The 55016-nt window shown below is 59.4% G+C and carries 60 protein-coding genes and 1 tRNA gene (1 of these 61 only partly in view); 52 read left to right on the top strand and 9 right to left on the bottom strand.

What is annotated here, in order from left to right:
* The 5 genes from E4662_RS03545 to E4662_RS03525 all read left to right on the top strand — a co-directional run.
* A protein-coding gene (locus E4662_RS03545; protein WP_136439866.1) for a hypothetical protein crosses the window boundary here: on the top strand, nucleotides 1–394 show its 3' end. It extends 437 nt beyond the left edge of the window; only the last 394 of its 831 coding nucleotides appear in the window; its start codon lies beyond the left edge, outside the window; it ends in the stop codon at nucleotides 392–394.
* A 186-nt stretch (nucleotides 395–580) separates the two neighbouring features.
* Nucleotides 581–1468 carry a 5-bromo-4-chloroindolyl phosphate hydrolysis family protein gene (locus E4662_RS03540; RefSeq protein ID WP_136439865.1) on the top strand — a complete coding sequence of 296 codons (888 nt, stop codon included), beginning with the start codon at nucleotides 581–583 and terminating at the stop codon, nucleotides 1466–1468.
* Between the two features lie 39 nt (nucleotides 1469–1507).
* Nucleotides 1508–2707, top strand: coding sequence for a toxic anion resistance protein (locus E4662_RS03535; RefSeq protein WP_136439864.1), 1200 nt, complete (start codon nucleotides 1508–1510; stop codon nucleotides 2705–2707).
* Between the two features lie 5 nt (nucleotides 2708–2712).
* Complete coding sequence (locus tag E4662_RS03530; protein ID WP_136439863.1) at nucleotides 2713–3687, top strand: DUF2927 domain-containing protein; 975 nt, start codon at nucleotides 2713–2715, stop codon at nucleotides 3685–3687.
* Between the two features lie 114 nt (nucleotides 3688–3801).
* Nucleotides 3802–4905, top strand: a complete 1104-nt coding sequence (locus E4662_RS03525) for an SPFH domain-containing protein (protein WP_136439862.1) — start codon at nucleotides 3802–3804, stop codon at nucleotides 4903–4905.
* A 42-nt stretch (nucleotides 4906–4947) separates the two neighbouring features.
* On the opposite strand, the gene E4662_RS03520 is transcribed toward E4662_RS03525, so the two are convergent.
* Complete coding sequence (locus tag E4662_RS03520; RefSeq protein WP_240705106.1) at nucleotides 4948–6315, bottom strand: cytochrome P450; 1368 nt, start codon at nucleotides 6313–6315, stop codon at nucleotides 4948–4950.
* A gap of 101 nt (nucleotides 6316–6416) precedes the next feature.
* On the opposite strand from E4662_RS03520, the gene E4662_RS03515 reads away from it, so the two are divergent.
* The 3 genes from E4662_RS03515 to tuf (E4662_RS03505) all read left to right on the top strand — a co-directional run bounded on the left by E4662_RS03515 (nucleotide 6417) and on the right by tuf (E4662_RS03505) (nucleotide 8845).
* Nucleotides 6417–6986 carry a hypothetical protein gene (locus tag E4662_RS03515; RefSeq protein ID WP_136439861.1) on the top strand — a complete coding sequence of 190 codons (570 nt, stop codon included), beginning with the start codon at nucleotides 6417–6419 and terminating at the stop codon, nucleotides 6984–6986.
* Nucleotides 6987–7045: 59 nt separating this feature from the next.
* Nucleotides 7046–7579, top strand: coding sequence for a hypothetical protein (locus tag E4662_RS03510; protein ID WP_136439860.1), 534 nt, complete (start codon nucleotides 7046–7048; stop codon nucleotides 7577–7579).
* Nucleotides 7580–7669: 90 nt separating this feature from the next.
* Nucleotides 7670–8845 (top strand): elongation factor Tu, encoded by a 1176-nt coding sequence (gene tuf, locus E4662_RS03505; protein WP_136439844.1) that lies wholly within the window; start codon nucleotides 7670–7672, stop codon nucleotides 8843–8845.
* Between the two features lie 565 nt (nucleotides 8846–9410).
* Here tuf (E4662_RS03505) and E4662_RS03500 read toward each other — a convergent pair.
* The 3 genes from E4662_RS03500 to E4662_RS03490 are packed head-to-tail and all read right to left on the bottom strand — an operon-like array spanning nucleotide 9411 to nucleotide 10191.
* Nucleotides 9411–9641: a hypothetical protein gene (locus tag E4662_RS03500; RefSeq protein ID WP_136439858.1), complete on the bottom strand. Its 231-nt coding sequence runs from the start codon at nucleotides 9639–9641 to the stop codon at nucleotides 9411–9413.
* A gap of 44 nt (nucleotides 9642–9685) precedes the next feature.
* The gene (locus E4662_RS03495; protein WP_136439859.1) at nucleotides 9686–9916 is read right to left on the bottom strand and encodes a hypothetical protein; all 231 of its coding nucleotides are present in this window, start codon (nucleotides 9914–9916) and stop codon (nucleotides 9686–9688) included.
* 44 nt (nucleotides 9917–9960) lie between these two features.
* Nucleotides 9961–10191 (bottom strand): hypothetical protein, encoded by a 231-nt coding sequence (locus E4662_RS03490; protein ID WP_136439858.1) that lies wholly within the window; start codon nucleotides 10189–10191, stop codon nucleotides 9961–9963.
* Between the two features lie 649 nt (nucleotides 10192–10840).
* Between E4662_RS03490 and E4662_RS03485 the strand changes: the two genes are divergently transcribed.
* From E4662_RS03485 to rplL, 10 genes are all read left to right on the top strand, one after another.
* Nucleotides 10841–11683, top strand: a complete 843-nt coding sequence (locus tag E4662_RS03485) for an HTD2 family dehydratase (protein WP_240705105.1) — start codon at nucleotides 10841–10843, stop codon at nucleotides 11681–11683.
* 14 nt (nucleotides 11684–11697) lie between these two features.
* The gene (locus E4662_RS03480) at nucleotides 11698–12915 is read left to right on the top strand and encodes a CoA transferase (protein ID WP_136440241.1); all 1218 of its coding nucleotides are present in this window, start codon (nucleotides 11698–11700) and stop codon (nucleotides 12913–12915) included.
* Between the two features lie 108 nt (nucleotides 12916–13023).
* Nucleotides 13024–13099, top strand: a tRNA-Trp gene (locus E4662_RS03475).
* Nucleotides 13100–13219: 120 nt separating this feature from the next.
* Nucleotides 13220–13420, top strand: coding sequence for a preprotein translocase subunit SecE (gene secE / locus E4662_RS03470; protein ID WP_136439857.1), 201 nt, complete (start codon nucleotides 13220–13222; stop codon nucleotides 13418–13420).
* Between the two features lie 172 nt (nucleotides 13421–13592).
* Nucleotides 13593–14123: a transcription termination/antitermination protein NusG gene (gene nusG / locus E4662_RS03465; RefSeq protein WP_136440239.1), complete on the top strand. Its 531-nt coding sequence runs from the start codon at nucleotides 13593–13595 to the stop codon at nucleotides 14121–14123.
* A gap of 267 nt (nucleotides 14124–14390) precedes the next feature.
* Nucleotides 14391–14840, top strand: coding sequence for a 50S ribosomal protein L11 (gene rplK, locus E4662_RS03460; protein WP_136439856.1), 450 nt, complete (start codon nucleotides 14391–14393; stop codon nucleotides 14838–14840).
* A gap of 2 nt (nucleotides 14841–14842) precedes the next feature.
* Nucleotides 14843–15541: a 50S ribosomal protein L1 gene (rplA, locus tag E4662_RS03455; RefSeq protein ID WP_136439855.1), complete on the top strand. Its 699-nt coding sequence runs from the start codon at nucleotides 14843–14845 to the stop codon at nucleotides 15539–15541.
* A 111-nt stretch (nucleotides 15542–15652) separates the two neighbouring features.
* Nucleotides 15653–16501 (top strand): lipoprotein N-acyltransferase Lnb domain-containing protein, encoded by an 849-nt coding sequence (locus tag E4662_RS03450; protein ID WP_136439854.1) that lies wholly within the window; start codon nucleotides 15653–15655, stop codon nucleotides 16499–16501.
* Between the two features lie 267 nt (nucleotides 16502–16768).
* Nucleotides 16769–17281: a 50S ribosomal protein L10 gene (gene rplJ, locus E4662_RS03445; protein ID WP_136439853.1), complete on the top strand. Its 513-nt coding sequence runs from the start codon at nucleotides 16769–16771 to the stop codon at nucleotides 17279–17281.
* A 75-nt stretch (nucleotides 17282–17356) separates the two neighbouring features.
* A complete protein-coding gene (rplL, locus tag E4662_RS03440) occupies nucleotides 17357–17737 on the top strand; it encodes a 50S ribosomal protein L7/L12 (RefSeq protein ID WP_136439852.1) in 381 nt (126 codons plus the stop codon).
* Between the two features lie 142 nt (nucleotides 17738–17879).
* On the opposite strand, the gene E4662_RS03435 is transcribed toward rplL, so the two are convergent.
* Nucleotides 17880–19778, bottom strand: coding sequence for a PhoX family protein (locus tag E4662_RS03435; protein ID WP_136439851.1), 1899 nt, complete (start codon nucleotides 19776–19778; stop codon nucleotides 17880–17882).
* Between the two features lie 601 nt (nucleotides 19779–20379).
* Here E4662_RS03435 and rpoB point away from each other — a divergent pair.
* The 3 genes from rpoB (at nucleotide 20380) to E4662_RS03420 (ending at nucleotide 29891) form a co-directional block, all read left to right on the top strand.
* Nucleotides 20380–24522 (top strand): DNA-directed RNA polymerase subunit beta, encoded by a 4143-nt coding sequence (rpoB, locus tag E4662_RS03430; protein WP_136439850.1) that lies wholly within the window; start codon nucleotides 20380–20382, stop codon nucleotides 24520–24522.
* 94 nt (nucleotides 24523–24616) lie between these two features.
* Complete coding sequence (gene rpoC, locus E4662_RS03425; RefSeq protein ID WP_136439849.1) at nucleotides 24617–28867, top strand: DNA-directed RNA polymerase subunit beta'; 4251 nt, start codon at nucleotides 24617–24619, stop codon at nucleotides 28865–28867.
* Between the two features lie 127 nt (nucleotides 28868–28994).
* Nucleotides 28995–29891: a DMT family transporter gene (locus E4662_RS03420; RefSeq protein WP_136439848.1), complete on the top strand. Its 897-nt coding sequence runs from the start codon at nucleotides 28995–28997 to the stop codon at nucleotides 29889–29891.
* Here the strand turns inward: E4662_RS03420 and E4662_RS03415 are convergent.
* The gene (locus E4662_RS03415; RefSeq protein ID WP_136439847.1) at nucleotides 29867–30667 is read right to left on the bottom strand and encodes a glycosyltransferase; all 801 of its coding nucleotides are present in this window, start codon (nucleotides 30665–30667) and stop codon (nucleotides 29867–29869) included. The genes E4662_RS03420 and E4662_RS03415 overlap by 25 nt on opposite strands.
* Nucleotides 30668–31036: 369 nt before the next feature.
* On the opposite strand from E4662_RS03415, the gene rpsL reads away from it, so the two are divergent.
* The 9 genes from rpsL to E4662_RS03370 all read left to right on the top strand — a co-directional run bounded on the left by rpsL (nucleotide 31037) and on the right by E4662_RS03370 (nucleotide 38344).
* Nucleotides 31037–31408, top strand: a complete 372-nt coding sequence (gene rpsL, locus E4662_RS03410; RefSeq protein WP_009828243.1) for a 30S ribosomal protein S12 — start codon at nucleotides 31037–31039, stop codon at nucleotides 31406–31408.
* Between the two features lie 95 nt (nucleotides 31409–31503).
* Nucleotides 31504–31974 (top strand): 30S ribosomal protein S7, encoded by a 471-nt coding sequence (gene rpsG / locus E4662_RS03405; protein WP_136439846.1) that lies wholly within the window; start codon nucleotides 31504–31506, stop codon nucleotides 31972–31974.
* A gap of 21 nt (nucleotides 31975–31995) precedes the next feature.
* Nucleotides 31996–34113: an elongation factor G gene (gene fusA / locus E4662_RS03400; RefSeq protein ID WP_136439845.1), complete on the top strand. Its 2118-nt coding sequence runs from the start codon at nucleotides 31996–31998 to the stop codon at nucleotides 34111–34113.
* Between the two features lie 90 nt (nucleotides 34114–34203).
* Nucleotides 34204–35379: an elongation factor Tu gene (tuf, locus tag E4662_RS03395; RefSeq protein WP_136439844.1), complete on the top strand. Its 1176-nt coding sequence runs from the start codon at nucleotides 34204–34206 to the stop codon at nucleotides 35377–35379.
* Between the two features lie 181 nt (nucleotides 35380–35560).
* On the top strand, nucleotides 35561–36172 hold the full coding sequence (locus tag E4662_RS03390) for an MltR family transcriptional regulator (protein ID WP_136439843.1): 612 nt from the start codon (nucleotides 35561–35563) through the stop codon (nucleotides 36170–36172).
* A 220-nt stretch (nucleotides 36173–36392) separates the two neighbouring features.
* Entirely contained in the window at nucleotides 36393–36698 is a 306-nt protein-coding gene (gene rpsJ / locus E4662_RS03385) for a 30S ribosomal protein S10 (protein ID WP_121631216.1), read from the top strand.
* 13 nt (nucleotides 36699–36711) lie between these two features.
* Complete coding sequence (gene rplC, locus E4662_RS03380) at nucleotides 36712–37437, top strand: 50S ribosomal protein L3 (protein ID WP_136439842.1); 726 nt, start codon at nucleotides 36712–36714, stop codon at nucleotides 37435–37437.
* Nucleotides 37434–38051, top strand: a complete 618-nt coding sequence (gene rplD, locus E4662_RS03375; RefSeq protein ID WP_136439841.1) for a 50S ribosomal protein L4 — start codon at nucleotides 37434–37436, stop codon at nucleotides 38049–38051. Before rplC ends, rplD begins: the two co-directional genes overlap by 4 nt.
* Nucleotides 38048–38344 (top strand): 50S ribosomal protein L23, encoded by a 297-nt coding sequence (locus E4662_RS03370; protein WP_136439840.1) that lies wholly within the window; start codon nucleotides 38048–38050, stop codon nucleotides 38342–38344. Before rplD ends, E4662_RS03370 begins: the two co-directional genes overlap by 4 nt.
* 72 nt (nucleotides 38345–38416) lie before the next feature.
* Here E4662_RS03370 and E4662_RS03365 read toward each other — a convergent pair whose 3' ends face one another.
* On the bottom strand, nucleotides 38417–39337 hold the full coding sequence (locus E4662_RS03365) for an MBL fold metallo-hydrolase (protein ID WP_136439839.1): 921 nt from the start codon (nucleotides 39335–39337) through the stop codon (nucleotides 38417–38419).
* Between the two features lie 940 nt (nucleotides 39338–40277).
* Between E4662_RS03365 and rplB the strand changes: the two genes are divergently transcribed.
* The 8 genes from rplB (at nucleotide 40278) to E4662_RS03320 (ending at nucleotide 45164) form a co-directional block, all read left to right on the top strand.
* Nucleotides 40278–41120: a 50S ribosomal protein L2 gene (gene rplB / locus E4662_RS03355; protein ID WP_136439837.1), complete on the top strand. Its 843-nt coding sequence runs from the start codon at nucleotides 40278–40280 to the stop codon at nucleotides 41118–41120.
* A gap of 3 nt (nucleotides 41121–41123) precedes the next feature.
* Nucleotides 41124–41402, top strand: coding sequence for a 30S ribosomal protein S19 (gene rpsS / locus E4662_RS03350; protein WP_068348022.1), 279 nt, complete (start codon nucleotides 41124–41126; stop codon nucleotides 41400–41402).
* A gap of 3 nt (nucleotides 41403–41405) precedes the next feature.
* Complete coding sequence (rplV, locus tag E4662_RS03345) at nucleotides 41406–41786, top strand: 50S ribosomal protein L22 (protein ID WP_136439836.1); 381 nt, start codon at nucleotides 41406–41408, stop codon at nucleotides 41784–41786.
* Entirely contained in the window at nucleotides 41786–42493 is a 708-nt protein-coding gene (rpsC, locus tag E4662_RS03340) for a 30S ribosomal protein S3 (RefSeq protein WP_136439835.1), read from the top strand. Before rplV ends, rpsC begins: the two co-directional genes overlap by 1 nt.
* Before the next feature lie 14 nt (nucleotides 42494–42507).
* On the top strand, nucleotides 42508–42921 hold the full coding sequence (rplP, locus tag E4662_RS03335) for a 50S ribosomal protein L16 (protein ID WP_136439834.1): 414 nt from the start codon (nucleotides 42508–42510) through the stop codon (nucleotides 42919–42921).
* A gap of 185 nt (nucleotides 42922–43106) precedes the next feature.
* A complete protein-coding gene (locus tag E4662_RS03330) occupies nucleotides 43107–43700 on the top strand; it encodes a hypothetical protein (protein WP_136439833.1) in 594 nt (197 codons plus the stop codon).
* A 95-nt stretch (nucleotides 43701–43795) separates the two neighbouring features.
* Nucleotides 43796–44419, top strand: a complete 624-nt coding sequence (locus E4662_RS03325; protein ID WP_136439832.1) for a TIGR02466 family protein — start codon at nucleotides 43796–43798, stop codon at nucleotides 44417–44419.
* A 43-nt stretch (nucleotides 44420–44462) separates the two neighbouring features.
* Complete coding sequence (locus tag E4662_RS03320) at nucleotides 44463–45164, top strand: hypothetical protein (RefSeq protein ID WP_240705104.1); 702 nt, start codon at nucleotides 44463–44465, stop codon at nucleotides 45162–45164.
* Here the strand turns inward: E4662_RS03320 and E4662_RS03315 are convergent.
* The gene (locus tag E4662_RS03315) at nucleotides 45148–45603 is read right to left on the bottom strand and encodes a hypothetical protein (protein WP_136439830.1); all 456 of its coding nucleotides are present in this window, start codon (nucleotides 45601–45603) and stop codon (nucleotides 45148–45150) included. The two genes, E4662_RS03320 and E4662_RS03315, sit on opposite strands and share 17 nt — an antisense overlap.
* A gap of 657 nt (nucleotides 45604–46260) precedes the next feature.
* Here E4662_RS03315 and rpmC point away from each other — a divergent pair.
* The 12 genes from rpmC to E4662_RS03255 all read left to right on the top strand — a co-directional run bounded on the left by rpmC (nucleotide 46261) and on the right by E4662_RS03255 (nucleotide 52005).
* Nucleotides 46261–46467, top strand: coding sequence for a 50S ribosomal protein L29 (gene rpmC / locus E4662_RS03310; RefSeq protein ID WP_136439829.1), 207 nt, complete (start codon nucleotides 46261–46263; stop codon nucleotides 46465–46467).
* Nucleotides 46468–46471: 4 nt separating this feature from the next.
* Nucleotides 46472–46702, top strand: coding sequence for a 30S ribosomal protein S17 (gene rpsQ, locus E4662_RS03305; protein WP_136439828.1), 231 nt, complete (start codon nucleotides 46472–46474; stop codon nucleotides 46700–46702).
* 138 nt (nucleotides 46703–46840) lie between these two features.
* Nucleotides 46841–47209, top strand: a complete 369-nt coding sequence (gene rplN / locus E4662_RS03300; RefSeq protein WP_136439827.1) for a 50S ribosomal protein L14 — start codon at nucleotides 46841–46843, stop codon at nucleotides 47207–47209.
* 1 nt (nucleotide 47210) lies between these two features.
* Nucleotides 47211–47516, top strand: coding sequence for a 50S ribosomal protein L24 (rplX, locus tag E4662_RS03295; protein ID WP_136439826.1), 306 nt, complete (start codon nucleotides 47211–47213; stop codon nucleotides 47514–47516).
* A complete protein-coding gene (gene rplE, locus E4662_RS03290; RefSeq protein WP_136439825.1) occupies nucleotides 47516–48094 on the top strand; it encodes a 50S ribosomal protein L5 in 579 nt (192 codons plus the stop codon). The genes rplX and rplE overlap by 1 nt, the downstream gene beginning before the upstream one ends.
* 12 nt (nucleotides 48095–48106) lie before the next feature.
* Nucleotides 48107–48412, top strand: coding sequence for a 30S ribosomal protein S14 (rpsN, locus tag E4662_RS03285; protein WP_136439824.1), 306 nt, complete (start codon nucleotides 48107–48109; stop codon nucleotides 48410–48412).
* Between the two features lie 13 nt (nucleotides 48413–48425).
* A complete protein-coding gene (gene rpsH, locus E4662_RS03280) occupies nucleotides 48426–48818 on the top strand; it encodes a 30S ribosomal protein S8 (RefSeq protein WP_136439823.1) in 393 nt (130 codons plus the stop codon).
* Nucleotides 48819–48830: 12 nt separating this feature from the next.
* Complete coding sequence (rplF, locus tag E4662_RS03275; protein WP_136439822.1) at nucleotides 48831–49364, top strand: 50S ribosomal protein L6; 534 nt, start codon at nucleotides 48831–48833, stop codon at nucleotides 49362–49364.
* A gap of 12 nt (nucleotides 49365–49376) precedes the next feature.
* A complete protein-coding gene (gene rplR, locus E4662_RS03270; RefSeq protein ID WP_136439821.1) occupies nucleotides 49377–49736 on the top strand; it encodes a 50S ribosomal protein L18 in 360 nt (119 codons plus the stop codon).
* A 184-nt stretch (nucleotides 49737–49920) separates the two neighbouring features.
* Entirely contained in the window at nucleotides 49921–50496 is a 576-nt protein-coding gene (gene rpsE / locus E4662_RS03265) for a 30S ribosomal protein S5 (RefSeq protein ID WP_136439820.1), read from the top strand.
* A 5-nt stretch (nucleotides 50497–50501) separates the two neighbouring features.
* Nucleotides 50502–50690, top strand: coding sequence for a 50S ribosomal protein L30 (gene rpmD / locus E4662_RS03260; protein WP_136439819.1), 189 nt, complete (start codon nucleotides 50502–50504; stop codon nucleotides 50688–50690).
* 97 nt (nucleotides 50691–50787) lie between these two features.
* On the top strand, nucleotides 50788–52005 hold the full coding sequence (locus E4662_RS03255) for a cytochrome P450 (protein WP_168797878.1): 1218 nt from the start codon (nucleotides 50788–50790) through the stop codon (nucleotides 52003–52005).
* A 6-nt stretch (nucleotides 52006–52011) separates the two neighbouring features.
* Here the strand turns inward: E4662_RS03255 and E4662_RS03250 are convergent, their stop codons facing one another.
* On the bottom strand, nucleotides 52012–53298 hold the full coding sequence (locus tag E4662_RS03250) for a DEAD/DEAH box helicase (protein WP_136439817.1): 1287 nt from the start codon (nucleotides 53296–53298) through the stop codon (nucleotides 52012–52014).
* 353 nt (nucleotides 53299–53651) lie between these two features.
* Between E4662_RS03250 and E4662_RS03245 the strand changes: the two genes are divergently transcribed.
* Nucleotides 53652–54335 carry a hypothetical protein gene (locus E4662_RS03245; protein ID WP_136439816.1) on the top strand — a complete coding sequence of 228 codons (684 nt, stop codon included), beginning with the start codon at nucleotides 53652–53654 and terminating at the stop codon, nucleotides 54333–54335.
* Between the two features lie 131 nt (nucleotides 54336–54466).
* A complete protein-coding gene (rplO, locus tag E4662_RS03240) occupies nucleotides 54467–54931 on the top strand; it encodes a 50S ribosomal protein L15 (RefSeq protein WP_136439815.1) in 465 nt (154 codons plus the stop codon).
* Nucleotides 54932–55016: the final 85 nt, after the last annotated feature.

Genomic DNA, 55016 nt, shown 5'->3' with positions numbered 1-55016 from the left:
CTACGTCGAGCTTGTGAATGACACGTTGATCGAATTGTCCGAGCGGGTAGCCGTTCTGGGCGATGCGGAAATGACGCTCAAGACAGACGCAACCCGCAATATGGCCTCTCGCGTGGTCAAGGCATTGTCGGGAAGCCGTGAAGATCTGCGCCGGCTGCGCAAACCAGTCGACAAGTTCGTGGAAATACTCAGCACGGAAATCGGCCGTTTGGAAGTGGATCTGGGTGGCGAGACCGCCGCCTTCGCGCGCCGCCGGTATCTGGCCAAGCTCAAGGTTCTGGCAGACAGCTTTGAAGAGCGTGCACGCCGGAGTGGTGTCAAAGCGGGCCGGGATGCTTTCGATATGGAAGCAGACATGCTGATCGGGCGTATGCCGCAAGAAAATGCGGCCTGACGAAATCTTTGCTCACTTCCCCCCTGCTTCCCCCTAGCAAGTGCAGGGTTTTGCCCTTAAGTTTTCGGCAATAGACGCACCATTCGGGGGTTTCATGTCCACAACGGCCCTGCAAAAAATTACATATGTCCTCCTGATCGTTCTCCTGTTCGGGGTTGTGACCGGCTGGCTCGGAGGGCTTTGAGCGTGGCTCAGAAATTTGGCGGAAAATACAGCCCTGACGGGAGCACCGTAATGCCTGAGGACCGGCCGGGTCCTTCAGCCTACAAAGGCGCGACGGTCGATCCCGTCGGCGCACGCTCCAACGTCATGTTCGTGCCGCCCATCGTGTTGGCGGCCATGTCGCTGAACGATGGCGCCATTGGCTTGGCCACGGGTTTGGTCGGAGCCGGGGCGTTGCTCTTGGGGGCGTGGCTGCTTCGTGATGGTCTCAGGGCGCAGGCCGCCTATGACGAGCGCCGCGTGTCGCGCCGTCCGGGCATCCCGCGCAAGATCTTCGCCGCCGCCTTCTGCGGGATCGGCGCTGCGATTGCGGTCTACAAAAATGATCCCGGGCTGATTGCACCGATGATCTTTGGGGCTGCTGCGGCTGTGCTGCACATTGGTGCATTCGGACTTGATCCCTTGAAAGACAAAGGCATGGAAGGGATCGACACCTTCCAACAAGACCGTGTGGCCAAAGTGGTGGATGAAGCTGAAGCGCATCTGAATGCCATGAGCGACGCCATCAAGCGAGCCGGGGACCGACAGGTCGAGGCGCGGGTTGAACGGCTGCAAATCAAGGTGCGCGAGATGATCCGGACGGTCGAGGAAGACCCGCGCGATCTGGCCGGTGCCCGTAAGTTCCTCGGTGTTTACCTGATGGGCGCGCGCGATGCGTCGGTGAAATTTGCGGATGTCTATTCGCGTACGCAGGATCGGGGTGCAAAATCCGATTACATGATGCTGCTGACAGATCTTGAAGAGAGCTTTGGCAAAAAGACCGAGAAGCTTTTGCTTGATAACAACGCGGATCTGACCGTGGAAATTGACGTGCTGCGGGATCGGTTGCAGCGCGAGGGTGTCCGTCTCTGAGCGAGACGGTTTAATCATAAAAAAACAGGGGGACCCCCAATGTCCGAGAACGTTCGTCAAAAGGCCGAAGCCGCGCTGGCTCAGGTTGAGGAAGTCAACGCGGTTGTTTTGCCGGAGCCGATTGAAGCCAATGCCGTGGTGCCGCTCGCCGAAGCCACCGCCGAGGTGGGTGAGGAAATCCGCACGCGCATGGACGAGATCGACATGGGCGATACCAACTCCATCGTGTCCTTCGGCTCTGCTGCTCAGGCCGAATTGCAGGAAATCTCGCAGGCGATGCTGACCGATGTGCGCAACAAGGACGTCGGCCCGGCCGGCGACAGCCTGCGCGGTATCGTGACGACCATTCGCGGCTTCTCGGTTTCGGAACTGGACGTGCGCCGCGAGCGCAGCTGGTGGGAAAAACTGATCGGTCGCGCCGCGCCGTTCGCGAAGTTCACCGCGCGCTTCGAAGAAGTGCAGAGTCAGATCGACCGCGTGACGGACAATCTTCTGGAGCACGAGCACAAGCTGCTGAAGGACATCAAATCGCTCGATCTTCTCTATGAAAAGACCCTCCAGTTCTATGACGAACTGGCGCTGTACATTGCGGCGGGTGAAGAGAAGCTGAACGAGCTCGACACCAAGGACATTCCAGCGGCCGAGGCCGAGGTTCAGGCAGCTGCCGAGGGCGACCAGATGATCAAGGCGCAGGAACTGCGCGACCTGCGCGCCGCGCGCGATGATCTGGAGCGCCGGGTGCATGACCTGAAGCTCACCCGTCAGGTGACCATGCAGTCGCTGCCGTCGATCCGACTGGTTCAGGAAAACGACAAGAGCCTCGTGACCAAGATCAACTCGACGCTGGTGAACACCGTGCCGCTGTGGGAGACGCAGCTGGCTCAGGCGGTCACCATTCAGCGCAGCGCCGAAGCGGCTGCAGCCGTGCGCGACGCCAATGATCTGACCAACGAGCTACTGACCTCCAACGCCAAGAACCTGCGCGACAGCAACAAGATGATCCGCGAAGAAATGGAACGCGGTGTCTTCGATATCGAAGCGGTCAAACAGGCGAATGCGGATCTCATCGGCACCATCGAAGAGAGCCTGCAGATCGCGGACGAAGGCAAGCGCCGCCGCGCCGAGGCCGAAAAGGAGCTCAAGCAGATGGAAGCAGATCTGCGGGATACGCTTGCCAGCGCCAAGGCGCGCAAGGACGGCGTGGGTGACAACGCAGCGACTTCCGTTCCGGCAAGCTAAAGACCGTGTTGCGGGGCAAGAGATGGGTCGCGCTTGTCGCGGCCGCGGCGCTCGCAAGCCTTACGGCTTGTGACTCCCCTTCGCTTGCCCCGTCAAAAACCAGCGTCAAGCCGCAGACGCGCCCGGATGTTGAGCCATCGGTGGACACGGCCCCGGATATCACGGCTTCCCCCGCGAGTGTCGCGCTGCAACGGTATTATACGCGCGTGCAAAGCGATTTGCTGGTTCGGGGGCTGTTGCGCACCGATGGCGGCGGGCCGGACACGCAGTTCACAGACACCATGCTCGCGCGCACCTTCGAACAGATTGCCTTGGCCGAAGAGTATGAGCGCGGCGCTGGGCTGACCCCGTCTCGGGGCGAGCTGGGTGCGGTCAAAAAATGGGTCAAGCCTGTGCGCATGGCGGTGGAGTTCGGAGACCGGGTTCCGCAGGATCAGATCGCCGAGAACCGCGCCTGGGTCGCAGGCTATGTCCAGAAACTGGCGCGCATCACCGGGCATCCGATTTCCATGTCGTCGCCGGGTGCAGCGAACTTTCATGTCCTGTTCATGTCCGAAGACGACAAGGCGGAGATCAAGCCGCGCATTCGTGCGCTTGTGCCGGATGTGAATCCGGCGTCACTGGCGCTGTTTGATACGCTGCCGCGGTCAATCCACTGTCTTGTGATCGCTTTCTCGGAGCAGCCGAATGGCTATGCCTATGGTGAGGCGATCGCCATTATTCGGACCGAACACCCGGATCTTTTGCGCCGCTCCTGCATCCACGAGGAAATTGCGCAGGGCCTTGGGCTGGGCAATGACGATCCGCGCGCGCGCCCGTCGATCTTCAACGATGATGACGAGTTTGCACTTCTGACGCGGCATGATGAGATGCTGCTCAAAATCCTGTATGATCCCGAGTTGAAGCCGGGCATGGGAGCAGACCAGGCCCGCCCGATCGTGCGGCGCAAGGCGGCGGCCCTTTTGGGGGGAGAAAGCTGAGGCTCTTCCCCGTGAACAGAAATTGAACCCGGATGTTGGCGTTCACATATAGGTGAACATGGGCCAAGGTGCGGGGAGCGAGCGCCGCAAGGCGCGCAATGAGAGGATAAAAGCATGGGTATTCTGGATTTTCTGTCAGGCCAGTTTATCGACGTCATCGAGTGGACCGACGATACGCGGGACACGATGGTTTTCCGCTTTGAGCGGGAAGGCCACGAGATCAAGTACGGCGCCAAGCTGACCGTCCGGGAAAGCCAGGCGGCGGTGTTCGTGCATGAAGGGCAAATGGCGGATGTGTTCACGCCGGGCCTCTACATGCTCGAAACAAACAACATGCCGATCATGACGAATCTGCAGCACTGGGACCACGGCTTCAATTCGCCGTTCAAGTCCGAAGTCTACTTCGTCAGCACCAACCGCTTTACGGATCTCAAGTGGGGCACCAAGAACCCGATCATGTTGCGTGATCCGGAGTTTGGCCCCACGCGCATCCGGGCCTTTGGTACCTACACCATCAAGGTTGCCGATCCGGCGCTTTTCATGCGTGAGATTGTCGGCACCGATGGCGAGTTCACCATGGACGAGATCAGCGGCCAGATCCGCAACATCATCGTGCAGGAGTTCTCCAACGCGATTGCCAAGGCGGGCATCCCGGTTCTGGACATGGCGGCGAACACGTCAGAGGTTGGCAAGCTGATCGCGCAGGCGATTGATCCGGTGATCGCGGGCTACGGTCTGACCTTGCCGGAGCTCTATATCGAGAACATCAGTCTGCCGCCTGCTGTTGAGAAGGCGCTCGATGATCGGACGAGCCGCGGCATTCAGGGCAACCTGGATGATTATATGAAGTACAAAGCGGCTGACGCGATGGCCGCCGGTGGTGGTATGACCGAAGGCATGGGCATGGGCATGGGTGCGGCCATGGGCATGCAGATGGGCCAGCAGATGGGCGCGGCCGTTGCGCCGTCCGCAGGCGGGCAGGGCGCGGCCGTTCCGCCGCCTCCGCCGGTCGAGCATGTCTGGCACATTGCCGAGAATGGCCAGACCAAAGGTCCGTTCAGCAAGGCTGATCTGGGCCGCATGGTCTCCAGTGGCGAGTTGAAGCGCGAAACGCATGTCTGGACGCAAGGTCAGGACGGTTGGAAGCGCGCCAACGATGTGGCCGAGCTGGCGCAGCTCTTTACCGTGATGCCGCCGCCCCCGCCGCCGCCCGCATAAGCGGACTTATGAGATGCGCCGGGCCCCTCAGCCCGGCGTTTTTCATTTCGCCAGAGGCTCTGCTTCGAGCCAAACACCGCCTTCGGGCCTGAGCGTCAGGATCATGACGGGCTCTGGCTGCCGCCCTTTCACGGATTTGAAGCGGAAGTTGGCGAGCAGGGTGGCCAGCACGATCACAGCCTCCTGAATGGCAAAACTGGCCCCGATGCAAATGCGCGGCCCGTCCCCAAACGGCAGATAGGCGTAGCGATCCGGCTTGCCCGCCGCCCAGCGGGAGGGGCGGAATGCATCTGGTTCGTCCCATAGCAGCGCATTTCGATGCAGCGCGTAGATCGGAAGGATCACGGTGTCCCCCTTGCGGATTTCGCGCCCGCACAGGGTGTCATCCGCCATCGCGGTTCGGGAAATCATCCCGGCAGGCGGATAGAGCCGCAGCGCCTCGTCCACGATGTGGCGGATCATGGGCAAGCGATCCAGATCTTCATCGGTGGCCACACCGCCGGACACAACAGACAGGACTTCTTCGCGGGCCTGTTCCTGAACCTTGGGATCAAACGCGAGCAGGTACAAAGACCATGCCAAAGTGAGCGCGGTCGTCTCATGGCCCGCAACGATGAAGGTCAGCAGGTTGTCGCGCAGCTCGGCCACGTTCATCTTGCGCTTGGTTTCCGGGTCTTCTCCGGCCAGCAAAAGGTCCAGTAGGTCAGGCACCCCGGTCACGTCCCGGCGCGCCCGATCCTCAATGGCGCTGTCCGCGACGGATTTCATTTGCTTGACGGCCCCGGCCGAGAACATCCGCCCCGGTCGCGGCAACCAGTCGGGAAAGCCCAGCAGATCGAAGAGCGAGATTTTCCCGGCCTCGGAGATATAGTCATCAATCGCCCCATGCACGGCGTTGCGGTCAAAGCCCTGATCCCCGGAGAAGGTGACATCAGAAATGACATCAAAAGTCAGGCTGACCATTTCATCCAGGAAATTCACCGCCCGGGGACGCGCCGCATGAATGCGCTCGACCGAACGCAGGGCCGCATCGCTCATGATCGGCGCGAGGTTCATCATGTTGCGATGGCTGAACGCGGGGGCGGCCGCCCGCCTCTGCCAGCGCCAATGTGCGCCTTCGGCAATAAAGAGTGACTCGCCAATCGCAGGGCGCAGAAGGTTCTTGGTGACCACGGATTTCGGATAGTCGTCGAGCTTCTCCAGCAGAACCTGCCGGTTGCCGCCGGGATCCATCAGCATGTGCCAGCGTTTGCCGGTTTTGCCCGACAGGATCGGCTGGCGCGTCGCCACCTGGGGAATGATGGACAGCACATTGCGCCGAGAAGCTTGCAGGCTTTCCCAAAGCCCCATGGGCCGCGTGACCAGCGGCACACGAACAGGTAGGGGGCGAGCAGGATCATGCATCGTCATATGTCAAACCTAGCGGGTAATCGGACCGAGGCAACGGCGGTTGATTGCATGTCACGGGAATTCGGCGTTAACTGGCCGAAGCCAAACTCTGGGGGGATGGAATGATCCGATTGATTGCCGCCACGTTGTTGCTCGCAGGCCTTGCCGCCTGCTCCGAGACACCGGCCGACCTGTCCAAACCGGTTGTTGATCTGGGGGACTTCAAGCTGGGCCATGCGGAAGTGGTCGCGCCCAACCTGCAGCAGTTGTTGGTTTCCCGGGACGCGACTGAAGAAGAGTGGATCAAGGTGGTCGATGATGCTCTGGAAGAGCGTTTTGGCCGGTACAAAGGCGATCAGTTCTACCACATCGGCGTGAGCGTCGAGGCCTATTCTTTGCCGCCGCCGATTGTGCCGGGCAAATCCGCCCTGGCGTTGAACGTGACGCTCTGGAACGACGCAACCCAGTCCAAGATGAACGCCAAACCCAAGACGATCCATGTCATCAAGGTGTTCGAATCGCGCTTGTCGAAGGACAGGGCCGCCCAGATGCGGGGGCTTGCCCAAGAGGCGGCACTCCTGATTGAACGCTGGATGCGCGAAGAGCAGGAGGCCAAGGGGTGGTTTGGTGGATTGCCCGAGCCTGTGCCCGAAGCCGAGGTTTCCGACGCGGCAGACGCAGCAGCGGGTTGACGCTTATCGGCGTCTCCCATAACGGTGGCGAAATTACCAAATCGTGAAGGAAATTTCGCATGCCTTTGTCCCGTCGTGCCGCGCTTGTAGGCGCTGTTGCTCTTGTTCTGTCCGGCTGTGCCGCTCCGCTTGTCGAAGAATCCGTCCAGGACCAGATCATCGTTCGCAACATCTCGGTTGATGTCAGCGGGTACGAGGGAATCAAGGGGCGCTCCATCACGGTGTCTCAGGAGCGGTTGAAGGCGGATCTGGACGCAGGCCTTGCGCTACAACTCCAGCCGCAAGCTTCTGGAAACACGGATGTTTCCGTTCTCGTTACCAAGGTTTCCCTTGTCTCCCCGGGCCAAGCCGCGCTGCTGGGTGGCAACAGCACGATCAAGGCGACGGTGTCCGCGCGGGACGGCAAAGGCGCGATTGTTCTGGCGCCTACCGAGATTGTGACCGTCTCGGAGCAGCTGCGTCTTGGCGGGTTGATGGGTGCGATGATGACCCCGAAAGCCGAGGATGATTATGCCTTTACGGTTTCCGGGTTTGCCAAGGCTGTGCGCAAGCGGCTGCTCGGCAAGGAACCTTTGAAAGTGGTGGACAACTGATACTTGATTTTCCGCGCGCAACCCAATAAATGGCGCGCGATGAAACCCCGGGCCGAAGTGCGGCCCCAAAACCGTGAGGCGTCTGAAGAGATGGCAAAGGAAAAGTTTGAACGCGGCAAGCCGCACTGCAACATCGGCACGATTGGTCACGTTGACCACGGCAAGACGACGCTGACGGCGGCGATCACGAAGTACTTCGGTGACTTCAAAGCCTACGATCAGATCGACGGCGCACCGGAAGAGAAAGCCCGTGGCATCACCATCTCGACCGCACACGTCGAGTACGAAACCGAAGCACGTCACTACGCACACGTCGACTGCCCCGGCCACGCTGACTATGTGAAGAACATGATCACCGGTGCCGCGCAGATGGACGGCGCGATCCTCGTTGTGAACGCCGCTGACGGCCCGATGCCGCAGACCCGTGAGCACATCCTGCTCGGCCGCCAGGTGGGTATCCCCGCCATGGTCGTGTTCCTGAACAAAGTTGACCAGGTCGACGACGAAGAGCTGCTCGAGCTCGTCGAAATGGAAGTACGCGAACTGCTGTCCGAGTACGACTTCCCGGGCGACGATATTCCGATCGTTGCAGGCTCCGCTCTGGCAGCCATGGAAGGCCGTGACAACGCGATCGGCGAAGACAAGATCAAGGAACTGATGGCAGCTGTGGATGAGTACATCCCGCAGCCCGAGCGCGCTGTTGACCAGCCGTTCCTGATGCCGATCGAAGACGTGTTCTCGATCTCCGGCCGCGGTACCGTTGTGACCGGCCGTGTTGAGCGTGGCGTGATCAACGTGGGTGACGAGATCGAGATCGTGGGTATCCGCGACACCTCGAAAACCACCTGCACCGGCGTTGAAATGTTCCGCAAGCTGCTCGACCGCGGTGAAGCAGGCGACAACATCGGCGCGCTGCTGCGCGGCGTTGACCGTGACGGCGTTGAGCGTGGTCAGGTTCTCTGCAAGCCGGGCTCCGTGAACCCGCATACCAAGTTCGAAGCCGAGGTCTACATCCTGACCAAGGAAGAAGGTGGCCGTCACACGCCGTTCTTCGCGAACTACCGTCCGCAGTTCTACTTCCGCACGACGGACGTGACCGGCACGGTTCAGCTGCCCGAGGGCACCGAAATGGTTATGCCGGGCGACAACCTGAAGTTCGGCGTTGAGCTGATCGCTCCGATCGCCATGGAAGACGGCCTCCGCTTCGCGATCCGCGAAGGCGGCCGCACCGTGGGTTCCGGCGTTGTTGCGAAAATCATCGAGTAATCTGGACGCGTTTTTCTAAAAACGCTGTCCGGTGGCGGCAGACGAGTTTCTGTAAGAAACTCTGTCGAGAGCCACTCGGTTGAAGAAAAAGAAGGGCGTCTCCGAAAGGAGGCGCCCTTTTCTTGTTTGGCGGACTGTCATCAGGAGTGTGAAAGGCCGCTTGGTTTAGTCAGTACAGCTCGATCCCGTCTTTCCGGAGCAAGCTCCGAACGAGGTTTCGTTTCAATCCCGATGAGCGGTCAGACTGGATGATCGCCATGAGAATGTGGGATTGCTTGCGTTCGAGCGAAGACAGATCAGCTTGGGGGGCGTACGTCTGTATCTGATGAAGGATCTCCGCAGACGGCGGGGAGGGATGTGTGTCGCCAGCCTGGGCGCTCATCGGTAGAAGCAGAATTATACTGAGAAGTGTTTGTTTCGTTGCGCAAAATACCATTGTTTTTGCGGACGGTATGCCTGGTTCTGGTTGGCGTCAATTGCCTGCGCGAAATTATGGCTGCGGCGTTTTTGCAGGTTGGAACACCACGCGCCGGGGAGAGCGACACGTGGTGTTCGAGTTGCAAGATCACTTCAGGAACGTGCGGACGTTGAAGCGTTTTTCGCCTTCGTTGTCGCTCGACTGGATGATCGCAACGAGGTGGTCGGCGTCGGCTGCGGTCAGACCAGAGAGGTCAGCGGTCGGCGCGTAGTTCTGGATGGTGTGCAGCTCGGATACGGAGGGGCCTTCGGTCATTGCGGAGGCTGCGCCAGCGAAGGCTGCGGTTGCGACGAGAGCGGATGCGATGATGCGTTTCATTGTGTGTTTCCTTTTGAGTTTGCTTGGGTTCGAGATTTCGGTGATCACTTCAGGAACGAGCGGACCTTGAAGCGCTTTTCGCCTTCGCTGTCGCTCGACTGGATAATTGCGACCAGCTGATCGGCTTTGACTGCGGACAAGCCGGAGAGATCCGCGCCGGGGGCGTAGTTCTGAATGGTGTGCAGTTCGTTGGCCGTCGGGCTTTGAGTCATGGCGGACGCCGCGCCAGCGAAGCCAGCGGTTGCGATAAGGGCGGATGCGATGATGCGTTTCATGATGGTTTTCCTTTGAGTTTGGTTGAGGTTTGGTTGTTCGACGATCACTTCAGGAACGTGCGGACGTTGAAGCGTTTTTCGCCTTCGTTGTCGCTCGACTGGATGATCGCAACGAGGTGGTCGGCGTCAGCTGCGGTCAGGCCCGAGAGGTCAGCGGTCGGCGCGTAGTTCTGGATGGTGTGCAGCTCTGACACGGAGGGGCCTTCGGTCATTGCGGAGGCTGCGCCAGCGAAAGCTGCGGTTGCGACGAGAGCGGATGCGATGATGCGTTTCATTGTGTGTTTCCTTTGTATGTGTGGGGCGAGGCCCGTTTTGCTTTGGTTTGCGTCAGGACCGTCGCCTGACTGAAATCAAGTAAGGAAGCGTTCTGTGCGTTTTGAAATCACGAAGTAATATCAACATGCTCACGGATTTGTGGGCTTGAAGTGTTAAGCCGAAACCCGGGTTCTGTGCGTCAGTGAACATGAAAGGTGCAGGGCAATAAAAACAGGTGCCTGGATGGAGGAAGTCCGCTCGCAGCCTGTCACGCGGCGGCGAAGTGCTGCTGTGCGAAATCGGCTCTCACATCTATTTGTTTGGGATTTTTTGTGAGTTGTTTCAGGACTCTCCCGCTGCCGTGACCGGGACTTCATCGAATCCAGCGATAATCGAAGGGTCCGAAGCGTTCGAACCAAGGGCAAGTGAGCGGGGTTTGCCCTGAGAAAGGCTGCGCAAGGTGGGGCTGCGACAAAATGGCAATCTGCCTTTCTGCAACGCAGCTTCTGCGTGTGCAGCATGCAGCAAGTTCGGATCACTCAAGGATTAAATGAAACCGCACGCGGTCGCATACCGGATCGGTATACTGTTGCATCCTGATAAGTATATAAAAACATTTGATTTTTTGTAATTCCTGCCGCTTTCAATTGGGGAAAGAGGGAGGAAAGCATGGATCAGATCAATCTCATCGCCTGGACTGGGCGCCGTGCGGTTGAGCACGGTGGCCTTGACGCGCGGCAAGCTGCAATGATGCATGCCACGCTTGGCCGGGCTGGAGAGGCGGAACCGCAGCACGGCGATTGTCTTCCCGCGTTGTGGCACTGGGCGGCGTTCCCGCCGGTCGCGCCGATGGAAGAGCTTGGCTTGGACGGGCATCCAAGACCTGGTGGGTTTCTTCCGCCGATGCCTGCCTCTCGTCGAATGTGGGCGGGCGGATCTTTGCAATTCCATGCGCCGCTGCATGTGGGCGAGACGATCACCCGGCAATCTGTCATTCGTGAGGTCGTCGAGAAAGACGGGGCGGCAGGCAAGATGGTGTTTGTCACCGTGGATCATCGGATCAGTGGGGAAACCGGGCTGGCGATTTCCGAGCAGCAGGACATTGTCTACCTGCCTATGCCGGACCGCTATCAGCCGCCGAAGACAAAAGCCCTGCCCGAAGCACCGGTTCTCACGGACAAGGTAGAGGCCTCCGAAGTCCTGTTGTTTCGCTATTCCGCGTTGACCTTCAACAGTCACCGAATTCATTACGACCAAGCTTACGCGCAATCGGTCGAGCATTATCCGGGGCTGGTGGTCCACGGTCCCTTGCAGGCCACCTTGCTGATGGCGGCGGCTGTCGCACACAAGGGGCGGGTGCCGAAAGATTTCCACTATCGCGGCGTGCATCCTGTGTTTGCCGGTTCCGTTGACGTGATGGCGACGGAAGAGGACGGCGTTCTTTCCCTGTGCACCGGGCAGGACGGGCATCAGGGCATGCAGGCAACTGCCATTTGGGAGGAAACGCTGTGAGTATCCTGTCCGGAATGCGCGTGGTCGAGGGGTCGGCCTTTGTTGCGGTGCCGCTTGCGGGGATGACATTGGCCCAAATGGGGGCGGAGGTGATCCGCTTTGATCGGATCGGGGGCGGTTTGGATGCGAAGCGCTGGCCGGTCGCGCCGGATGGGCAAAGCCTGTTCTGGCAAGGGCTCAACAAGGGCAAGAAGTCTATCGCCGTCGATATGAAGTCTCCCGAGGGGCGCGAATTGGTGACGCGGATTGTCACCGCGCCGGGGGATGATGCCGGGCTTTTCCTGACCAACCTGCGGGTGCGGGGCTGGATGGACTACGACACGCTGTCTCGCCACCGCGAGGATCTGATCATGGTGGCTCTCACGGGTGATCGTCATGGCCGGCCCCAGGTGGATTATACGGTAAACCCGGCCTTGGGCATTCCGCATATGACTGGCCCGGTGGATGGGGATCCTGTCGCGCATGCTTTGCCCGCTTGGGATATCGCAGCGGGCAATATGGTCGTCTCGGCGCTTCTGGCGGCGGAGAGGTACAGGCTGCGGACTGGGCAGGGGCAGGACGTGGAGTTCTCTCTCAAGGACGCAGCGGCGGCGACCATTGGGCATCTTGGCATGATTGCCGAGGCGCAGCTGACCGGACAATCGCGCCCGAAGGCCGGAAATGCGCTTTTTGGGGCCTATGGGCAGGACTTTGTCTGCGCGGATGGCCAGTGGGTGATGATTATCGGTCTGACGGATCGCCAATGGTCCGGCATTGTCAAAGCGACGGAGACAGGAGAGGCGATGGCCGCCTTGGAGGCGGAAGCCGGGCTTTCCCTGCGTGCAGAGGGTAATCGCTGGGCGCTGCGAGATCGGATCACGGGTATTCTGAATGACTGGTTTGCCGCGCGGCCCATGGCGGAGGTGGCGCAGGTTTGTGACAGCTTTGGTCTGACATGGTCGCCTTTCCGAACCATGCCCGAGGCGCTGCGCGATGATTCCGATCTGGGGCCGGACAATCCGATGTTCGAAATGATGCATCATCCGGGTGTTGGATCGTACCCGGTTCCGGGCTCTCCCATGAACTTCTCTGCGTTTGATCGGCAATCGCCGGTGGCAGCGCCGATGCTTGGGCAGCATTCAGAAGAGATTCTGGCCGAGGTGGCCGGGTTGGACGGCGGCGAAATCGCGCGACTCTTTGATAAGGGCATCGTCGCGCAATCAGCAGAGCCGGGACAGCGCAACGCGGCGTGACGGGACCTTTATCACCGGGAGTACAAGGAAAGGGCAAAATCCATCCGGGTCTTGCCCATTTCCCGCTTGCAAAGGGCAAGCGCCTTTCGTAAACGGACACCCGGCCTTAGGGGTATAGCTCAGCTGGTAGAGCGACGGTCTCCAAAACCGTAGGTCGCGGGTTCGAACCCTGCTGCCCCTGCCACTTCCACCGTTTCGACAAAATCACAGCTGCCCGGAAGGCGCGCTGGCAGGGTTGTAATTTGCCAAGCGCGCGCGTAGATACGCCGAGCATCGCGACACTGAACAAAGGCAGCCTCTCGACATGGCCCGCACCGTTAATCCGCTCAAGTTCATTCAGGAAGTCCGCGGCGAGGTTGCCAAGGTTGTTTGGCCGACACGCCGTGAAGTTGTCCTGACGACCATCATGGTCTTCATCATGGCGGCGCTGACGGCTGTTTTCTTTGCCTTGGTGGATATTCTGATCCGCGCAGGGTTGCAGGGCGTTCTGACGTTCTTTGGATAATCTGCCTGCCGCCGCCCCTTGAAATCGGGCGGGCATGGCGGTACGGACAGGCTAGAGTTTGAAGGGCGTGCATCGATTCGAGTTGCACGCCACTTTTTTATCCCCGAGCCATTTTTGGTAAGGGTTGACGAAAAGGCCGGTCAGGACTGGCCAGGAAGCAAGGGTGAGCCAGATGGCAAAGCGTTGGTATTCGGTCAGTGTTCTGTCGAACTTCGAAAAGAAGATCGCCGAACAGATCCGCACGTCCGTTGAAGAGCAGGGCCTTGAGGATCAGATCGACGAAGTGCTGGTCCCGACCGAAGAAGTGATCGAGGTCCGCCGCGGCAAGAAAGTCACCACCGAGCGCCGCTTCATGCCGGGGTACGTTCTGGTGCACATGGAAATGTCCGATCAGGGCTATCACCTCGTGAACTCGATCAACCGCGTCACCGGCTTCCTTGGCCCGCAGGGCCGTCCGATGCCGATGCGCGATGCCGAGGTCGAGACGATCCTTGGCCGTGTTCAGGAAGGCGAAGAAGCGCCGCGCCTGGAAATCCGTTTCGAGGTTGGGGAGAAGGTCAAGGTCAACGACGGCCCGTTCGAAGGTTTCGACGGCATGGTCGAAGGCGTGGACGACGACAACCAGCGCCTGTCTGTGTCTGTGTCTATCTTTGGCCGCGAAACCCCGGTGGAACTGGACTACACGCAGGTTACGAAGCAGTAACCAAGTCCGAAATTGGATCGAAAAGGCTCGAGCGTGTCGCTTCGGGCCTTTTTCGTTTTGGCAATTTGTAACTTCGCGAGGTCACGCTTCGCACCGCTATTGCGCAAATCCCAAAGCCAATGTAAAGCGCAGGTCTCGATGGTCCGCGATGAGTCGCTGGACTGTCATTTTCGTGGGAGGCGAGGGTTTCGCGAAACCCGGACCAGACCACGCAACATAACCTGCCCGAGCCACGCGTGTGCGAGGGTGTTGTAAAGGAGAAAGCCGATGGCCAAGAAGCTCGCCGGCACGATGAAGCTGCAGATTCCTGCAGGCAAAGCCAACCCCTCCCCGCCGGTCGGTCCGGCGCTGGGTCAGCGCGGCATCAACATCATGGAATTCTGCAAGGCGTTCAACGCCAAGACGCAGGAAATGGAGCCCGGCGCGCCGTGCCCGACCGTGATCACCTACTATCAGGACAAGTCCTTCACCATGGACATCAAGACGCCGCCCGCGTCTTACTACCTGAAAAAAGCCGCTGGCCTGAAGCCGGTTGGCAAGCGGAACCGTCCGCGTGGTGCAGAGAACCCCGGCCGTGAGACCGTCGCAACCGTGACCGTCAAGCAGGTTCGCGAAATCGCCGAAGCCAAGATGAAAGATCTCTCGGCAAACGACGTTGAAGCGGCAATGAAGATCATCGTTGGCTCCGCCAACTCGATGGGCATCGAGGTGAAGTAATCATGGCAAAGCTTGGAAAACGTACCCGCGCCGCCCGTGAAGCCTTTGCAGGCAAGGAAGAGGTCTCCGTCGAGGAAGCCGTTTCCCTGATCAAGGCAAACGCCACTACGAAGTTCGACGAAACCGTCGAAATCGCGATGAACCTCGGTGTTGACCCGCGTCACGCAGACCAGATGGTCCGCGGCGTTGTTGGCCTGCCGAACGGCACTGGCAAGACCGTGCGCGTGGCCGTGTTCGCCCGCGGCCCGAAGGCAGAAGAAGCCCAGGCCGCTGGTGCAGACATCGTTGGCGCAGAAGACCTGATGGAAATCGTTCAGGGCGGCACCATCGAGTTTGACCGTTGCATCGCAACCCCGGACATGATGCCGATTGTTGGCCGTCTGGGTAAAGTGCTCGGTCCGCGCAACCTGATGCCGAACCCGAAAGTTGGCACCGTGACCATGGACGTCGCGCAGGCTGTCAAGGACGCCAAAGGCGGTCAGGTTCAGTTCAAGGCCGAAAAGGGCGGTGTCGTCCATGCCGGCGTTGGCAAAGCCTCCTTCGACGAAGCGAAGCTGGTTGAGAACATCCGTGCCTTTGTTGGCGCTGTAAGCTCTGCGAAGCCGACCGGCGCCAAAGGCACCTACATGGAAAAGATCTCGCTCAGCTCCACCATGGGCCCGGGCGTGACCGTTGACGTGACCAACGCCACCGGCAACTGATCTTTTTCGGATCGGAAGAATAGAAGGGGCGGGCCGCTGGGTCCGCCCTTTTTCGTTTGAACCGTGCTTCGATGTTTGCGGCCGGGGCGGGTTGCGCTTACCTAATGGGTCATGAAGCGCTTTGTTCTTTTTGTAGTCGTTGTTGTGGGCCTGTCTGTCTTCGGTCTTTGGGCCAACTGGCAACTTTCGTCACCATCACATGACCGCCCGTGGCGGGCTGATTTCAGCCGGTTGCCAAAGGTGGCGGAGCAGGGTGAGGCCTATGCCATCACCAACATTCGCGACTGGGACTACGCGCGCGATGGCAGTGTGAACACCGAAGCGTGGATCACAGCCGAGATTGACCCCGAATCCCTTGTGCAGGCGTGGTTCCTTGTTGAGCCTTTCGCCGTCAATCCGGCGATTGCCCACACGATGATGGCTTTCACCTTCGAGGATGGCAGCGGGTATATCGCGTCGGTCGAGGCGCGGCGGGAAGACGGCGAGGTTTATAGCGCGCCCAAGGCGGCTGTGCTGCCGATCTTTGAGTATATGGTGGTCTGGGCAACCGAGCGGGACATGTACTTCAATTCCGCCTTCTGGGCCGGGGATCAGCTGTATCGCTACCCTCTGACCATTCCGCTTGATCAACAAAAGGCGGTGCTGCGCGGGATCCTCGCCAAGACCGCCGAGGTGCAGGCGGAACCACAGTGGTACAACACGCTCTTTGCCAATTGCACCAACGTGCTCGCGGGGGTCGTAAATGATCTGGCGCCGGGGTCTGTGCCAATTGACAAGTCCTGGGTGCTGACCGGGTTTTCGGATGATTTCCTTTACGAGCTTGGGATGATCCCGACCGACAAGAGCTTTGCCGAAGTAGAAGCGCGGGCGCATGTAACGCCGGACATCATGGCCCTTGGCGATGTCTCGGGCGCTCTGGCGTTCTCCAATGCGCTGCGCGAAAGACTCGCGGCCCGGTGAGGGTCGACAAACCCTCTTGGCATTGCCTGCAAACCTGTTAAAGAACCCTCACGCAAGGGCCGCGCGATTCGTGCGGCTCTTGTATTTCGTCCGAGACGGTGGGTTGGCGTATGCCTGTAATTCCTGCCTGAGACGGGAAGAGACATCTCTCCGGGTGCTACATGTGCTCCGGGCTCAAGTGATGCGACGCCCCTCGGACTTCTTGGTTGGCCTCTGGCCAGCTGGAATGAGCCGGAGGGTCCGCCCTCCACAATTTGGAGTGAAACTGTGGATAGAGCCCAGAAAGAGAAATTGGTCGAGGAACTCGGCCAGATCTTCGAAAGCTCTGGCGTCGTGGTGGTTAGCCGCTACGAAGGTCTCACAGTTGCCGAGATGCAGGATCTTCGCGCACGCGCCCGTGGCGCAGAAGCGTCGGTTCGCGTCGCCAAGAACAGGCTCGCCAAAATTGCCCTCGACGGTACGCCCTGCGAAAGCATTGCGTCGCTGCTCGATGGCATGACCGTACTGACCTATTCCGAAGACCCCGTGGCAGCTGCCAAGGTGGTCGAGGATTTCGCCAAGGATAACAAAAAGTTTGAGATCCTCGGCGGGAACATGGGCGGAACGGCTCTGGACCGGGCCGGTGTCGAAGCCGTGTCGAAAATGCCGTCGCGCGAGGAGCTTATTGCTTCCATCGTCGGCTGCATCGGCGCACCCGCATCGAACATCGCCGGCGCAATTGGCGCACCTGCTTCCAACATCGCTTCCATCCTCTCCACCATCGAGGAAAAAGCGGCGTAAGGCAGCTGAAAGGATCTTCGCAGGGCATGAGCCCACGCGTTGGAACACATTTAGGAAAACGGAAAGAGTCTTAAAATGGCTGATCTGAAAGCACTTGCTGAAAGCATCGTGGGTCTGACCCTGCTGGAAGCACAAGAACTGAAAACCATCCTCAAGGACGAGTACGGCATCGAGCCCGCAGCAGGCGGCGCTGTCATGATGGCGGGTCCGGCTGGCGACGCCGGTGGCGACGCAGCGGAAGAAAAGTCCGAATTCGACGTCATCCTGAAGTCGGCAGGCGACAAGAAGATCAACGTGATCAAGGAAGTCCGCGGCATCACCGGTCTTGGCCTCAAAGAAGCCAAAGAGCTGGTTGAAGCAGGCGGCAAAGCCGTCAAAGAAGGCGTGTCCAAGGACGAAGCCGAAGAGCTCAAGAAAAAGCTCGAAGAAGCCGGCGCAGAAGTCGAGCTCAAGTAATTCCGGCCTTCGGGCTGAATTTACGGCAGGCGTCCCATTCGGGGCGCCTGTTTTCTTTTGGGCCGCCTGTATTCGGGTTTGGCGCGCAGACCAAAAAACGGCGCCCGAAAGCGCCGTTTCTCTTTGCTTCGAAAGGGCTGGCTCAGCCGAAGGCAGCGCCGTCCTCACGCCAGACAGCGATGACGGAAGAGCGCGGTTTGCCTGCTCCATCCGGCCAGGACCCGCCCGGGTGCTGGATGCCGACAAAGGCGGTTTTCTTGTCCAGGGACCAGCACATGCCGGTGATCTCGCAGCCGTAAGGCCCGGTCATGAAGCGGGCGATCTCGCCGGTTTCGGTGTTGCCGACCAGCATCTGGTTGTTGCCCTGACCTTCGAAGTCGCCTTCGTTCTTGTAGTTGCCGTCCGTCTGGATCCACAGCATGCCTTTGCTGTCAAAGATCATCCCGTCCGGCGAGTTGAACATGTTGCCGGGCGTCACGTTGTCCGAACCGGCATAGGCATTGTCATAGACCGTCGGGTTGCCGGCCATGACGTAGAGATCCCAGGTAAAGGCGGCTGCGCCGTGGTCTTCGCGTTCGGGACGCCAGCGCACGATCTGACCGTAGTGGTTGGTCTCACGCGGGTTCGGGCCGCCAACCGGGGTTTCATCGCCACCGGCGTTCGGCTTCACGCCGCGGTTCTTGTTGTTGGTCAGGGCGCAGTAGGCCTCGACCTTGACCGGGTTCACGGCGATCCATTCCGGGCGGTCCATGGTGGTCGCGCCGACCTTGGAGCCCGCCATGCGGGCATGCACCAGCAGATCGGCGATTTCCATTCCGGTGGTTTCCGGCGTCAGGGCAAGCCATTCACCGGTCATGTCGTCGTTGAACTTCGCCACGTAGAGTGTGCCATCGGACAGCAGGCCATCGGTTGACTGACCTTCGGCCCAGGTGCCGTTGGAGACGTATTTATACATGAACTCGCCGCGTTCATCGTCCCCCATGTAAACCACGATCCGGCCGTCGGCGGTCTGGGTCATGGCGGCGTTTTCATGTTTGAAGCGGCCAAGCGCGGTGTGTTTGACCGGCGTGCTGTCCGGATTGGCTGGGTCGATCTCGACGATCCAGCCGTGGCGGTGCGGCTCGTTCGGTTCCTTGGAGATGTCAAACCGTTCGTCGAAGACCTCATAGGCGTAGCGGCCTTTGCCGCCGATGCCGTAGCGCGAGAACCCTTCGGGCAGTTCGACAGGCTTCTGATCCTGCGCAACTTCGGTGGTGCCAAAGTAGCCGTTGAAGTTCTCCTCGCAGGTCAGATAGGTGCCCCAAAGCGTCCGGCCCGAGCCGCAGTTGTTCAGGGTGCCCTTAGGCGACATGCCTTCCGGATCGGTGTTTGTCTTGACGAAATCGGTCCCGGCAACCGGCCCGTCCATCGTCATTTGGGTATTGTGGTCAATGCGGCGGTTCAGCGGGCTGTCCTTGACCACCTCAAAGCTTGCGCCTGAGCCTGCCACTTCCATGACGGTGACACCCTGAAAGTTTTGCAGCATGCGCACTTCGTCTGCGTTTTTCGGCGTGCCTTCTCTGTCGGCGGGCAGGTTGATCTTGGGGTTCACGTATTCGGAGTTCACCGCGATGACCTGCTTGCCATCGACATCGAACAGTTCCATGCCGTCGGTGTTCTCGCCGAAGACCTTGCTGGACATGTCAACGGATACGCCTGTGTCCGCAGAGAACGCGCCCTCGGCTTCGGACCAAAGGGCGTCGCCCCAGCGCACGAGCGGCTTCCACTGGAAGCCTTCGGGGACGTGGATGTCGAAGTCTGTCGCTGTGTCGATCGGCGTGAAGTCGAACCCTGTGCCTTCAGCACGGGCGGCCGAGGTGGAGGACAGCAGTCCCGTTCCGAAAACCGCAGCGCCCGATCCGAACGCCAGCGCACCGCCGAGAAAACCGCGGCGCGAGATTGCGCGGTCAACAATCGCATCGAATTCGTTGTTGTCCGGGCGCGGATCGCGGTGCTCGTCAAAGTCATCCCACGACATATCCATCAGAGAATGGTCGGCCATTTTTCCTCGCTTGAAATGAGAGTTGCTAGGTGCAGACCCGTAAGGGTCAATGCGCCATGTATTTCGCCCGAACGTCACAGGATCATGACAATGAACCCTTTGAATAGACGTTCTTTTGGGCGTTTTTCGGCGCGCGTGGATTAACCTTTTGGGCTGGCCAACTTGACCTTTTGGCCGGAGTTTGGCATTCTGACGTCAGGAAATGCGCCCTCTGCTTTTGCGGGGGTTGCATTCATTCTGTTCACCGAATATTCGGAAGTCTCCCGCGGGTTCGAGCGATTCGAAGCCGCTTTTTGTCTGTTTCAGGCTATGAGGTGCGCGCTAGACATATTGAAATCCGATTTGCCGCACCCATCTTTGAGACACTCACCAGAAAATCTCAGATTGCGCGGCGCCGGTCAGACATCCCGTCCGAAACACGCCTGTGCTTGGCAAGCCCCTCCGAGAGAGGTGTTTTCCAAGGCAGGACCCAGGATCGAGAGACAGGCGGTGGGACGCATGTCGAGAATGGACCAAGGGAACTGTCGTCACTGACAGGACGCGCCGCTGTGGCCCGACAGCGTGTGTGTTCAGGCTCAGATAAGAAAAGGGTGGCCCCTACATGGCTCAGAGCTTCCTCGGACAAAAACGTCTTCGCCGCTATTACGGCAAGATCCGCGAAGTGCTTGAAATGCCGAACCTCATCGAGGTTCAGAAATCCAGCTACAAACTCTTCCTCGACAGCGGCGACCAGCCGAAGCCGATGGATGGGGAAGGCATCAAGGGTGTCTTTCAGTCGGTCTTCCCGATCAAGGATTTCAACGAAACCGCAATTCTCGAATTCGTCGACTACGAGCTGGAAAAGCCGAAGTACGACGTAGAAGAATGTATGCAGCGTGACATGACCTACAGCGCGCCGCTGAAGGTTACCCTGCGTCTCATCGTGTTTGATATCGATGAAGACACAGGCGCGAAGTCCGTCAAGGACATCAAGGAACAGGACGTCTTCATGGGCGACATGCCTTTGATGACCCCGAACGGCACGTTTATCGTCAACGGCACCGAGCGCGTCATCGTTTCCCAGATGCACCGTTCGCCGGGCGTGTTCTTTGACCATGACAAGGGCAAGACCCACTCTTCGGGTAAACTGCTCTTTGCCTGCCGCATCATTCCCTACCGCGGCTCCTGGCTCGACTTTGAGTTCGACGCCAAAGACATCGTTTTTGCGCGCATCGACCGTCGCCGTAAACTGCCCGTGACCACGCTGCTTTATGCGCTGGGTCTCGATCAGGAAGCGATCATGGATGCCTACTACGACACCGTGACCTACGAGCTGCGAAAAGGTGAGGGCTGGGCCACCAAGTTCTTCCCCGAGCGCGTGCGCGGCACCCGTCCGGCGTTTGATCTCGTGGATGCTGACAGCGGTGAAGTGATTGCCGAAGCTGGCAAGAAAGTCACACCCCGCGCGGTCAAGAAACTGATCGACGAAGGCAAGGTCACAAGCCTGCTGGTGCCGTTTGAAGGCATCGTCGGCAAGTTTGCTGCCAAGGACATCATCAACGAAGAAAACGGCGCGATCTATGTCGAAGCCGGTGATGAGCTGACTTGGGAAGTGGATAAGGACGGCGACGTGACCGGCGGCGCTCTGAAAGAGCTGCTGGATGCGGGCATCACCGAGATCCCGGTTCTCGACATCGACAACATCAATGTCGGCCCCTACATGCGCAACACCATGGCGCAGGACAAGAACATGGGTCGCGACACTGCGCTCATGGACATCTACCGTGTCATGCGTCCGGGTGAGCCGCCCACCGTTGAAGCGGCCTCCGCTCTGTTCGACACGCTGTTCTTCGACAGCGAGCGTTACGATCTTTCCGCCGTGGGCCGCGTGAAGATGAACATGCGTCTCGCGCTTGAGAAAGAAGACACCCAGCGCACGCTCGACCGCGACGATATCGTTCAGTGCATCAAGGCGCTGGTGGATCTGCGTGACGGCCGCGGTGACGTGGACGACATCGACCACCTTGGCAACCGCCGTGTCCGCTCCGTGGGCGAGCTGATGGAAAACCAGTACCGCGTGGGCCTCCTGCGTATGGAGCGCGCGATCAAGGAGCGTATGTCCTCCGTCGAGATCGACACGGTCATGCCTCAGGATCTGATCAACGCGAAGCCGGCTGCTGCCGCCGTGCGTGAATTCTTTGGTTCTTCGCAGCTGTCGCAGTTCATGGACCAGACCAACCCGCTTTCCGAAGTGACGCACAAGCGTCGCCTTTCGGCGCTTGGGCCGGGCGGTCTGACACGCGAACGTGCGGGCTTCGAGGTGCGCGACGTGCACCCGACGCACTACGGCCGCATGTGTCCGATTGAAACGCCGGAAGGGCCGAACATCGGTCTGATCAACAGCCTCGCGACCTTTGCGCGCGTGAACAAGTACGGCTTCATCGAAACACCGTATCGTGTGGTCAAGGACCGCAAGGTGACGGACGAAGTGCATTACATGTCCGCGACCGAGGAAATGCGTCACACCGTGGCGCAGGCAAACGCCTCCCTCGACGCCGATGGCCGTTTCACCAACGATCTGGTCAGCACCCGTCAATCCGGCGATTACACGCTTGCGCCGAGCGACAGCGTCGATCTGATCGACGTCTCGCCCAAGCAGTTGGTCTCGGTTGCGGCCTCGCTGATCCCGTTCCTTGAAAATGACGACGCCAACCGCGCTCTTATGGGTTCGAACATGCAACGTCAGGCGGTTCCGACCCTGCGCGCCGAAGCGCCGCTCGTTGGTACCGGCATTGAGGAAGTGGTTGCTCGCGATTCCGGCGCGGCCGTCATGGCCAAGCGCGCGGGCATCATCGACCAGGTCGATGCGCAGCGTATCGTGATCCGGGCCACCGAAGACCTCGAACTGGGCGACGCGGGTGTGGACATCTACCGCATGCGCAAGTTCCAGCGCTCGAACCAGAACACCTGCATCAACCAGAAGCCTCTGGTGAAGGTGGGTGACACGGTCACGAAGGGTGAGGTTATCGCGGATGGTCCGTCCACCGACATGGGGGAACTGGCGCTCGGCAAGAACGTCATCGTCGCCTTCATGCCTTGGAATGGTTACAACTACGAAGACTCCATCCTGATCTCCGAGCGCATCGCCAAGGATGACGTGTTCACCTCCGTTCACATCGAAGAATTCGAAGTGGCGGCGCGCGACACCAAGCTTGGGCCGGAAGAGATCACCCGCGACATCCCGAACGTCGGTGAGGAAGCCCTGCGCAACCTCGACGAGGCGGGCATCGTGTATATCGGTGCGGACGTGGAGCCGGGCGACATTCTGGTTGGCAAGATCACTCCGAAGGGCGAGAGCCCGATGACGCCGGAAGAGAAACTCCTCCGCGCCATCTTCGGTGAGAAAGCCTCTGACGTGCGCGACACCTCGCTTCGCGTGAAGCCGGGTGACTACGGCACGATCGTCGAAGTGCGCGTCTTCAACCGCCACGGTGTGGAAAAAGACGAGCGGGCTCTGCAGATCGAGCGTGAAGAGATCGAAAGCCTCGCGCGCGACCGCGACGACGAGCTGGCGATCCTTGACCGCAACATCTACGCGCGTCTCAAAGGCATGATCCTCGGCAAGGTTGCCGTGAAAGGCCCGAAAGGCGTCAAGTCGAACTCCGAAATCAACGAAGAGCTTCTCGAAACCCTGACCCGTGGTCAGTGGTGGCAGCTTGCTCTGGGTGAGGAAGAGGACGCCAAGCACGTCGAGGCCCTGCACGAGCAGTACGAGATCCAGAAGCGTGCGCTTGACGCCCGTTTCGAGGACAAAGTCGAGAAAGTCCGCCGCGGCGACGATCTGCCCCCTGGCGTGATGAAGATGGTCAAAGTCTTCATCGCCGTGAAGCGCAAGCTTCAGCCGGGCGACAAGATGGCCGGTCGTCACGGGAACAAGGGTGTTATCTCCCGCGTTGTGCCTGTCGAGGACATGCCGTTCCTCGCCGACGGCACGCCGGTTGATTTCTGTCTGAACCCGCTGGGTGTTCCGTCGCGTATGAACGTCGGTCAGATCCTTGAAACCCACATGGGTTGGGCCGCACGCGGTCTCGGGATCGAGATTGACGAGGCGCTGCAGGACTATCGCCGCACTGGCGATCTGACCCCGGTTCGCGAAGCTATGCGCATTGCCTACGGCGATGAGGCTTACGAAGAGGGCCTGCAGGGTCTGGACGAGGATGCGCTTGTTGAAGCGGCGTCCAATGTCACGCGCGGCGTTCCGATTGCGACCCCGGTCTTTGACGGGGCGAAGGAAGCGGACGTCAATGACGCGCTGGTGCGTGCAGGCTTTGACACCTCGGGTCAGTCCACGCTGTACGATGGCCGCACGGGCGATCAGTTCAGCCGGAAGGTCACCGTAGGTGTGAAGTACCTGCTCAAACTGCACCACCTTGTGGACGACAAGATCCACGCCCGTTCGACCGGTCCGTACTCGCTCGTCACACAGCAGCCGCTGGGTGGTAAGGCGCAGTTCGGTGGTCAGCGCTTCGGTGAGATGGAAGTCTGGGCTCTGGAAGCCTACGGCGCCGCCTACACCCTGCAGGAGATGCTGACGGTGAAGTCGGACGACGTGGCTGGCCGGACGAAAGTCTACGAGTCGATCGTCAAGGGCGAGGACAACTTCGAAGCCGGCGTGCCGGAATCGTTCAACGTTCTTGTCAAAGAAGTGCGCGGCCTCGGCCTCAACATGGAACTCCTGGATGCGGAGGAGGAAGACGCGGAATAACGCGCAAAAGTCGGCGACGATTTGTTCAAATTTCGTCGCCGAAATTTAGCTCTCTTCGCTCTCCCCCGCTTCCCTCTGAATTTGTGAGGAATACATGAACCAGGAACTGACCAACAACCCGTTCAACCCGGTTGCCCCGATCAAGACCTTTGATGAAATCAAAGTCTCTCTGGCGAGCCCGGAACGGATCCTTTCGTGGTCCTTCGGCGAAATCAAGAAGCCGGAAACCATCAACTACCGTACGTTCAAGCCTGAGCGTGACGGCCTGTTCTGCGCGCGTATCTTTGGCCCGATCAAGGATTACGAATGCCTTTGCGGCAAGTATAAGCGCATGAAATATCGCGGCGTCGTCTGCGAAAAGTGCGGTGTCGAAGTCACCCTCCAGAAAGTGCGCCGCGAGCGTATGGGCCACATTGAGCTGGCCGCGCCCTGCGCCCACATCTGGTTCCTCAAGTCGCTGCCGTCCCGCATCGGCCTGATGCTGGACATGACCCTGCGCGATCTTGAGCGGGTTCTCTACTTCGAGAACTACGTGGTGATCGAGCCTGGTCTGACGGACCTTACCTATGGTCAGATGATGACCGAGGAAGAGTTCCTCGACGCGCAGGATCAGTATGGCATGGACGCCTTCACCGCCAACATCGGCGCCGAAGCGATCCGCGAGATGCTGGCGGCGATCGACCTTGAATCCGAAGCAGAAAACCTGCGCGCGGACCTCAAGGAAGCCACTGGCGAGCTGAAGCCGAAGAAGATCATCAAGCGCCTGAAGGTGGTTGAGAGCTTCCTCGAGTCCGGCAATCGCCCGGAGTGGATGATTCTGACCGTTGTACCGGTCATCCCGCCGGAACTGCGCCCGCTGGTGCCGCTGGACGGTGGCCGCTTTGCGACCTCCGACTTGAACGACCTGTACCGCCGCGTGATCAACCGGAACAACCGCCTCAAGCGCCTCATCGAGCTGCGCGCGCCGGACATCATCGTCCGCAACGAAAAGCGGATGCTTCAGGAATCCGTAGACGCGCTGTTCGACAACGGCCGCCGTGGCCGCGTGATCACCGGTGCTAACAAGCGCCCGCTGAAATCGCTGTCCGACATGCTCAAAGGCAAGCAGGGTCGCTTCCGTCAGAACCTTTTGGGTAAGCGCGTCGACTTCTCCGGCCGTTCGGTCATTGTGACCGGCCCCGAGCTCAAGCTGCATCAGTGCGGCTTGCCCAAGAAGATGGCGTTGGAGCTCTTCAAGCCCTTCATCTACTCGCGTTTGGAGGCCAAAGGCCTGTCCAGCACAGTGAAGCAGGCTAAGAAGCTGGTTGAAAAAGAGCGCCCGGAAGTTTGGGATATCCTCGACGAGGTGATCCGCGAACACCCGGTCATGCTGAACCGTGCGCCGACGCTGCACCGTCTTGGCATTCAGGCGTTCGAACCCACGCTGATCGAAGGCAAGGCCATCCAGCTGCACCCGCTGGTGTGTTCGGCGTTCAACGCGGACTTCGACGGTGACCAGATGGCTGTTCACGTGCCGCTGAGCCTTGAGGCCCAGCTCGAAGCGCGCGTTCTGATGATGTCGACGAACAACGTTCTGTCGCCTGCCAACGGCTCGCCGATCATCGTTCCGTCGCAGGATATGATCCTTGGTCTCTACTACGTCACCATCATGCGTGAAGGCATGAAAGGTGAGGGCATGATCTTCTCCTCCATCGAGGAAGTGGAACACGCTCTGACCGCCGGTGAAGTGCATCTGCACGCCAAGATCGAAGCCCGGATCAAGCAGATCGACGACGAAGGCAACGAAGTCATCAAGCGGTTTGAAACCACGCCGGGCCGCGTCCGTCTGGGCAGCCTGCTGCCGATGAACGCCAAGGCGCCGTTTGATCTGGTAAACCAGCTTCTGCGGAAGAAAGACGTTCAGCGCGTCATCGACACTGTCTACCGTTACTGCGGTCAGAAAGAGTCCGTCATTTTCTGTGATCAGATCATGACCATGGGCTTCCGCGAAGCCTTCAAGGCGGGCATTTCCTTCGGCAAGGACGACATGGTCATCCCCGAAAGCAAATGGCCGATCGTGGAAGACACCCGTGATCAGGTGAAGGACTTCGAACAGCAGTACATGGACGGCCTGATCACCCAGGGCGAAAAGTACAACAAGGTTGTCGACGCCTGGTCGAAGTGTAACGACAAGGTCACTGAGGCGATGATGTCCACCATCTCGTCGGAACAGCGTGCTGAAGACGGCTCGGAAATGGAACCGAACTCGGTTTACATGATGGCCCACTCCGGTGCGCGTGGCTCGGTTACGCAGATGAAGCAGCTGGGCGGGATGCGCGGCCTGATGGCGAAGCCGAACGGCGACATCATCGAGACGCCGATCATCTCGAACTTCAAGGAAGGTCTGACCGTTCTCGAGTACTTCAACTCGACCCACGGCGCCCGTAAGGGTCTGTCCGACACCGCCTTGAAAACCGCGAACTCCGGTTACCTGACCCGTCGTCTTGTTGACGTTGCGCAGGACTGCATCGTGCGTATGGATGATTGCGGAACCGAGCGTGCGATCACTGCCGAGGCGGCTGTGAACGACGGTGAGGTTGTGGCAACCATCGGTGAACGTGTGCTGGGCCGTGTGGCTGCGGATGACGTGCTCATTCCGGGCACCGAAACCGTGCTGGTGCGCGAAGGTCAGCTCATCGACGAGCGTATGGCTGACGCGATCGAGGACGCCGCTGTGCAGTCCATGCGCATCCGCTCGCCGCTGACCTGTGAAGCGGAAGAAGGCGTTTGCGCCACCTGCTACGGCCGTGACCTTGCGCGTGGTACGAAGGTGAACGTCGGTGAAGCCGTCGGCATCATCGCGGCGCAGTCGATCGGTGAACCGGGCACGCAGCTGACCATGCGGACGTTCCACATGGGCGGCGTTGCGCAGGGTTCCTCGCGTTCCTTCCAGGAAGCCAGCCAGAACGGTAAGATCGTCTTCGCAAACCCGGGCACGATCACCAATGCCGCTGGTGAGCTGATCGTCATGAACCGGAACATGACCGTGATGATCATGTCCGATCAGGACGAAGAACTGGCATCGCACAAGATGGGCTACGGCTCGAAGCTGTTTGTCAAAGAGGGCGACACCGTTGCTCGCGGCGACAAACTCTACGAGTGGGACCCCTACACGCTGCCGATCATCGCCGAGAAAGACGGTATCGCCAAGCACGTGGACCTCGTGAACGGCCTCGCCGTGCGCGAAGAAACGGACGACGCGACAGGCATGACCCAGAAGATCGTGATCGACTGGCGTGCGGCTCCGAAGGGCAACGAGCTCAAGCCGGAAATCATCCTCATGGGTGCCGATGGCGAGCCGGTGCGCAACGATGCGGGCAATCCGATCACCTACACCATGTCCGTGGACGCTATTCTGTCCTGTGAAGATGGCCAGGAGGTCAAAGCCGGTGACGTTGTTGCGCGTATCCCGCGTGAAGGTGCGAAGACGAAGGACATCACCGGTGGTCTGCCGCGTGTTGCCGAACTCTTCGAGGCGCGTCGTCCGAAGGACCACGCGATCATCGCCGAGATCGACGGTTACGTCCGCTTCGGGAAGGACTACAAGAACAAGCGCCGCATTTCCATCGAGCCCTCGGATGAGAACCTCGAGCCGCGCGAGTACATGATCCCGAAAGGCAAGCACATCCCGGTTGGTGAAGGCGACTTCATCTCGAAGGGCGACTACATCATGGACGGCAACCCGGCCCCGCACGACATTCTGTCGATCATGGGGATCGAGGCTCTGGCCAACTACATGATTGACGAAGTGCAGGACGTGTACCGACTGCAGGGCGTGAAGATCAACGACAAGCACGTTGAGGTGATCGTCCGTCAGATGCTGCAGAAGTGGGAGATCCTGGAGTCCGGTGACACCACGCTTCTCAAAGGCGAACACGTTGACAAGATCGAGTTCGATCAGGCCAACGAGAAAGCCGAGAAGAAGGGTGGCCGTCCGGCGAAGGGTGAGCCGATCCTGCTTGGTATCACCAAGGCGTCGTTGCAGACCCGTTCGTTCATCTCCGCGGCGTCCTTCCAGGAAACCACGCGCGTGCTGACCGAAGCCTCCGTGCAGGGCAAGAAGGACACGCTGATCGGTCTCAAGGAGAACGTCATCGTGGGCCGTCTGATCCCGGCGGGCACCGGTGGTGCGACGCAGGAGATGCGCCACATCGCGCAGCAGCGTGACAACGTTGTCATCGAAGCGCGCCGTGAAGAGGCAGAGGCCGCAGCGGCCCTTGCCGCGCCGGAGCCGGTGGCGGAAGACATCGTGGGTGGCGACGAGTTCGACACGCTGATCGTCGACACGCCGGAAAGCCGCGAGTGATCGCCAAACGGCTCTAAGCCAGAAAATCAGAACGCCCCGACCCATGAGGCCGGGGCGTTTTTTGTTTTCGACCCATGGCGTCGCAAATGGCATGGCCGCCGCCTTGGCCGCTTGCTAAGCGTCGGGCATGACCCAACTCTCGGACAATGCTCGCGGCGCTTTGCTGATGGTCGCTTCGATGACCGCCTTCACGCTTGGCGACATTTGCGTGAAGGGAATCGGCACAAGCATGCCTTTGTCGCAGCTGCTGACGCTGCGCGGCGTGGTCTCGACCCTGTTCATCGGCATTCTGGCTTGGCGGGCAGGGGCGTTGCACCTGGATTTCCCACAAAAGGACAAGGCCCTCGTTCTTCTGCGCGCCATCGCCGAAGTTCTTGCGGCCGTGTTTTTCTTCACAGCCTTGTTCAACATGCCCATCGCCAACGTCTCGGCGCTTTTGCAGATGCTGCCGCTGACAATCACTCTCGGTAGCGCGGTTTTCTTCAACGAGCCGGTGGGCTGGCGGAGGTGGTGTGCGATCGGGGTGGGTTTCTTCGGGATGTTGCTGATCGTTCGGCCGGGGACGGAAGGGTTCAACATTCATTCCCTGTCCGCTCTTGCGGCGGTTGCGAGCGTAACTCTGCGCGATCTCGTCACCCGCCCCTTGTCCCGTGCAGTGCCATCCCTGACAGTCACCTTCGCCACCTCGGCGGGTGTTTTGATCTTTGCCTCCCTTTGGTCGTTAGGTCAGGATTGGGTTCCGCTGACGGCGGCAAACACAGGCCTTCTCGCCGGGGCAAGCCTGTTCATTATCGGCGGCTACAGTTTCAGTGTCATGGTCATGCGCGTAGGCGAAGTTGGGTTCATAGCGCCGTTCCGGTACACCAGCCTCGTTCTGTCGCTGATCCTCGGTTATCTGGTGTTCGCGGAACTGCCCGCGCCCATCGCATTAATCGGCGCTGCGATTATCGTTTGTACCGGGCTCTACACGCTCTGGCGCGAAATGCGGTTGCAGGCCCGTCAGGCAAAGACGCGCCGGACCTGATCCGCATCGATTGCAAAGCGGTCGCGGAACAGAGCCTCGCCCTGTGTATCCAGCCGGGGCAGGGCGACCGGTTTTACATGTTTCTTTTGCCGGGAGTCGTTGTGGTCGTTGTGGCCGCGCACGAACATCTCGGGTGCGGTGAAGGTCACGGTCGGCATGAACTGATTGATCTTGTTGTGCCCGAAGTTCAGGATCGTCTGACGGACGCCGGCCGCCACGGACATGCCTTGGGCAACACCCCAATAGGGGGTGACGTTGGGATCGGCGCAAAGTCCGCCCGCATCTGGACGCGCCACATAGCCTCGGTTCCAATCAAAGCCGACAAGCCTGTGTTGCGAGACCAGGGAGGCACAATCTTGTGCGGCTTGCTTCAAATGGGCGACAAAATCGACCGCGACGGCATCATCGTCATCATGGCGGAATTGCAAACAAGGTTGATCCATATCGCGGACACTGTTCATGACGGACTGGCAGACTTTTCGATGAGGGCCGGGGGGGCGCGCCTCGATCCGGGCCTGGGGGAAGTCCTGGACCAACTCCAACAGGCGGGCAATCCAGTGCTCGGGCATCTCTTCGCCAATGAGGATGACAAAGGTGAAGTCAGGATCGGTTTGTGCCTTCAGGCCGGGCAGACAGATGGCCTCGAAGTGCCGAAACCGCTCGGTCATTCGCGCATCGGACCACAGGTAGGCCATGCGATCCCGGATGCTTTCATGTTCCACCTGAAAGCCGCCCTCGGCCGGGTAGGAAAAGCGGCAAAAGCCGATAGTCTGCATGAGAAAATCCCCGCTGGACCGAACTGAAAATTCGTGGCTAAAGCATTGCATTGCCCCCATTTGCGCGCAACGGGAACATGCGGTTGACAGGGGGGGCGACTCTCCGTATACGCCCCCCATCCGGCTGGGGGTCTCCCCAATGCCGCATTCAAAAGTCTAGTGGTCAAGATCCGGGCGACTTAACTGCCCCGATCCTCTGAGAACCCGCCGCATCGTTCACCTCGGAATGGGAGCGAAGCGGCCTTTGTTCGTTGCAGACCTGTAGCGAACGTCAAATTCGAGGTGATCTGCGGACGCGCAGGGCGCCATATCAAAACCTCGTCGGGCCAGCCCCGGCGTCACATATGTGAAAGCACGGGGAAAGTCCGAATGCCCACGATCCAACAGCTGATCCGCAAGCCGCGTCAGCCCAAAATCAAACGCTCCAAGTCCCAGCACCTCGAGCAGTGCCCCCAGAAGCGTGGTGTTTGCACCCGCGTCTACACCACCACGCCGAAGAAGCCGAACTCGGCTATGCGTAAAGTGGCCAAGGTCCGTCTGACCAACGGCTTTGAGGTGATCTCCTACATCCCCGGTGAAAGCCACAACCTTCAGGAACACTCCGTTGTCCTGATCCGTGGCGGCCGTGTGAAAGACCTTCCGGGTGTCCGTTACCACATCCTCCGCGGTGTTCTGGATACCCAAGGCGTCAAGGACCGGAAGCAGCGTCGCTCCAAGTACGGCGCGAAGCGTCCCAAGTAATGTGACCCGCGTCCCGGACCTGATCCGGGACCTCCACCGATGAGGCCCTGGATCAGGTCCGGGGCGCGAAGAGACCAAGATAAAAGGAGACGCCGATGTCACGTCGTCACGCCGCTGAGAAGCGCGAAGTTCTGCCCGACGCCAAGTATGGTGATCGCGTTCTGACAAAATTCATGAACAACCTGATGCTCGACGGTAAGAAATCCACCGCCGAGAAAATCGTCTACAACGCCCTCGACCGCGTCGAGACGAAAGTGAAGCGCGCACCTGTGGAACTGTTCCACGAAGCGCTCGACAACATCAAGCCGTCGGTTGAGGTTCGCTCCCGCCGTGTTGGTGGCGCCACCTACCAGGTGCCCGTCGAAGTGCGCCCTGAGCGTCGCGAAGCTCTGGCGATCCGCTGGCTCATCACCGCATCCCGCGCCCGCAACGAGAACACCATGGAAGAGCGCCTCGCCGGCGAACTCCTTGACGCAGTGCAATCGCGTGGCGCAGCCGTTAAGAAGCGCGAAGACACCCACAAAATGGCCGACGCGAACAAAGCGTTCAGCCATTACCGCTGGTAAACTCCGGAAGGTTCCAAGCCAATGGCACGTGATTATCCCCTCGACCGGTACCGCAACTTCGGTATCATGGCGCACATCGATGCAGGTAAAACCACCTGCTCCGAGCGTATCCTTTTCTACACCGGCAAATCCCACAACATCGGTGAGGTGCACGATGGTGCAGCCACCATGGACTGGATGGAGCAGGAGCAGGAACGCGGTATCACCATCACTTCCGCTGCGACGACCACGTTCTGGGAGCGCACCGAAGATGGCAAAACCGCCGATTCCGAAAAGCACCGCCTGAACATCATCGACACCCCCGGCCACGTTGACTTCACCATCGAAGTCGAGCGTTCGCTGGCGGTTCTCGACGGTGCCGTGTGTGTTCTCGACGCCAACGCCGGTGTTGAGCCGCAAACCGAAACCGTGTGGCGTCAGGCTGACCGCTACAAGGTTCCGCGCATGGTGTTCGTCAACAAGATGGACAAGATCGGCGCGGACTTCTTCAACTGCGTCAACATGATCGAAGACCGCACTGGCGCTCGCGCGATCCCGGTTGGTGTTCCGATCGGCGCAGAGAACGAGCTCGAAGGTCTTGTTGACCTCGTGACCATGGAAGAGTGGCTCTGGCAGGGTGAAGATCTGGGCGCGTCCTGGGTCAAGGCCCCGATCCGCGAGAGCCTTCAGGACATGGCCACCGAGTGGCGCGAGAAGATGATCGAAGCCGCCGTCGAGCAAGACGACGACGCGATGGAAGCGTATCTCGAAGGCAACGAACCCGATGTTGAGACCCTGCGCAAACTGCTGCGCATCGGCACGCTGAACATGTCGTTCGTTCCGGTTCTGGGTGGTTCCGCGTTCAAAAACAAAGGTGTTCAGCCGCTGCTCAATGCCGTGATCGATTACCTGCCCAGCCCGCTGGACGTGGTCGACTACATGGGCTTTGCACCGGGTGACGAAACCGAAGAGCGTAACATCGCCCGCCGTGCGGACGACGACATGGCGTTCTCGGGCCTGGCCTTCAAAATCATGAACGACCCCTTCGTGGGCTCGCTGACATTTGTGCGGATCTACTCCGGTCAGCTCAACAAGGGCGACTCCATGCTCAACTCCACCAAGGAGAAGAAAGAGCGTGTTGGCCGTATGATGATGATGCACTCCAACAACCGCGAAGAGATCGAAGAGGCATTTGCCGGCGATATCATCGCGCTTGGCGGCCTGAAGGACACCACCACCGGTGACACCCTGTGTGACGCCAAGGATCCGGTTGTTCTGGAAACCATGACCTTCCCCGATCCGGTTATCGAGATCGCGGTTGAGCCCAAGACCAAGGGCGACCAGGAGAAGATGTCCCAGGGTCTGGCCCGTCTGGCCGCAGAAGACCCGTCCTTCCGCGTGGAGACCGACCTCGAGTCCGGTCAGACCATCATGAAGGGCATGGGCGAACTTCACCTGGATATCCTGGTTGACCGTCTCAAGCGGGAATTCAAGGTTGAGGCCAACATCGGTGCGCCGCAGGTGGCCTATCGTGAGACCATCGGTCACGAAGTTGAACACACCTACACCCACAAGAAACAGTCGGGTGGTTCGGGTCAGTTCGGCGAAGTGAAGATGATCATCTCCCCGACAGAGCCGGGCGAAGGTTACTCCTTCGAAAGCCGCATCGTTGGTGGTGCTGTTCCGAAGGAATACATCCCCGGTGTTGAAAAGGGTGTGAAATCGGTTATGGACAGCGGCCCGCTGGCTGGCTTCCCCGTGATCGACTTCAAGGTTGCCCTGATCGACGGTAAGTTCCACGACGTGGACTCCAGCGTTCTGGCGTTCGAGATCGCAGCCCGTATGTGTATGCGTGAAGGCATGCGCAAAGCTGGCGCGAAACTGCTCGAGCCGATGATGAAAGTCGAAGTGATCACGCCGGAAGAGTACACCGGTGGCATCATCGGTGACCTCACCTCCCGTCGTGGTCAGGTGTCCGGTCAGGAGCCGCGCGGCAACGCCGTGGCGATCAACGCCTTTGTTCCGCTGGCCAACATGTTCGGCTACATCAACACCCTGCGCTCCATGTCCTCGGGCCGCGCGCAGTTCACGATGCAGTTCGACCACTACGACCCGGTTCCGCAGAACATCTCTGACGAGATCCAGGCCAAATACGCATAAACGGGATGGCGGGGATGACCCCGCCCTACCCACCACTGTAGGGTGAGCCTTTGGTCCACCGCCCACCAAAAATCTTAGGGAGCCAATACAATGGCAAAGGAAAAGTTTGAACGCGGCAAGCCGCACTGCAACATCGGCACGATTGGTCACGTTGACCACGGCAAGACGACGCTGACGGCGGCGATCACGAAGTACTTCGGTGACTTCAAAGCCTACGATCAGATCGACGGCGCACCGGAAGAGAAAGCCCGTGGCATCACCATCTCGACCGCACACGTCGAGTACGAAACCGAAGCACGTCACTACGCACACGTCGACTGCCCCGGCCACGCTGACTATGTGAAGAACATGATCACCGGTGCCGCGCAGATGGACGGCGCGATCCTCGTTGTGAACGCCGCTGACGGCCCGATGCCGCAGACCCGTGAGCACATCCTGCTCGGCCGCCAGGTGGGTATCCCCGCCATGGTCGTGTTCCTGAACAAAGTTGACCAGGTCGACGACGAAGAGCTGCTCGAGCTCGTCGAAATGGAAGTACGCGAACTGCTGTCCGAGTACGACTTCCCGGGCGACGATATTCCGATCGTTGCAGGCTCCGCTCTGGCAGCCATGGAAGGCCGTGACAACGCGATCGGCGAAGACAAGATCAAGGAACTGATGGCAGCTGTGGATGAGTACATCCCGCAGCCCGAGCGCGCTGTTGACCAGCCGTTCCTGATGCCGATCGAAGACGTGTTCTCGATCTCCGGCCGCGGTACCGTTGTGACCGGCCGTGTTGAGCGTGGCGTGATCAACGTGGGTGACGAGATCGAGATCGTGGGTATCCGCGACACCTCGAAAACCACCTGCACCGGCGTTGAAATGTTCCGCAAGCTGCTCGACCGCGGTGAAGCAGGCGACAACATCGGCGCGCTGCTGCGCGGCGTTGACCGTGACGGCGTTGAGCGTGGTCAGGTTCTCTGCAAGCCGGGCTCCGTGAACCCGCATACCAAGTTCGAAGCCGAGGTCTACATCCTGACCAAGGAAGAAGGTGGCCGTCACACGCCGTTCTTCGCGAACTACCGTCCGCAGTTCTACTTCCGCACGACGGACGTGACCGGCACGGTTCAGCTGCCCGAGGGCACCGAAATGGTTATGCCGGGCGACAACCTGAAGTTCGGCGTTGAGCTGATCGCTCCGATCGCCATGGAAGACGGCCTCCGCTTCGCGATCCGCGAAGGCGGCCGCACCGTGGGTTCCGGCGTTGTTGCGAAAATCATCGAGTAATCTGGACGCGTTTTTCTAAAAACGCTGTCCGGTGGCGCCAGACGAGTTTTCAACGAAAACTCTGTCGAGAGCCACTCGGTTGAAGAAAAAGAAGGGCGTCCCTAACGGGGCGCCCTTTTCTCGTTTGTGTTACTTAGAAAAGAATTTGTTAGAAGGGTCTAACTATTGAAGGGGGCATTCGATGCTGTTGACGACCGCAGAAGATATTGCCGCATTTGTGCAAGAAATTAGGAGAGAAAGCGACCGAGGCCTACCTCTGGTTGCTTTAGGACTAATTGACGAATTGCTACTCGAAACTCTCCGTGCCTTTTTTCGTGAAACGAAATCAACAAAGTATTTGCTGGATGATGGAAACGCTCCCCTCGGAAGTGTTTCGTCGCGGCTTCATGCCTGCTTCGCTCTCGGTTTGATTAACGACTTTGAGTTCGCAGAAATCATGTTGCTCAGAAAGGTGCGTAACTTGTTCGCTCACAAGAAACACGGAATGAGCTTTTGCGACGAACAAGTTCGCGGATATTGCTCAACCTTGAAGTCCGATCTTCCCAAAGATGCGGGCTATGATACCAAAGATCCGCGCTTCCGCTTTGAAAATGCTACGGTTTGTATGGTGCTCAGACTTTACCATCGTGCAGATTGGGTGAAACTGAAAAGATGCGATCTGTGCGAGGCGGCGCAGCTACCACCAAGTCTTTGGCGTTCATTTGAAGATGACCCTCCCCCGGACGGCCAATCATTTATTGCTATTGGCCCTGGGAATCCTCGGCTTGGAGCTGAAAAAGAGACCGGAAAATGAATGAGGACATTTGACAGATTCGATGCATAGGGACGCTGCGTCGAAACTAACGACGTTAGACACCAACACCCCCTTGCCACCTCCCCTCAAACCTCCTATACGCGCGCAACGATCAATGGATCGTGTGAGGCGGGGTGATTCCCCGCCTTTTAGGTTCGACGAGGGTTTGCGGTGGTCGCGGGTCCTCCTCTCAACCTCAATGCCAAAATAGGAATGTTCAATGAACCAGAACATCCGTATCCGGCTCAAGGCGTTTGATTACCGCGTGCTGGACGCCAGCACCCAGGAAATCGTCAACACCGCCAAGCGCACCGGCGCCACCGTTCGTGGCCCGATCCCGCTGCCGAACAAGATCGAAAAATTCACCGTTCTGCGTGGTCCCCACGTCAACAAGAAGTCGCGTGACCAGTTCGAGATCCGGACGCACAAGCGTATGCTCGACATCGTTGACCCGACACCGCAGACCGTTGACGCGCTGATGAAGCTCGACCTCGCCGCAGGCGTGGACGTCGAGATCAAAGTATAAGGAGGGCACCGTTATGTTGCGCTCCGGCGTTATTGCAAAAAAGATCGGCATGACCCGTCTCTTCATGGAAGACGGCAAGCAGATCCCCGTCACCGTTCTTCAGCTGGACAAGCTGCAGGTGGTGTCTCAACGGACCAACGACCAGCACGGCTACACCGCCGTTCAGCTGGGCGCGGGTACCGCAAAAGCCAAGAACACCTCGAAAGCCATGCGTGGTCACTTTGCTGCGGCAAAGGTTGAGCCCAAGCGCAAGGTTGCCGAGTTCCGCGTGGACGAGGAAGCGCTGATCGCAGTGGGCGAAGAGCTCTCCGCTGATCACTACTTCGAAGGTCAGTACGTTGACGTTGCGGGCACCACCATCGGTAAAGGTTTTGCCGGTGCTATGAAGCGCCACAACTTCGGTGGTCTTCGTGCGACACACGGTGTGTCCATCTCCCACCGTTCCCACGGTTCGACAGGTCAGTGTCAGGACCCGGGCAAGGTGTTCAAGGGCAAGAAAATGGCCGGCCACATGGGTGCTGTCCGCGTCACCACGCAGAACCTGCAGGTCGTCAAGACCGACGCAGATCGCGGCCTGATCATGATCAAAGGCGCGGTTCCGGGTTCCAAGGGTGGCTGGGTCACCGTGAAGGACGCGGTCAAGAAGCCGTTCCCCGAGAACGCCGTTCTGCCCGCCGGTCTGAAGGCATCCGAAGCCCCCGCGGCTGAGGCGCCCGCTGAAGAAGGAGGCGAGGCATGAAACTCGACGTTATCAAGCTTGATGGCGCAGCCGCAGGCTCCGTCGACCTGACCGATGAGATCTTTGATCTCGAGCCGCGCGCAGACATTCTGCACCGCGTGGTTCGCTGGCAGCGCAACAAGGCGCAGGCTGGCACGCACAAGGTCAAGACGCGCTCGGAAGTGTCCTACTCCACCAAGAAGATCTATCGCCAGAAGGGCACCGGCGGCGCACGCCACGGCTCCCGCAAGGCGCCCATCTTCCGCAAGGGTGGTATCTACAAGGGCCCGACCCCGCGTAGCCACGCGCATGACCTTCCCAAGAAGGTGCGCGCACTTGGTCTCAAGCACGCTCTGTCCGCCAAGGCGAAAGCAGGCGCGCTGGTGATCATCGAGAACGCGGAAACCGAAGCCAAGACTTCGGCTCTGGCCAAGCAGGTGAAAAGCCTCGGCTGGAAGCGCGCTCTGGTTATCGACGGTGCTTCGGTCAACGAAGGCTTTGCCGCCGCTGCCCGCAACATCGAAGGTCTGGACGTGCTGCCCAGCATGGGCGCAAACGTCTATGACATCCTCAAGCGTGACACGCTCGTGCTCACGAAGGCGGGTGTCGAAGCTCTGGAGGCTCGACTGAAATGAGTGCTAACGCAACGCATTACGACGTGATCCGCAAGCCGATCATCACCGAGAAATCCACCATGGCGTCCGAGAACGGCGCGGTGGTCTTCGAAGTGGCGATCGACAGCAACAAGCCGCAGATCAAGGAGGCCGTTGAGGCGCTCTTTGGTGTGAAGGTCAAAGCTGTGAACACCACGATCACCAAAGGCAAGGTCAAGCGCTTCCGCGGCCAGATGGGCAAGCGGAAAGACGTGAAAAAGGCCTATGTGACCCTCGAAGAGGGCAACACGATCGACGTGTCGACCGGCCTGTAACGGCTTTGGGCGGGGCTTGCCCCGACCTATGCAAAAAGAAACCCGGCTCTGGATCAGAGCCGGGTTTTTTGTTTACCCCATCAGTTGTCCCGCCTCGGGCACCCAGCGGAATTCGGCATCGTCGCCGCCCGGCGCGACGTATCCCACGGCGGGGAAGGGCATGTGGTAGCCAATAGCCGGCACTCGGTCTGCGGCGATCATGCCCAGCACCTTACGGCGGCTCGCGGCGGCGGCTTCCTTGTCGGCGTCAAAGCGCACTTCCCAATCCGGGCGCGCCAGGGACCAGACCGGGTGGTTGGCGAGGTCGGCAAAGATCACGAGCCCCTGACCCGCGCTTTCAAGCCGGTAAACCATATGCCCCGGCGTGTGCCCAAAGGCGGCCATGCCGGTAATCCCACCGGTCACATCGCCACCGTCTCCGATGAAGGACATCTTCTCGGCCATAGGGCGCACATTGGCTTCGAAACGCTCGTTTTCCTGCCCGGCCCAGTGATCGTACTCCGCTTGCCCGGCCACATAGCGCGCATTCGCAAAGGTCGGCGCGCCGTCTTTCATCATGCCGCCGATGTGGTCGCCATGCATATGGGTCAGGACAACCACATCAACCTGATCCGGGCTGTACCCAGCCGACTGAAGAGCGCCCCCTGTGGCGTCTGCATTCAAGCCGGTGTCAAAGAGGATCAGTTCGGATCCCGTGTTGACCAGAGTCGGGGTGAAGAAGAACTGAGACGCTGCGGTCGACAGGAAGTTCGCCTCGCTGACGGCGGCAAACTCATCGGCAGACACGTTCATGCCGAAAATGCCTTGCGGGTTCTCACGTGGTCTCGTTCCGGCGAGGATCGTCGTGACTTCGAAGCCACCGATCATGAAACGGCGATGACGCGCAAAACTGGCCCCCATCATGGGCGCTTCGGCGCGCGCGGTTGAGGCCAGCCCGGCAAGCGGCAAAGCAGCTCCCGCGGCGAGTAGATTGCGGCGTGATATCGTGGTCATTGGCGTGTCTCCCTATTTCGCCCTCTTCGATTTGGAGGTAAGTCGATTGACTGTCGTGTCCTTCACAGGTGTGTGATCGTCTGGGAGGGGGCGATTTTCGGAGGTGTTTTCTTTGTCGACTTTGGTTGTGGCATGGGACTTAAAGCGTGACCGTTTGGAGGTGGTTTGGGGGATCGCAAGGCGCCAAAAAATCGTAAAGACGCATTGTTCTTAATCCGTACGCGATTTTCAATGGAGTCTCACATTCCGAAACGGCGTCCGAATGCCCCAGTTACTCATCTCAGATAAAACAGTCCTTTTCACAAAGACTGTGGATTCCGAAACTTTATTGCAGGTTGTCCGCCATTGGGCTGACCTTTTGGCGGCACGCAGGTTTCAAGACGCCTATGCGCTAACAGCGCATGACCCTTACCATGAATGGTCGCCCGATCTGATAAGGGAGTGTATCAATGGGTACGGGACGCCATTTGAGGACTATTGGGGCGACAAAAGGCACTGGGTTACCTCGTTGGATAAAGCCACGGGAACAAGCCCATGTGCAGAAGTTGATTGGTTCGATGAGCCTTGCGGAGGTGGCACCTTCGGCGAAATTTGGTTTGACCTACCTTTGGACGGCAAGTGGTCCGATCTGACAGCGACCTTTGATATTGCGCCCTATAGAGCTTCGCTGGTTTTGGTCCTAAACGGCATTTACGTGCACTGATTTTGACGTCACATGTTTTTGGCCGCTGGCCTTGACCCCACCCCCGCAAACCCCTAGTAGACCCCATCTGCACTGCCCCGGGATTCGTTCCGGGGCTTTGCTGTTGTTCTGACAAAGCCTTCGGGCCAAGCAGACATATCCACCGGGCACCTTCGGGGGCCTATACTCAGGGGCAGCGAACCTGCCTCACACATAGCGTCTCGCAAGGGGCGCGCATGCAAACGGAAGACAGAAAGCATGGCACTCAAGTCGTACAAACCGACGACGCCGGGCCAGCGCGGGCTGGTACTGATCGACCGTTCGGAGCTGTGGAAAGGTCGTCCTGTCAAGGCCCTCACCGAGGGTCTGACCAAAAAGGGCGGACGTAACAACACCGGACGGATCACGATGCGTCGCAAAGGCGGCGGGGCAAAGCGCCTCTACCGCATCGTGGACTTCAAGCGGAACAAATTCGACGTTGCAGCCACCGTGGCCCGCATCGAATATGACCCCAACCGTACCGCCTTCATCGCGCTCGTTCAGTATGACGACGGCGAACAGGCCTACATCCTCGCGCCCCAGCGTCTCGCCATCGGCGACCGCATCGTCGCATCGGCCAAGGCCGACGTGAAGCCGGGCAACGCGATGCCGTTCTCGGGCCTCCCGATCGGTACAATCGTGCACAACATCGAACTGAAGCCCGGCAAGGGTGGTCAGATCGCACGCGCCGCGGGCACCTATGCCCAGTTCGTCGGCCGTGACGGTGGCTACGCTCAGATCCGCCTGTCTTCGGGCGAACTGCGCCTCGTGCGTCAGGAGTGCATGGCAACGGTTGGCGCGGTCTCGAACCCGGACAACTCGAACCAGAACTACGGTAAAGCGGGCCGCATGCGCCACAAGGGCATCCGCCCGAGCGTTCGCGGTGTTGTCATGAACCCGATCGACCACCCCCATGGTGGTGGTGAAGGCCGGACCTCCGGTGGTCGTCACCCTGTGACACCTTGGGGCAAGCCGACCAAGGGCAAGCGCACCCGCAACACCAACAAGGCGTCGCAGAAGCTGATCATCCGCTCGCGTCACGCCAAGAAGAAGGGTCGCTAAGATATGTCGCGCTCTGTATGGAAAGGTCCGTTCGTTGACGCTTATGTCCTCAAGAAGGCAGAAGCGGCACGCGAATCCGGCCGTAACGAAGTTATCAAGATCTGGTCCCGCCGCTCGACGATCCTGCCCCAGTTCGTGGGTCTGACGTTTGGCGTCTACAACGGCCAGAAGCACATCCCGGTCAACGTGACTGAGGACATGATCGGTCAGAAGTTCGGCGAATACAGCCCGACCCGTACCTACTACGGTCACGCTGCCGACAAGAAAGCCAAGAGGAAGTAAGCCATGGGCAAGGATAAGAATCCCCGCCGCGTGGCGGACAACGAAGCGATGGCAAAGCTGCGCATGCTGCGCACCAGCCCGCAGAAGCTGAACCTCGTGGCTCAGCTGATCCGTGGCAAGAAGGTGGACAAGGCCCTCACGGACCTGACCTTCTCCAAGAAGCGGATCGCGGTTGACGTGAAGAAGTGCCTTCAGTCCGCTATCGCCAATGCCGAGAACAACCACGGTCTGGACGTTGACGAGCTCGTCGTCGCGGAGGCCTTTGTTGGCAAGAACCTGATCATGAAGCGCGGTCGCCCGCGGGCGCGTGGTCGTTTCGGTCGCATCAACAAGCCGTTCTCGGAACTCACCATCAAGGTGCGTCAGGTTGAGGAGCAAGCCTAATGGGTAACAAGACCAATCCGATCGGCATGCGCCTTCAGGTGAACCGCACCTGGGACAGCCGCTGGTACGCCGACACCAAGGACTATGGTGATCTCCTGCTGGAAGACATCGCGATCCGCGAGTTCATCCAGGATGAGTGCAAGCAGGCCGGTGTTGCCCGCGTGATCATCGAGCGCCCCCACAAGAAGTGCCGTGTGACCATTCACACTGCGCGTCCGGGCGTGATCATCGGCAAGAAAGGCGCGGACATCGAAGTGCTTCGCAAGAAGCTCGCAAAGATGACCGACAGCGAACTGCACCTGAACATCGTCGAAGTGCGCAAGCCGGAACTCGACGCCCAGCTGGTTGGCGAGTCCATCGCTCAGCAGCTCGAGCGCCGTGTGTCGTTCCGCCGTGCCATGAAACGTGCCGTGCAGAACGCAATGCGAATGGGCGCCCTGGGTATCCGGGTGAACGTCGCTGGTCGTCTGGGTGGTGCGGAAATCGCGCGTACCGAATGGTACCGTGAGGGCCGTGTGCCGCTTCACACTCTGCGTGCCGATATCGATTACGCAAATGTCGAGGCGACCACGCCTTACGGCATCATCGGGATCAAGGTCTGGATCTTCAAAGGTGAGATCATGGAACATGACCCGTCCGCGCGTGACCGCAAGGCACAGGAACTCCAGGACGGTCCGGCCCCGCGTGGCGCCGGCGGCCGTCGCTAAGGGAGAACTGAGAAATGCTTCAGCCAAAGCGTACTAAATTCCGCAAGATGCACAAAGGCCGGATCAAAGGCCTTGCCAAAGGCGGTTCCGATCTGAACTTCGGCACATACGGCCTCAAGGCCACCCAGCCGGAACGTGTGACCGCACGTCAGATCGAAGCAGCCCGTCGTGCCATGACGCGTCACATGAAGCGTCAGGGTCGTGTCTGGATCCGCATCTTCCCGGACACCCCCGTGACCGCCAAGCCCATCGAAGTTCGTATGGGTAAAGGTAAGGGTTCCGTTGACCGCTGGACCTGCAAGGTCAAGCCGGGCCGCGTGATGTTCGAAATCGACGGCGTTGCCGAAGATATCGCACGCGAAGCTCTGCGCCTTGCGGCCATGAAACTGCCGGTCAAAACCCGCGTGGTGGTACGCGAAGACTGGTAAGTCTTCGTCGTCCGAAAATCTCGAAAGCCCCTGCCGCAATGCGGTGGGGGCTTTTTCTTTTGGAGAGAGAGACTAAGCTGTCCCAAATCGAGACCCGAGGGACCATGTTTTCCACTCTGCGCCAAAAACTTGTCCTTGCGGTTGTGAACGCGGCGGCTCGCGGCAATCCACTCGCGAAGCGCGCCATGGCGCATGAAACCCGAAAGTTTCTGGAAACACTCCCGGCCGCGTCCCCAATTGTTCGGGGAGATTTCCAGATACCGGATCTGGATCGGCCGTTGCCGGAGGCTCGCCAGGGCGGGATGTTCGGGGATTATGAGTTGATGCCCCTTGAACATCAGGTGGCGACCGCAGCGAAGATTTGCGGGCGGCGCATCGAGAACATGCAGAACAATCTGGGCTCCTACGGTATGGGTGGGTACGGTTTTTTCGGTTTGGATCTCGGGGGGGAATGGCTTGTCGTTCCAATCCATCTTGCCGCCATGTGGCTTGTTCTGGATGGTCGGCCGTTTGATGGCCCGAAGGAAAAGCGCCCGTGGATACTGGACGGCAACGATCAACTGGCTCTGGAGCGCATGGTGGGCGCGACGATCATCAATGCCGAATTCGCCAAAGACCACCTGAAGATCGTTTTGGACAATGAGGCCGTCATCAGCATCGACGCAGATCCGCGGTCCCGTGCTCGCTTTGAGGGCACTGGGCATCCTCGGGCGTTTCTGGATAGCGACGATCTGGCATCCGCCGTGTTTCTCAGCCCGTCCCCGGAGATCTACGTCTGATGCGGTGTGCAAGAGAGGCTGCCTGCTGCCGACTGGGATAGATTCAGACCAGATACTGGTTCCGCTATCCGGAATTGACGGGTAGAAGCACGTCCATGTCACAGATACGTTCACTCTTTGCGACCCGCCTGTACCGTGCCGACCTGTCCGAGTTCGATCCCCGGATCGACACGTCGGAGTTGGAGGCATCCTGCTATTCCATCGCCGAAGACGACGAGGCGGGACAAGAATGGTGCGAAGAACAGGGCTATCCCGGCTACACATCTTATGCGTCCCTGACGGATCTGCCCTGGCGCTTCCCGATCTTCGGTGACCTGGTCAAGGCGCTGGACGTGCATGTGGCCGCATTTGCCGAGGATCTGGAGTTTGAACTGGCCGATCGGAAACTGGTTCTGGAGGATCTCTGGATCAACATCCTGCCTCCCGGCGGCACGCACTCCAGCCACATTCACCCGCATTCGGTCATTTCCGGGACGACCTATGTTGCCATGCCCGAGGGCGCCGCAGCGCTCAAGATCGAGGATCCCCGTCTTGCCATGATGATGGCGGCGCCGACCCGGCGAAAAGGATGCCGGGAAGAGCTCAAGGCCTTTGTCTACGAGGCAACCAAGCCCGGTGAAGTTCTGCTTTGGGAAAGCTGGCTGCGCCACGAAGTTCCGCTTAACATGGCGGAAGACGACAACCGGATTTCGGTGAGCTTCAACTACAAGTGGGAGTGACGTCCCGCGCGAGGCCCTCGGCTTTCATTATCAGGCTATCGACGTGCCCCAGACCCGTCCTCGTTCATACCTTCACCGTGCCATCGAGGCGCATGTCCCGCAAAAGGTGTTGCGGGACTTTTGGTATGCGCTGCGTTACGGCGCGGACGCACCGCGCTCTGACAGTGCGATTTTCGTTGATGCGTCGGCGGTGAACTTCACCCTTGCCAGAACAACGTACCCCAAGCGGTTTCGGCGGCATTACAGTGGTTCGGTTCTTCCCGGTGACTGGGATCTGGACCGGATCGATGTCGAACAGAATATGAAGCTAGTGAGTTGCCGAATGCGGTGGGAGCAGGGCGCCGAATGGGGCGACACGCCTGTGTTCAAACGCCTGTCAGAAGAGATCGCAGCGGGCGGTCGCCCGGACGACTGTGATACGATTGAAGCTCTGACAGCGCGCTATGCAGCGCTTGATGAGCTCTATCGAGAAACCCGACAACGTGGGCGTCTATTGACCAAAGCCGAACTGCCCGATGGTTTTCGGCGCGAACACGGCGGTATCCTGGTACATGTCGGGCGGGATGGGACCTGTCTGCGCGGCGGTGGCGGGGCGCACCGGTTCGCCATTGCCCGTATCCTTGGGCTGAAGGATACACCGGCTCAGTTGGGTGTGGTTCATCCTGATGCTCTGAGAGGCGGCTTTTTGAAAGACCTGCTTGCTCCGAAGGCGCAGGCTAATCCGGATCCTAGCCCGGTTCAATAACAGTGCCGACATTGAAGGCCAGCTCGTGCCCGGGATCTTTTAACAGGGCATAGGACCCTCTGACCACCTTCCAATCCGTGCCCCGCTTTTCGAGGATCGACATGACCGGGTAGGGCGAGCCAATTTGGGCTTTGTCCGTGATGAACTGGGCTTCATGCGTGGACTGGATCGAGTCCTCAGACAGAAAACGCGCAGCGATGACCCGGCGATGCAAGCCGGTGATGCCGTTGTCCTTGAAGTATTTGAGCATGCCGTCGAACAGGGCCCGCAGCTCTTCGACCGTGGAAATCCGCCGTTTTCCGCCAAAGGTTTCGAACTCTTGCGGGATTTGGAAGCAGGACCGGAAAAGATCGAAATCGTTTTCGAAATAGGACTTGCCGCTTCGTTCCAACAAGTCCTGTGCGATTTCGATAGCATGCCAATCAGGCAGAACAGTCATTGGAAGCCTTTAGCCATCTGCAGTGACAAACTGGTCGTTGCCTAACCAATCTTAACAATGACAGGGGAAAAATGCACGCCTCACGTCATTTTTGGCAGTATACACAGGGTGTTGGTCCGCGCGTTCGAACCATGGCTTTCGCAAAAGTGGTGCACACGTTATCCGACGTGCCGCAGGTCAGGCTCTTTTTGTCCCGACTATGCAAACGGTTTTGTAGGGCATGGAACGTCCCCTAGATGTGTGTGGAGCGATGGCACGGTCAAGAAAGACACCGTCAGGATCAACTCCAAGGTGAGACGGCTGACAGGGGGGGATACAGGCCTGGTTTGTGACAGAGACGCACCTTCGCCCAAAAGCTGTGCAGGTGCTGAGACGGGCTTGTTTCCTGCCGTTGCCTTGTCCACGGGAAGTGGATGGCGAGCAGGGCCGAAAAAACGCATCGCCCCCCCCTTCGAAGGACTTAGGAAAGTGCTTTGCTGGACAGGGCTTTTCGCTATGGGAGAGCATTCGCGCGACGGGGCCGGTTATTCGCTTGCCAGACAGGTGAATGAGGTCTATAGGAGCCGCTCATTCACGGACTCCACCGGACTCTTGGTGACCCATCCGATTCGATACAGGGCGGGGCCAGCCGGTGATGTTGATAGAAGGAAAAGGCGCATGAACGCCCAGGAACTCCGTGACAAGACCCCGGACCAGCTCCGGGAAGATCTTGTCCAATTGAAGAAAGAGGCCTTTAACCTGCGTTTCCAGCAGGCCACCGGCCAAGTGGAAAACACTGCACGTATGCGTACGGTTCGCCGTGACGTTGCCCGTGTGAAGACGATCCTGAACGAAAAGGCCGCTGCTGCGGCATCGGAGGCGTAAGACAATGCCCAAGCGTATCCTGCAAGGCACCGTGACCTCCACGGCCAACGCCCAGACCGTCACCGTTTCCGTAGAGCGTCGCTTTAAGCACCCGGTCATGCAAAAGACCGTGAAGCGCTCCAAGAAATACCGCGCTCATGACGAGGCGGAAAAGTTCGCTGTCGGCGATACCGTACGCATCATCGAATGCGCACCGAAGTCGAAAACGAAACGCTGGGAAGTCATCGCCGAATAAAGTTATTCGCCCTGGTGGGTGGTCTGTAACAAGACCCGCGCCGGGGCGCTGCTTTTTCGGCCTGACTGATCAGTATGATCGAAACCCCGAGGTCAATGTCCCAAATGCAGGGCGGCCTCGGAAGTCGGGAGAAACCAAATGATCCAGATGCAGACCAATCTGGATGTTGCTGACAACTCCGGCGCGCGCCGGGTTCAGTGCATCAAGGTTCTCGGCGGTTCCCACCGCCGTTATGCATCCGTGGGCGACATCATCGTGGTGTCGGTCAAGGAAGCTATTCCGCGTGGTCGCGTTAAGAAGGGTGACGTCCGCAAGGCCGTCGTCGTGCGCACCGCCAAGGAAGTTCGCCGTGAAGACGGCACCGCGATCCGCTTTGATCGCAACGCAGCAGTCATCCTGAACAACTCCAACGAACCCGTTGGCACCCGTATCTTCGGGCCGGTTGTTCGCGAGCTGCGCTCCAAGAACTTCATGAAGATCATCTCGCTCGCCCCGGAGGTGCTGTGATATGGCTGCTAAACTGAAAAAAGGTGACAAGGTCATCGTTCTTGCCGGTAAGGACAAGGGCAAGACCGGTGAGATCTCCTCTGTTGACCCGAAGGCCGGCAAAGCCGTGGTTGACGGAGTGAACATCGCCATTCGCCATCAGCGTCAGACCCAGACCGCCCAGGGTGGCCGTCTGCCGAAAGCGCTGCCGATCGACCTGAGCAACCTCGCGATTGTCGATGCCAACGGCAAGGCCTCCCGCGTCGGCTTCCGCATGGAAGACGGCAAGAAGGTCCGTTTTGCCAAGACCACAGGGGATGCCATCTGATGCTTGATGCTGCAAACTACACCCCGCGTCTGCGCGCTCAGTTTGACTCGTCGATCAAAGCGGCGATGAAAGAAGAGTTCGGCTACAAGAACGACATGCAGATCCCGCGTCTGGACAAGATCGTTCTGAACATCGGCTGTGGTGCCGAAGCCGTTCGCGACAGCAAGAAGGCCAAGTCGGCCATCGAAGACCTGACCAAGATCGCTGGCCAGCAGGCCGTCGGCACCAAGGCCAAGAACAGCCACGCGCCGTTCCGCCTGCGTGAAGGCATGATCATTGGCGCCAAGGTCACCCTGCGCGACGTCCGTATGTATGAATTCCTGGACCGCCTGGTCACCATCGCAATGCCGCGTATCCGCGACTTCCGCGGTGTGAAGCCGGCGTTCGACGGCCGTGGCAACTTCGCCATGGGCCTGAAGGAACACATCGTCTTCCCGGAAATCGATTTCGACAAAGTCGATGAAGTCTGGGGTATGGACATCATCATGACCACCACTGCGCAGGAATTCGGTGAGCACACCGCTGACGCGCAGGCCAAGGCGCTGTTGAAGCATTTCAACATGCCGTTCAACGCGTAAGGAGCGATAGACATGGCCAAGAAATCCATGATCGAACGCGAGAAGAAGCGTCAGCGTCTGGTGGAAAAATACGCCGCCAAGCGCGCTGAGCTCAAAGAGATCGCGAACGACGAAAGCAAGCCGATGGAAGAGCGCTTTAAGGCGCGCCTGAAGCTGGCAAAACTGCCGCGCAACTCGGCTCCGAGCCGTCTGCACAACCGCTGCCAGCTCACTGGCCGCCCCCACGCATACTACCGCAAGCTCAAGATCAGCCGTATCGCCCTGCGCGATCTCGGTTCGAACGGCCAGCTTCCGGGCGTTGTGAAGTCCAGCTGGTAAGGGAGGGTATAAGATGAACGATCCTATCGGCGATATGCTCACCCGTATCCGCAACTCTCAGATGCGCGGCAAGTCCACTGTATCCACTCCGGCTTCCAAGCTGCGGGCCTGGGTTCTGGACGTGCTGGCAGACGAAGGTTACATCCGTGGCTACGAAAAAGGCACTGATGAGCGCGGTCACCCCACGCTCGAAATCAGCCTCAAGTACTTCGACGGCACTCCGGTGATCCGTGAAGTGAAGCGCGTTTCGAAGCCCGGTCGCCGCGTCTACATGGGCGTGAATGACATCCCGCAGGTCCGTCAGGGTCTGGGTGTGTCGATTGTCTCCACCTCCAAAGGTGTGATGTCGGATGCAAACGCACGCGCGGCCAACATTGGCGGCGAAGTGCTCTGCACCGTATTCTAAGGAGATCGATCAATGTCTCGTATTGGGAAAAAGCCGGTTGAAATGCCCTCGGGCGTTTCTGCCTCGCTCTCCGGGCAGACCATCGAAGTGAAGGGCCCCAAGGGCGCCCAGACCTTCACCGCGACTGACGACGTGACCATCACCATCGATGGTCAGAACGTCTCTGTCGAGCCGCGTGGCAAGTCCAAGCGCGCTCGTCAGCAGTGGGGCATGTCCCGCACCATGGTGGCCAACATGGTCCACGGTGTGCAGAACACCTTCAAGAAAGAGCTTGAGATCGTTGGTGTGGGTTACCGCGCCGCGGTTCAGGGGCAGACCCTGAAGCTCAACCTCGGCTACAGCCACGATGTGGACTTCGCCATTCCTCAGGGCATCTCGATTGTTTGCCCGAAGCCGACCGAAATCGTGATCGAAGGTCACGACAAGCAGGTCGTCGGTGAGGTTGCCGCGAACATCCGCGACTGGCGCCGGCCGGAGCCCTACAAGGGGAAGGGTATTCGCTACAAGGGCGAGTACATCTTCCAGAAGGAAGGCAAGAAGAAGTAAGGACGCAAGGATATGGCAAACACGAAACGTCAGCTGTTTCAAAAGCGCCGTCTGCGCGTTCGGAACAAGCTTCGGAAGGTCAACGCGGGTCGCGTTCGTCTTTCGGTTCACCGCTCGAACAAGAACATCAGCGTTCAGCTGATCGACGACGTTCAGGGCAAGACCCTCGCTTCTGCCTCGACGCTCGAAAAGGATTTCGGCGTTGTTGGCAAGAACAACATCGAAGCCGCGACCAAGATCGGCGCAGCGATCGCAGAGCGTGCCAAGGCCGCTGGTGTGACCGAAGCCTATTTCGATCGCGGTGGCTTCTTGTTCCACGGCAAGGTGAAGGCTCTGGCCGACGCCGCGCGTGAGGGTGGTCTGAAGATCTGATGGTTCATGGGCCGGGGTGTAACCCCGGCCTACGGACTGTCGCTCTGTAGGGCGGGGTTACACCCCGCCTTGCGTTTGAAGGCCCCGCCCGGGGCCTCGATGATCCGGGAGCGCACTCTGGCTCACCTGGATTGGATAACTCGGCGCCACCGCGCGCCACCTGAAACAGAAGGAATGCCAAATCATGGCAGAACGTGAAAACCGCCGGGGCAACCGTCGCGACCGCGAGGAAGCACCGGAATTCGCAGATCGCTTGGTTGCGATCAACCGCGTCTCCAAGACCGTGAAAGGTGGTAAGCGCTTTGGCTTCGCCGCTCTCGTGGTTGTTGGTGACCAAAAGGGCCGCGTCGGCTTCGGCAAAGGTAAAGCCAAGGAGGTCCCCGAGGCCATCCGTAAGGCAACCGAGCAGGCCAAGCGTCAGATGATGCGTGTGCCTCTCAAGGAAGGGCGCACCCTGCACCACGACATCGAAGGCCGTCACGGCGCCGGTAAAGTGGTCATGCGTACCGCCCCGACCGGTACCGGTATCATCGCCGGTGGTCCGATGCGTGCTGTTTTCGAAATGCTGGGCGTTCAGGACGTTGTCGCCAAGTCGATCGGCTCGCAGAACCCTTACAACATGATCCGCGCCACGCTGAACGGCCTGTCGAAAGAGCAGAGCCCGCGCAACGTTGCACAGCGTCGTGGTAAGAAAGTGGCTGACATCCTGCCCAAGCGTGATGACGCACCGGCGGCTGAAGCTGCAACCGAGGAGGCCTGAGACCCATGGCAAAAACCATCGTTGTCAAGCAGATCGGCTCCCCGATCCGTCGCCCCGCCAAACAGCGCCAGACGCTGATCGGCCTGGGCCTGAACAAAATGAACAAGACCCGCGAGCTGGAAGACACGCCTTCCGTGCGCGGCATGGTTCGCTCGATCCCGCACCTCGTCGAGATCGTTGAAGAGCGCGGCTAAGACCAAGGGTCTTGACCGAGTCATTGACGCCGTCCCAACTGGGGCGGCGTTTTTGTTTGCGCGTGACGCAGCTGTGCCTCACCATGAAGGCGGGAGAATGGCACGCATGCACATTGATTTGAGCGGATTTGATCTGAACAGGATTGATCAGGATTTCATCGAAGATCCGCATCCCATACTCCACGCGCTCCGCCGTGAAGCCCCGGTTTTCAGGAATGCCGACGGGTCGGTGTACCTGACCCGCTGTGAGGATGTTCTGAAGGTTTATCGCTCGCGCGACATGCTTTCGGACAAGACCGAAGCTATGCGCGAGAAGTTTGGCAACTGCCCGCTCTACACGCATCATACCACGAGCCTCGTCTTCAACGATCCGCCCTATCACACGGTTGTCCGAAAACTCATTTCGGGGGCATTTACGCCGCGCAAACTGGCGGAGTTCGAACCGTTGATCGACGGGATCGTGGACCGGCTTCTGGACCGTGTGGAGGACCTTGGCGATCTCGACCTGATCGACGATTTCGCCAAAGTCCTTCCGACGGAGATCATCAGCTTCATGCTCGGTATCCCGGAAGACTATCGCTCGAAGCTCCGGGGGTACTCGCTGGCGATCCTAGGCGCGCTTGATCCGGTGGTGACAGAGGAACGCCTGGCGGAAGGCAATCGGGCGGTGGAAGAGTTCGGTGAAATCCTGACGGATCTTATCGACCACAGGCGGCGAAACCCTGATGGCGGGCATCAGGGAGAAGTTCTGGAGAGCCTCATTTTTGGGGAACACGAGGGGAGGCAGCTGACGCAGGAAGAACTGGTCCAGAACTGCATTTTCTTGCTGAACGCGGGACATGAAACCACTACGAGCCTCGTCGGCAATGCCATGGGCACACTCTTCGACAATCCGGACCAACACGCGCTTTTGAAAGATCAGCCAGACCTGATTGGCTCGGCCGTGGAAGAGTTCCTGCGCATCGAGAGCCCGCTGCAGATCGGCAATCGTCTGGCAGGAGAGGACATTGAACTCAGCTCCGGAGTGATCCCCAAGGGGACCTACATCCACACCTCAATCGCGGCGGCGAACCGCGACCCAGAGGTTTTTGCGAACCCTGACAAAGTCGACATCACACGAAAGCCGAACAAGCAGATTGCCTTTATCACGGGCATTCACGTGTGCCTTGGGGCGTCTTTGGCCCGGGTCGAAGGGCGGATCGCCATTGGCAAGCTGGTCCGGCGGTTTCCGAAAATCCGTCAGACCGGGCCGCGCGCAAGGGTGCCCCTCGCGCGCTTTCGTGGTTTTGCGGCGCTACCCGTGTCGGTGCGCTAGGCGCCTTTACGCGGCGCGAGAGCGCCCGCCGCCGGACCGCCGACCACGCCGGGGACGGTTCTGACCCTGCGGCTTTGCGCCGTTACCGCCACCACCGCCGCTGTTTCCTTTGCCGCGACCCCGACCGCGTCCGCCGCCGCTGGGCTTCTTCTTGGTCGGATAGTCCTGCCACGGCTCGCCGGAAGCGACGTCAATATCACGCTTCATTACCTTCTGGATGGCAATCAGCTCCATCATTTCCTCAGGCGAGCAATAGGCGATGGCGGTGCCATCCCGACCGGCACGGGCGGTACGGCCAATACGGTGCACGTAGTTGTCTGGCACATTGGGCAAGTCATAGTTGTAGACGTAACGCACCGCGGGAATGTCGATGCCCCGTGCGGCCACATCGGTGGCAACCAGCACTTTGAGCTCGCCTTCCTTGAACGCCGCAAGCGCGCGGTCGCGCTGTCCCTGGCTTTTGTTTCCGTGAATGGATCCCGCGGCAAAGCCCTGCGATTCGAGGTTCTTCTTGAGCCTTTCTGCGCCATGCTTGGTGCGGGAAAAGATCAAAGCTGCGTCATCGCGGTGCCGATCAAGGTGGGTGATCAGCAGTTTGGTCTTATGGGCCTGCTCCACGAAGTGAACCGACTGTGCGATCTTGTCGACGGGTTTGCCCGGCGGCGTGACTTCGACGCGCACCGGATCTGTGAGATAGGATTGCGCCAGTTCGTTCATCTGTTTCGGCATGGTCGCCGAAAACAGCATGGTCTGGCGATCCTTGCGCAGAAGGGGCGCGATGCGGCGCAGGGCATGGATAAAGCCCATGTCGAGCATCTGGTCCGCTTCGTCGAGAACAAGAAAGCCCGTTTTGCTGAGTTCGACGGCTTTGCGATCGATGAGATCGATGAGGCGGCCGGGCGTCGCAACCAGCAGGTCCGTGCCTTTGGCGAGCCTTTGAGCCTGTGCGTTCAGGGATTGGCCCCCAACCACAAGATTGATGCGCACCTGCATGCCATTGGAGTAGGCGCGCAGATTGTCGAGGATCTGTTTTGCCAACTCGCGCGTCGGCGCGAGGATCAGGCCGCGCGCCGTCTTGGGAGCCGGACGGCCCTCCATCCGCGACAGTGCGGACATGAGCGGCAGGCCAAAAGCCGCGGTTTTACCGGTGCCTGTTTGGGCGAGGCCCATGACATCGCGCCCTTCCATGGCGTGCGGGATGGCCTGGGTCTGGATTGGTGTCGGTGTGGTGATGTTCAGCTCGGTCAGATTGGCGAGCAGACGGGGCGGGAGCCCCAGTGTGTCGAATTTCAAAAGGTTTGTCCTTGTTGACGCGGGACAGGATCCCGCAAATACGGTTCGCCCGCCACCATGGGCAGGGCTGCGATCGGGTGCGGCATGAAGCGGCTCTTGTGGTCGCTCTATGCGCTGGACCCCCGCGTGAAATGGGAACCGGTTGGTGTGGTCTGCCGTGCGGGCCGGTCGCAGCCAAACTTCGGGCGCGCGCCTCGCTGCCCCGCTCACGCGGCGGGTGCGGCAGATTGCGGGGATATGGGGGAAAGGGGGTGATATGTCAATGCTGGAGAAATTCTGCGCGCCGGTGCGACGTTCTACAGCGCCCGGAATTCCATACTTTCGGTCAAGAGGCCGTTCGATATTCAGAGGTCATGAAAGCCCATCTGACATTCTTGGCCGGTTTGATTTTGACAGCCTCATTGCTTCTGGGCGCTTTTACCTGGGTCGCTCAAGGGGTTTCTTCTCCTGAAGACCGTGCCAGAGCGAAGAGCTACGCGCGGACTGCTCTGCAGGTCTTGTCATTGGATGCGGCGCTTGCCTACGACACGGTGGCCGAAGAGAGTTGGGGCAACGCGATGCGGTTTTGGTCCGGAGACGCGCCCTGTGTCATTGCACGGGATCACGTCCAAAAGCCGGTTTCAAATCATGGGCCGGGATGTGAAATCTTCCACGTCATCTCAGCCCAAAAGAAACGGGAGTTGCGCAGTGAGTTCCCGCTGAATTGTCTTCCTGTTCTGTCATTGCCGGTTGCCGACATGGAAGGTCACACACATTTGATCGCCGCAGCACCGGCTGCGCGCATGGATGGGTTGCAAGCAGGAAAACTAAGTTTGGAGCGCTTGGATATTATGGCTCGGGACCCGTCACGGTACGCGGGTCTATGGCAGGTTCCCAAATTCATCAAAAGCGGCGGGATGTCCCACGTTGCGATTACGCTCGTCTCCGACGTGGATTGCGGCGGGTTTCACCTGTTCGGATACCAAGTGACGGTGCCTGATCCGGTGTTGGCATATCAGCGTCTTGAGGCCGCTGACTATGTCGTTGGCATCAAGTAGACGGGGCTTGTCTCAACGCACCGACGGCGCTATACGCCCCCGGTGGTCCCTCGGGACCCGATTCACAAAACCAAGAAAAGCCGTGGTTGTCCCATTCGCTTCGGGGGGCACATCCGGCAAGGAGAAGCACGATGAAATTGCATGAACTGCGCGACAACGAAGGCGCAACCCAGCGTAAGAAACGCATTGGCCGTGGCCCGGGCTCCGGCAAGGGTAAAATGGGTGGCCGTGGTATCAAAGGTCAGAAGTCCCGTTCGGGTGTGGCCATCAATGGCTACGAAGGCGGCCAGATGCCGCTCTACCAGCGCCTGCCGAAGCGTGGCTTCAACAAGCCGAACCGCAAGTCCTATGCCGTCATCAACCTGAACATCATCCAGAAGTTCATTGATGCGGGTAAACTGGACGCAGCGTCCATCACCGAGGACAGCCTCATCGAATCCGGCGCCGTGCGTCGCAAGCTCGACGGCATCCGCGTTCTCGCCAAAGGTGAGATCACCGCAAAGGCCACCATCTCCGTCACCGGCGCTTCCAAAGCAGCTGTTGAAGCGGTTGAAAAGGCGGGCGGCTCCCTGACTGTGGCGGCTTCTGCCGAATAACGGGTTGTGAGCGGCCACAGCGCCGCTTACATAGTCCCTGAGTTTTCCAATATGAGCGCCGCCCGATGCTGGAAAACGCATCGTG

The organism is Pacificoceanicola onchidii (assembly GCF_004804335.1).
GTDB lineage: Bacteria > Pseudomonadota > Alphaproteobacteria > Rhodobacterales > Rhodobacteraceae > Pacificoceanicola > Pacificoceanicola onchidii.
The sequence above is the reverse complement of the archived record's forward strand: the minus strand, read 5'-3'. Positions and strand labels throughout refer to the sequence as shown.

Bases quoted from the DNA above. Each gene is read 5' to 3' on its own strand.
- E4662_RS03480 (WP_136440241.1), top strand. From the start codon at position 11,698: ATGCGCGTGGTCGAGGGGTCGGCCTTTGTTGCGGTGCCGCTTGCGGGG.
- rplD (WP_136439841.1), top strand. From the start codon at position 37,434: ATGAAACTCGACGTTATCAAGCTTGATGGCGCAGCCGCAGGCTCCGTC.
- rpmD (WP_136439819.1), top strand. From the start codon at position 50,502: ATGGCAAAAACCATCGTTGTCAAGCAGATCGGCTCCCCGATCCGTCGC.
- E4662_RS03255 (WP_168797878.1), top strand. From the start codon at position 50,788: ATGGCACGCATGCACATTGATTTGAGCGGATTTGATCTGAACAGGATT.
- rpsJ (WP_121631216.1), top strand. From the start codon at position 36,393: ATGAACCAGAACATCCGTATCCGGCTCAAGGCGTTTGATTACCGCGTG.
- E4662_RS03490 (WP_136439858.1), bottom strand. From the start codon at position 10,191: ATGAAACGCATCATCGCATCCGCTCTCGTCGCAACCGCAGCTTTCGCT.
- rpsE (WP_136439820.1), top strand. From the start codon at position 49,921: ATGGCAGAACGTGAAAACCGCCGGGGCAACCGTCGCGACCGCGAGGAA.
- rpmC (WP_136439829.1), top strand. From the start codon at position 46,261: ATGAACGCCCAGGAACTCCGTGACAAGACCCCGGACCAGCTCCGGGAA.
- rplB (WP_136439837.1), top strand. From the start codon at position 40,278: ATGGCACTCAAGTCGTACAAACCGACGACGCCGGGCCAGCGCGGGCTG.
- E4662_RS03510 (WP_136439860.1), top strand. From the start codon at position 7,046: ATGCCTTTGTCCCGTCGTGCCGCGCTTGTAGGCGCTGTTGCTCTTGTT.
- rplR (WP_136439821.1), top strand. From the start codon at position 49,377: ATGGCAAACACGAAACGTCAGCTGTTTCAAAAGCGCCGTCTGCGCGTT.
- rpsC (WP_136439835.1), top strand. From the start codon at position 41,786: ATGGGTAACAAGACCAATCCGATCGGCATGCGCCTTCAGGTGAACCGC.
- secE (WP_136439857.1), top strand. From the start codon at position 13,220: ATGGCCCGCACCGTTAATCCGCTCAAGTTCATTCAGGAAGTCCGCGGC.
- rplK (WP_136439856.1), top strand. From the start codon at position 14,391: ATGGCCAAGAAGCTCGCCGGCACGATGAAGCTGCAGATTCCTGCAGGC.
- E4662_RS03450 (WP_136439854.1), top strand. From the start codon at position 15,653: ATGAAGCGCTTTGTTCTTTTTGTAGTCGTTGTTGTGGGCCTGTCTGTC.
- E4662_RS03420 (WP_136439848.1), top strand. From the start codon at position 28,995: ATGACCCAACTCTCGGACAATGCTCGCGGCGCTTTGCTGATGGTCGCT.
- E4662_RS03390 (WP_136439843.1), top strand. From the start codon at position 35,561: ATGCTGTTGACGACCGCAGAAGATATTGCCGCATTTGTGCAAGAAATT.
- E4662_RS03330 (WP_136439833.1), top strand. From the start codon at position 43,107: ATGGCGCATGAAACCCGAAAGTTTCTGGAAACACTCCCGGCCGCGTCC.
- E4662_RS03325 (WP_136439832.1), top strand. From the start codon at position 43,796: ATGTCACAGATACGTTCACTCTTTGCGACCCGCCTGTACCGTGCCGAC.
- nusG (WP_136440239.1), top strand. From the start codon at position 13,593: ATGGCAAAGCGTTGGTATTCGGTCAGTGTTCTGTCGAACTTCGAAAAG.
- E4662_RS03365 (WP_136439839.1), bottom strand. From the start codon at position 39,337: ATGACCACGATATCACGCCGCAATCTACTCGCCGCGGGAGCTGCTTTG.
- rplN (WP_136439827.1), top strand. From the start codon at position 46,841: ATGATCCAGATGCAGACCAATCTGGATGTTGCTGACAACTCCGGCGCG.
- E4662_RS03435 (WP_136439851.1), bottom strand. From the start codon at position 19,778: ATGGCCGACCATTCTCTGATGGATATGTCGTGGGATGACTTTGACGAG.
- rplX (WP_136439826.1), top strand. From the start codon at position 47,211: ATGGCTGCTAAACTGAAAAAAGGTGACAAGGTCATCGTTCTTGCCGGT.
- rpoB (WP_136439850.1), top strand. From the start codon at position 20,380: ATGGCTCAGAGCTTCCTCGGACAAAAACGTCTTCGCCGCTATTACGGC.
- E4662_RS03370 (WP_136439840.1), top strand. From the start codon at position 38,048: ATGAGTGCTAACGCAACGCATTACGACGTGATCCGCAAGCCGATCATC.
- E4662_RS03500 (WP_136439858.1), bottom strand. From the start codon at position 9,641: ATGAAACGCATCATCGCATCCGCTCTCGTCGCAACCGCAGCCTTCGCT.
- E4662_RS03535 (WP_136439864.1), top strand. From the start codon at position 1,508: ATGTCCGAGAACGTTCGTCAAAAGGCCGAAGCCGCGCTGGCTCAGGTT.
- rplF (WP_136439822.1), top strand. From the start codon at position 48,831: ATGTCTCGTATTGGGAAAAAGCCGGTTGAAATGCCCTCGGGCGTTTCT.
- rplV (WP_136439836.1), top strand. From the start codon at position 41,406: ATGGGCAAGGATAAGAATCCCCGCCGCGTGGCGGACAACGAAGCGATG.
- rpsS (WP_068348022.1), top strand. From the start codon at position 41,124: ATGTCGCGCTCTGTATGGAAAGGTCCGTTCGTTGACGCTTATGTCCTC.
- E4662_RS03520 (WP_240705106.1), bottom strand. From the start codon at position 6,315: ATGACGATGCATGATCCTGCTCGCCCCCTACCTGTTCGTGTGCCGCTG.
- E4662_RS03485 (WP_240705105.1), top strand. From the start codon at position 10,841: ATGGATCAGATCAATCTCATCGCCTGGACTGGGCGCCGTGCGGTTGAG.
- rpsN (WP_136439824.1), top strand. From the start codon at position 48,107: ATGGCCAAGAAATCCATGATCGAACGCGAGAAGAAGCGTCAGCGTCTG.
- E4662_RS03245 (WP_136439816.1), top strand. From the start codon at position 53,652: ATGAAAGCCCATCTGACATTCTTGGCCGGTTTGATTTTGACAGCCTCA.
- E4662_RS03315 (WP_136439830.1), bottom strand. From the start codon at position 45,603: ATGACTGTTCTGCCTGATTGGCATGCTATCGAAATCGCACAGGACTTG.
- rplE (WP_136439825.1), top strand. From the start codon at position 47,516: ATGCTTGATGCTGCAAACTACACCCCGCGTCTGCGCGCTCAGTTTGAC.
- rpsQ (WP_136439828.1), top strand. From the start codon at position 46,472: ATGCCCAAGCGTATCCTGCAAGGCACCGTGACCTCCACGGCCAACGCC.
- E4662_RS03525 (WP_136439862.1), top strand. From the start codon at position 3,802: ATGGGTATTCTGGATTTTCTGTCAGGCCAGTTTATCGACGTCATCGAG.
- fusA (WP_136439845.1), top strand. From the start codon at position 31,996: ATGGCACGTGATTATCCCCTCGACCGGTACCGCAACTTCGGTATCATG.
- rplP (WP_136439834.1), top strand. From the start codon at position 42,508: ATGCTTCAGCCAAAGCGTACTAAATTCCGCAAGATGCACAAAGGCCGG.
- rpoC (WP_136439849.1), top strand. From the start codon at position 24,617: ATGAACCAGGAACTGACCAACAACCCGTTCAACCCGGTTGCCCCGATC.
- rpsH (WP_136439823.1), top strand. From the start codon at position 48,426: ATGAACGATCCTATCGGCGATATGCTCACCCGTATCCGCAACTCTCAG.
- rpsG (WP_136439846.1), top strand. From the start codon at position 31,504: ATGTCACGTCGTCACGCCGCTGAGAAGCGCGAAGTTCTGCCCGACGCC.
- E4662_RS03515 (WP_136439861.1), top strand. From the start codon at position 6,417: ATGATCCGATTGATTGCCGCCACGTTGTTGCTCGCAGGCCTTGCCGCC.
- tuf (WP_136439844.1), top strand. From the start codon at position 34,204: ATGGCAAAGGAAAAGTTTGAACGCGGCAAGCCGCACTGCAACATCGGC.
- tuf (WP_136439844.1), top strand. From the start codon at position 7,670: ATGGCAAAGGAAAAGTTTGAACGCGGCAAGCCGCACTGCAACATCGGC.
- rplA (WP_136439855.1), top strand. From the start codon at position 14,843: ATGGCAAAGCTTGGAAAACGTACCCGCGCCGCCCGTGAAGCCTTTGCA.
- E4662_RS03495 (WP_136439859.1), bottom strand. From the start codon at position 9,916: ATGAAACGCATCATCGCATCCGCCCTTATCGCAACCGCTGGCTTCGCT.
- E4662_RS03415 (WP_136439847.1), bottom strand. From the start codon at position 30,667: ATGCAGACTATCGGCTTTTGCCGCTTTTCCTACCCGGCCGAGGGCGGC.
- rplL (WP_136439852.1), top strand. From the start codon at position 17,357: ATGGCTGATCTGAAAGCACTTGCTGAAAGCATCGTGGGTCTGACCCTG.
- rplO (WP_136439815.1), top strand. From the start codon at position 54,467: ATGAAATTGCATGAACTGCGCGACAACGAAGGCGCAACCCAGCGTAAG.
- rplC (WP_136439842.1), top strand. From the start codon at position 36,712: ATGTTGCGCTCCGGCGTTATTGCAAAAAAGATCGGCATGACCCGTCTC.
- rpsL (WP_009828243.1), top strand. From the start codon at position 31,037: ATGCCCACGATCCAACAGCTGATCCGCAAGCCGCGTCAGCCCAAAATC.